Here is a 56,592-nt window from a genome sequence, read left to right as displayed (position 1 = left end):
TCGACGCGATTTAGAGGAGTTTGCACGCAGCTATCAGGAGGTCCATCAGCCAGAGAAGGCGAACGATTCGCTGTTTATGCGCATTATGCGCGAGAGCCTGTGGAAAGAGCTGGCGGATATTACCGACAAGAGCCAGCTGGAGTGGCGCGAGGTGTTTCAGGATCTCCATCATCACGGCGTGTATCAGAGCGGCGAGGTGGTGGGACTGGGCAATCTGGTGTGCGAGAAGTGTCACTTTACGCGCGCGATTTATACCCCTGAGACGTTAACGCGCTGTCCGGAGTGCGGACACGATCAGTTCCAGCGGCAGCCGTTTGAGCCGTAAGAACGGCGACTGTGCTTACGCGGATGAGACTGTCCGAAGAGTAAAACGGCCCGCGACAAGACTGTCGCAGGCCGGATGGCAGCCAGGCGGTTCTGGCGCATAAGCGCCAGGACCAAGCTATCCCTTAGTGCAGAATCTTCGCCAGGAAATCCTTCGCGCGATCCGACTGCGGATTATTAAAGAAGTCGTCTTTACGCGTATCTTCGATAATCTTGCCTTCATCCATAAAAATGACGCGGTTCGCCACTTTGCGGGCGAAGCCCATTTCGTGCGTCACCACCATCATCGTCATGCCTTCCTGCGCCAGCTCCACCATTACGTCGAGCACTTCGTTGATCATTTCCGGATCGAGCGCCGAGGTCGGCTCGTCGAACAGCATGGCGATAGGATCCATGCAGAGCGCGCGCGCAATCGCCACGCGCTGCTGCTGGCCGCCCGACAGCTGGCCGGGAAACTTCTGCGCATGAGCGGTCAGCCCGACGCGATCCAGCAGCTTCAGACCTTTATCCCGCGCGGCGGTTTTGTCGCGCTTCAGCACTTTCACCTGCGCCAGCACCAGGTTATCGATGATGCTGAGGTGGGGAAACAGCTCGAAGTGCTGGAACACCATACCGACCTTGCTGCGCAGCTGCGCCAGATTGGTTTTCTTGTTGTTCACTTCGGTGCCGTTCACCAGAATATGGCCCTGCTGAATCGGCTCCAGACCGTTAACGGTTTTGATCAGGGTCGATTTGCCCGAGCCCGACGGCCCGCACACTACCACGACTTCCCCTTTCTGGACTTCGGTCGTGCAGTCGGTCAGCACCTGAAAGTGACCATACCACTTAGAAACATTTTTCAGGCTAATCATTTAAACCGTCCTTTTTCTTTTTAGATAGCTGACCAACAGCGAAGCGCTCAGGCTGATAACGAAGTAGACCAGACCGGCGAAGAGAACCATTTCCACCTGGGTGCCGTCGCGCTCGCCGATGGTGGACGCGGTGCGGAAAAAGTCCGCCAGGCTTAAGACATAGACCAGCGAGGTATCCTGGAACAGCACGATGCCCTGCGTCAGCAGCAGCGGCACCATGGCGCGAAACGCCTGCGGCAGAATAATCAGCTGCATCGACTGCCAGTGCGTCATGCCGAGCGCCAGCGCGGCGTTACCCTGTCCACGTGAGATACTGATGATGCCGGCACGAATAATTTCTGAGTAGTACGCCGCTTCGAACAGCGAAAAAGCGACCATGGCTGAAATCAGTCGGATATCGGTTTTGGGCGACAGGCCCAGCACCTGCTGCAGGAAACTCGGCACCACCAGATAGAACCACAGCAGCACCATTACCAGCGGCACCGAGCGGAACAGGTTGACATAAATTTTGGCGAACCAGCTGATGGGCTTAAAGCTCGACAGCCGCATCACCGCCAGCAGCGTGCCCCAGATAATGCCGAACACCACCGCGGTCACGGTGATCTTCAGCGTAATCACCATACCGTTAAGCAGGTAGGGCAGGCTGGGAGGAATGGAACTCCAGTCAAACTCGTACATTATTTTCCTCCCAGGTTACCCGGCAGGCGCACCTTGCGCTCCACCAGACTCATAATCAGCATGATCACCAGGTTAATGGCGATATAGGCCAGCGTAATCGCGGTAAAGGACTCGTAGGCGTGGGCCGAGTAGTCGAGCAGTTTGCCCGCCTGCGCCGCCATATCCACCAGCCCGATGGTCGAAGCAATAGCGGAGTTTTTCACCAGGTTGAGCATTTCCGAGGTCATCGGCGGCACGATCACGCGGTAGGCGTTAGGCAGCAGCACATAACGGTAGGTCTGCGGCAGGGTCAATCCCATCGCCAGACCGGCGTTCTTTTGCCCGCGCGGCAGCGACTGAATGGCGGCACGCACCTGCTCGCAGACGCGAGCGGCGGTAAACAGGCCGAGACAGATCACCGACGCGGTGAAAAACTGGACATTGGGGTCCAGCTCCGATTTAAACCACATGCCGAGCTTCTCGCCTACCAGTTCCGGCGCCACCAGATACCAGAAGAAAAACTGCACGATCAGCGGAATGTTGCGGAACAGCTCTACGTAGCAGGTGCCGATCGCCGAAAGCAGGCGGTTAGGCACGGTGCGCAGAATGCCGAAAAAGGATCCTACAAGAAAGGCGATAATCCAGGCGCAGCAGGAGACCGCAATGGTCACCTGAAATCCGGACCACAGCCAGCCAAGGTAGGTCGTGTTGCCGAACGGGGCCTGTTCGAGAAAGATGCCCCAGTTCCAGTCGATACCCATAACGAGCTCCGGTAAAAAAGGGTAGCTAAGCTACCCTGAAGATTGATGAACGGCGTCTGTACTGCCTGCTTCAGGGGAACGACCTGAGCAGCTTGTCTGTCCGCGCCGGGTTTTCAGCAATCGAGAGGGCAGCGAGGCCGCCCTTGTTGTCGTTGTTAGTTCAGTGCTTTGTCGTTCGGCGTTTTGAACAGCGCCTGCATATCCGTTGAGAGATCGAAGTTCAGGTTCAGATTCTTCGGCGGAATCGGCTGCTTGAACCAGGTATCGAACCACTTCGCGGCTTCGCCCGAGGTCTGCGCTTTGGCGATGGTATCGTCCACCAGCGTTTTGAACGACGCGTCGTCTTTACGCAGCATACAGCCATAGGCCTCTTTCGACTGCGGCGTGCCGACGATCTCCCAGTTATCCGGCTTCTTCGCCTTAGCGCGTTCGCCGGCCAGCAGGGCGTCATCCATCATAAAGGCGACGGCGCGGCCGGTTTCCAGCGTGCGGAACGAGTCGCCATGGTCTTTCGCGCTGATGATGCGCATATCCATTTTCTTCTCGTCGTTCAGCTTATGCAGCAGCACTTCCGAGGTGGTACCGGAGGTGACGACCACGGTTTTGCCTTTCAGGTCGGCGAAATCTTTGATGTCGCCGCCTTTTTTCACCAGCAGACGCGTGCCGATAACGAAAATGGTGTCGGAGAACGCCGCCTGTTTCTGGCGCTCGAGGTTATTGGTGGTGGATCCGCACTCGAAGTCGTAGGTGCCGTTCTGCAGCAGCGGAATACGGTTCTGCGAGGTGACAGGGATCATCTTGACCTGCAGATCCGGTTTGTTCAGCTTCGCTTTAATCGCCTCGATGATGGCGTTGGAGTAAGCCTGCGAATAGCCCACGACTTTTTGCTGGTTGTCGTAATAAGAAAAAGGAACAGAGGACTCGCGATGCCCCACGACGATAACGCCATTATCGCTGATTTTCTTCAGGGTGCCGCTGAGGTCTTCCGCCTGGGCTGCGCCCGCTGCTGCAACGCCTGCCAGCAAAAGCGATAGTGCCACTTTGCGAATCTGCATGGTCCAACTCCTTCAAGAGATGTCGCGCAGAATATAAACTGCGCAGATGTGTGATGTTGTGTGTATTTCCTGCTGCTTTTTTTGTTATCTCATCGCGTCGGCGCGCTAAGAATATTCACTAACATAGCGGATTGTTAACGTTATGAAACGAAAAAGTTTCTTATTTTGCGAAGTGTTCCGCACCAAATTGAGGCGTATTTCTCAGGTTGCGCGCTCAGGGTGCGTCGCTCTGCCTTTAAACGGTGCAGCGCAGCTCGCGTTAACGCGTTAGTCCGCCAGGTTTACAGGAAACAGGGTTACTGATAGCAAGCATCGTGCCAGGTCAGCGACACAGCAGAAAATCGGGGAAGACGGCGAGAAAGCGAGCGGAATATGGCGAGAAGGCGGCGAGCAGGGCGCTCGCCGCCGTACGGCAGGTCAGGCTTTGCGGCGCCACAGCGCCAGCATCGCGGCGCCCAGCGTCAGCAGCCAGACCGGCCACAGGCCGGCATGGGCGTAAGGCGTTTCGCCAGTGGTCGGCGTCACCTTATCCAGCAGCACGCCGCGGGTAAACTGCGGCAGGATTTTCTCGACTTCGCCCTGCGCATTCACCACCGCGGTCACGCCGTTATTGGTGCCGCGCAGCAGCGGACGCCCCAGCTCCAGCGCACGCATACGCGCCATCTGGAAGTGCTGCCAGGGGCCAATAGAGTGGCCGAACCAGGCGTCGTTGGAGACGGTAAGCAGAAAATCGGTGTCGGGATGGAAATTGGCGCGCACCTGCTCGCCCAGCACGATCTCATAGCAGATGGCGCTGGTAAGGTGGTAGCCCGCCGCCTGCAGCTGCGGCTGCAGATAGGCGCCGCGGCTGAAGGAGGACATCGGCAGATCGAAGAAAGGTGCAAGCGGACGCAGCAGGTTCTCCAGCGGCACGAACTCGCCGAACGGCACCAGATGGTTTTTCTGGTAGCGGTTCATGCTCTGATAGCTGTAGGGCTTCTCGCCGCCCAGCACGATCACCGAGTTGTAGTCGTGATAGCGGTTCTGCTCCAGACGGGAATCGACGATGCCGGTGATCAGCGCGCTGCCGCGCTGGCGCAGCTCGCCGTCCAGCGCGCGCAAAAAGGGCTGCTGATTGCTTTCCAGATCGGTAATCGCCGACTCCGGCCAGATAATCAGCGGCGCGTTGCCCATCAGCGGCTGACTCAGGCCGTTATAGGCGCGCAGCGTGTTGAGCAGCTGCTGCGGATCCCACTTCATCGACTGCGGAATATTGCCCTGAACCAGCGCCACCTCGACGCTGCGCGCCGGCTGCGGCTGGGTCCAGTGGATATAACGCAGCGGCCACGGCAGCGCCAGCAGCAGCAGCGCGGCGATCGCGCTTTTTACGCTGCGCTGGTGAAGGGCGTAAGCCAGCAGGCCAGCGACCACCATCAGAATAAAGGTGAGGGTTTCCACGCCCGCCAGCGGGGCCAGGCCTTTTAGCGGGCCGTCGATCTGGCTGTAGCCGAACTGCAGCCAGGGAAAGCCAGTCAGCACCCAGCCGCGCAGAAATTCGCTAAGCTGCCACAGCGCCGGCGCCGCCAGCGTCAGGCGCCACAGCGTCGCGCGTGGCCAGATGCGGTTAAGCACGCCGGCAAACAGCGCCGGGTAGAGCGACAGATAGGCGGCCAGCAAAATCACCAGGAAGACGTTGACCGGTCCGGGCATGCCGCCAAAGGTGGCGATACTGACGTAAACCCAGTTTATGCCGCTGCCGAACAGGCCGAAGCCCCAGGCGAAGCCGATCGCGGTAGCCTGGCCGCTGCGCCGATCCAGCGTCAGCAGCTGCAGGCCGCCTAGCGACAGCAGCGCGGCGGGCCAGAAATCATAGGGGGAGAAGGCGAGGGTGCCGATGGCCCCCGTTAACAATGCCAGCAACAAACGTACCCGCTGGCGCGGGTATAGTAGGGCCAAAGACATAGGGTTATTCGTCATCCAGTTGAGGTAACGGCGCGTTTTCCGGAATCTTTACGTGTACCTGGATGATGCGGCGGCTGTCGGACATCGCGACCTTGAAATGATACCCGTCGATGTCAATGCTCTCTCCCCGTCCGGGAAGATGGCCGAATCCCTGCATGACCAGTCCGCCAATGGTGTCGACTTCTTCGTCGCTGAACTGCGTGCCGAACACCTCGTTGAAATCTTCAATCGGGGTCAGGGCGCGCACCGTATAGGTCTGACGGTTCAGCTGACGGATATCGCGATCTTCTTCGTCGTCATACTCATCTTCGATTTCGCCGACGATCAGCTCAAGGATATCCTCGATGGTGACCAGGCCGGAGACGCCGCCGAATTCATCAATAACGATCGCCATATGATAGCGCTGAGAACGAAACTCTTTCAGCATGCGGTCGACGCGCTTGCTTTCCGGCACCACAACCGCCGGGCGCAGCACTTTTTCCATGCTGAACGGCTCTGATTCGCTGCTCATAAACGGCAGCAGATCTTTCGCCATCAAAATGCCTTCGACATGGTCTTTGTCTTCGCTGATTACCGGAAAACGTGAATGCGCGGATTCGATAATCACGTCCAGGCACTCGTCCAGCGTCTGGTTGCGCTTCAGGGTAATCATTTGCGAACGCGGGATCATGATGTCGCGCACGCGCTGCTCTGCAATATCCAGCACTCCTTCGAGCATGTCGCGGGTATCTTCGTCAATCAGCTCTTTTTGCTCGGAGTCGCGGATCAGCTCCAGTAGTTCATCACGGTTTTGCGGTTCGCCGTGAAACAGTTGGTTGATAAGCAGGGAAAAAAATCCCTTTTTACTACTGGGTGCATCGCTGTTTTGAGAATGGTCGTCGCTCATGGCGTTTTTTTAGAGATCTCTCTGATGGGGATGGTCGCTGCCGGCGTCCTCGCCGACAGCAGGATAAACTGAGCCAGCGGCTCAGGCGTCTTCTTTTTCCGAAATGTACGGATCGGGATAGCCAAGAGCAAGCATTATCTCAGTCTCGATCCCTTCCATCTCTTCAGCTTCGTCATCTTCGATATGGTCGTAGCCGAGCAGATGCAGCGTGCCGTGCACCACCATATGGGCCCAGTGCGCTTCAACGCTTTTGCCTTGCTCTTCCGCCTCTTGCTCCACCACCTGACGACAAATGATCAGGTCGCCCAGCAGCGGCAGCTCAATGCCCGGCGGCGCCTCGAAGGGAAAAGAGAGCACGTTGGTCGGCTTGTCTTTGCCGCGGTAAGTCAGATTAAGCTCATGGCTCTCCGCCTCGTCCACCAGGCGAATGGTGACTTCGCTTTCCGGCTGAAAAGGGGTAACCGCCGCCTCCAGCCAGCGCTGGAAAGCGGCCTCGTCAGGCAGGCCGCCGGTCTGCTCGCAGGCCAGCTGCAGATCAAGAATCACCTGGCTCATTTACTCTCCTGCGCCTCGATCTGTGCCGCCAGCGCGTCGCGTTTACGCTCTTCTGCCAGCTTGTCGCGGCGTTTCTGATCCGCCTCTTCCCAGGCTTCATAGGCGGTGACGATTCGGGCCACAACCGGATGACGCACCACGTCTTCGCTGTGGAAGAAGTTGAAGCTCAGCTCCTCGACATCGGAGAGCACTTCAATGGCGTGGCGCAGGCCCGACTTGGTGCTGCGCGGCAGGTCGATCTGCGTGACGTCGCCGGTGATCACCGCTTTGGAGTTGAAGCCGATGCGCGTCAGGAACATCTTCATCTGTTCGATGGTGGTGTTCTGGCTCTCATCAAGAATGATAAAGGCGTCGTTTAGCGTGCGGCCGCGCATATAGGCCAGCGGCGCGACCTCAATGACGTTGCGCTCCATGAGCTTTTCAACGCGCTCGAAGCCGAGCATCTCGAACAGGGCATCATAGAGCGGACGCAGGTAGGGATCGACCTTCTGGCTCAGGTCGCCTGGCAGGAAGCCAAGCTTTTCGCCCGCTTCCACCGCCGGACGCGTCAGCAGAATACGGCGAATCTCCTGGCGCTCCAGCGCATCCACCGCCGCCGCAACCGCAAGGTAGGTTTTACCCGTACCGGCCGGGCCGACGCCGAAGGTGATGTCGTGATCGAGAATATTGGCGATGTACTGCGCCTGATTTGGCGTGCGCGGCTTGATCACGCCGCGTTTGGTCTGGATATGCACGGCTTTGCCGAACTCCGGCACGCTGTCGGCGGTCTGCTCCAGCACGCGGCTCTCTTTAATCGCCAGATGGATCTGCTCTGGATCGATATCCGGGATGACGCCGCGCACCGGCGCGGTATCGACGTAAAGGGTACGCAAAATATCTTCAGCGGCGTTAACGCAGAGCGCACGGCCAACCAGCTTAAAGCTGTTGTCGCGACGGTTGATTTCAATGCCCAGACGACGCTCAAGCTGTTTGACGTTGTCGTCGAACGGACCGCACAGGCTCATCAGTCGGCGGTTATCTGCCGGTTCAAGGGCGATTTCACGAGTTTCGATATTCAAACGAATCCTTTGGGTCACTCAGGGCCAGTTAGAATGTGTGCTGATGCCGGGTTGATTAACGACGGCACTTTGAGAAATTATTTATGGCATGTCGCCGGGGCGCAAGCGTAGCTAGTGATATTTGGGCAGCGCGTCCAGAAAGCAAGGGCGTGCAGAAGAAAAGAGCGACGCCGCCGCAGGCGCCGCCGCTGAGTGAAGCGCGTATCAAGGCTGGAAGGTGCCGACGCCGATCTCGTTCTCTTTGCGCGTGCGCGCGATAACTGATGCCGGGCTTTCTACGATGCGCAGGCCCATCTCATCTTCGGTGCGCACTACTTTGCCGCGCAGCGAGTTGGTGTAGACGTCGACGATCTCCACATCGACGAACTTACCGATCATCTCCGGCGAACCTTCGAAGTTGACCACGCGGTTGGTTTCGGTACGGCCCGACAGCTCCATCACGTTTTTACGCGAGGTGCCTTCCACCAGAATGCGCTGCACCGTGCCGAGCATACGGCGGCTCCAGGCCATCGCCTGCTGGTTGATGCGATCCTGCAGGATATAGAGGCGCTGCTTTTTCTCTTCTTCCGAGACGTCGTCCGGCAGATCCGCCGCCGGCGTGCCGGGACGCGCGGAGTAGATAAAGCTGAAGCTCATGTCGAAGTTGACGTCGGCGATCAGCTTCATGGTCTGTTCGAAGTCCTGCTGGGTTTCACCCGGGAAGCCGATGATAAAGTCGGAGCTGATCTGGATATCCGGGCGCGCAGCGCGCAGCTTGCGGATAATCGCTTTGTACTCCAGCGCGGTATGGGCGCGCTTCATCAGCGTCAGAATGCGGTCCGCGCCGCTCTGTACCGGCAGGTGCAGGAAGCTTACCAGTTCAGGCGTGTCGCGGTAGACCTCGATGATGTCGTCGGTGAATTCGATCGGATGGCTGGTGGTGAAGCGAATGCGGTCGATGCCGTCAATGGCGGCCACCAGGCGCAGCAGTTCGGCAAAGGTGCAGATTTCGCCGTCGAAGGTCGCGCCGCGATAGGCGTTGACGTTCTGGCCGAGCAGGTTGACTTCACGCACGCCCTGCGCCGCCAGCTGTGCGATCTCCAGCAGGATGTCGTCGCAGGGACGGCTAACCTCTTCGCCGCGCGTATAGGGCACGACGCAGAAAGTGCAGTATTTGTTACAGCCTTCCATGATGGAGACGAAGGCGGTGGGGCCTTCCGCGCGCGGTTCCGGCAGACGGTCGAATTTTTCGATTTCCGGGAAGCTGATATCCACGACCGGGCTTTTGCTGCCGCGCACGCTGTTGATCATTTCCGGCAGACGATGCAGGGTTTGCGGGCCGAATACGATATCCACATAGCTGGCGCGCTGGCGAATATGATCCCCTTCCTGCGACGCCACGCAGCCGCCGACACCGATAATCAAATCAGGGTTGCGCTCTTTTAAGTTTTTCCAGCGTCCAAGCTGGTGGAAAACTTTTTCCTGCGCCTTTTCGCGAATTGAGCAGGTGTTGAGCAGCAGAATGTCTGCCTCTTCAGCTTCCTCGGTCAGCGTGTAGCCGTGGGTGCTGTTCAGCAGGTCAGCCATCTTGGATGAATCGTACTCATTCATCTGACAGCCCCAGGTTTTGATATGCAGTTTTTTCATTGTCGAACTAGCCATTGATTCAGTGCAGTGAGGTGCAGGGCGCGTATTGTAATGCTTTGACGCTGTTGTGACCAGCGCATAGCCGCCATACTTCGCATATCTGCGGCGCGAGCGACGATCCGTCTCTTGTCGGGCAGGCCATTTCTGCCGCCAGGGCGTTTTTCCGGTACACTTTGCGCCAGTTATCCCGCTTTTTGCGGCGGGTAGAGATTCAGAAGGAGATGAGCAATGCAGGATAACCGCTTTGATGTGGTGGTGGTGGGCGGCGGCATGGTCGGCGCCGCGCTGGCGTGCGGTCTGGCGCTTCAGCAGTTTCGCGTCGCGGTGGTGGAGCGCGCGGCGCCTGCGCCTTTTGACGCCGACAGCGATCCCGACGTGCGTATCTCCGCCATCGGCAGCGCCTCGGCGGGTCTGCTGAAGCAGCTCGACGTCTGGCCGCGCGTGCAGGCGATGCGCTGCGCGCCCTATCGCAAGCTGGAAACCTGGGAGTGGCAGACGGCTCACGTCAGTTTCGACGCCGCGTCGCTCGGCCTGCCGGAGCTGGGTTTTATGGTCGAAAATAGTGTGTTGCAGCGCGCGCTGTGGGAAAGAATGGAGCAGCTCGGTATTACGCTGCGCTGTCCCGCGACGCTCGCAGGTTTACAGCAGGAGAATGGCGGCTGGCGGCTCGATCTCAACGATGGCGAAGCGCTGCATGCCCGGCTGGTGGTCGGCGCCGACGGCGCCAACTCGCAGGTACGGCAGATGGCGGGCATCGGCATCGACGGCTGGAGCTATGCGCAATCCTGTTTGCTGATTAGCGTGACCTGCGAGCACCCGGCGGGCGACGCGACCTGGCAGCAGTTTACGCCGCAGGGGCCGCGCGCTTTTCTGCCGCTGTATGATAATCGCGCCTCGCTGGTGTGGTATGACGCGCCGGCGCGCATTCGTCAGCTGCAGGCGATGCCGCTGCCGCAGCTGGAGAAAGAGATCGCCGCGACTTTCCCGGCGCGGCTGGGCCGTTTTAAAGCGCATGCGGCGGGCGGTTTTCCGCTGGTGCGCCGTCATGCGCAGCGCTATGTGCTGCCTGGGCTGGCGTTGATCGGCGATGCGGCGCATACCATTAATCCGCTGGCGGGGCAGGGCGTTAATCTGGGCTATCGCGATGTAGACGCGCTGGTGGATGTGCTGGTGGAGGCGCGCGCTAACGCGCAGGAGTGGGCGTCCGAGAATGTGCTGCGTCGTTATCAGTCACAGCGTCGTCGCGATAATCTATTGATGCAGGGCGGGATGGATCTGTTCTATTTCGCCTTTAGCAATCGGCTGCCGCCGCTGAAGTTCGCCCGCAATCTGGGGCTGATGGCCGCGGAGCGTTCGGGCGCGCTGAAGCGCAAGGTGCTGCGCTACGCGCTGGGATTGTAGGTAAGAGGTAGGCGCGGCTGCGGTCTTTGGGGCCGAAGAGCAGAGTGTTAAGTACTTGAGAACAGGTGTGGCTGTGGTATCCGTGCGCGGCCACAGAGGGGCTCCCCGATCGCAAAGTCGCTGTTCGTCATCCATGACCGCTCGGCCCGCGCGATTACGCACCTCATCCCTGAGGTGCGCCCGTAAACGGGCCAACGCGTTGCGTTGTTCAAAAACGCTCCCGGCGTTTTTGTCCTTGCGCGGGACGCTTTGCTCTTCGGGAAGCGCCTCTGTGACCGGACTTAACAGCAGTGTTGCTGTTTTAAAGCAAAAGTGACCAGACGACAAAAACAACAAAGCCCGCAAAAGCGGGCCTGTTGTCAATTTGGCTGGGGTGCAGGGATTCGAACCCCGGAATGCCGGAATCAGAATCCGGTGCCTTACCGCTTGGCGACACCCCAATAGTGTCTTTTCAAATTGTCTTGTATGGCTGGGGTACGAGGATTCGAACCTCGGAATGCCGGAATCAGAATCCGGTGCCTTACCGCTTGGCGATACCCCAATAATTTGGTGGCTACGACGGGATTTGAACCTGTGACCCCATCATTATGAGTGATGTGCTCTAACCAGCTGAGCTACGTAGCCAAATGTACTGCTTACTGCACCCGATGTGGCTGGGATACCTGGATTCGAACCAGGGAATGCCGGTATCAAAAACCGGTGCCTTACCGCTTGGCGATATCCCATTCGTCGACTCGTATCCACGAGAGCGCATCGGATTGGCTGGGGTACCTGGATTCGAACCAGGGAATGCCGGTATCAAAAACCGGTGCCTTACCGCTTGGCGATACCCCATCCGGCTGCCGAAGACTGAAATGGTGCGGGAGGCGAGACTTGAACTCGCACACCTTGCGGCGCCAGAACCTAAATCTGGTGCGTCTACCAATTTCGCCACTCCCGCAAAAAAGATGGTGGCTACGACGGGATTTGAACCTGTGACCCCATCATTATGAGTGATGTGCTCTAACCAGCTGAGCTACGTAGCCATCTTTTTTCGCGTTACCTTCATCGGCGTTGCGGGGCGCATTATGCGTATTGAGCTCTGGAGCGTCAACACATTTTTTGTCGATTTTCGCCTCCGCGCGCCTGTTTGTCTGGCTTGTAACCAGGGTGGCGAATTATTCGGCAGGTTTTGATCGTAACCACATCAAAGCTAAAAAAAAGGGGCCCCGCAAGGCCCATTTTGTTATGGCTTATTTTGCTTATTTATAAGCGGACTGATGCACGCCCACCGCGCGACCTGAAGGATCGTCCATCGATTTGAACGCTTCGTCCCACTCAATTGCTTTAGCGGAGGAGCAGGCGACCGACGGACCGCCCGGCACGCACTCCGCCGCGCTCGGCAGCGGGAACAGCTCTTCAAAAATTTCGCGATAGAGGTAGCCCTCTTTCGACGCCGGCGTGTTGTACGGGAAGCGGAAGTGCGCGGTCGCCAGCTGCTGATCGCTGACCTGCTGCGCCGCGACCTCTTTCAGCGTATCGATCCAGCTGTAGCCTACGCCGTCAGAGAACTGCTCTTTCTGGCGCCAGGCGACGCTTTCCGGCAGATATGAGGAGAAGCATTCGCGCAGGATATGTTTTTCCATCTTGCCGTTGCTGCCGCACATTTTGTCCTGCGGGTTGATGCGCATCGCCACGTCGAGGAATTTCTTGTCGAGGAAAGGCACGCGCGCTTCCACGCCCCAGGCGGACATCGCTTTGTTGGCGCGCGCGCAGTCGTACATATGCAGCGCCATCAGCTTGCGCACGTTCTCTTCATGAAACTCTTTGGCGTTCGGTGCCTTATGGAAGTAGAGGTAGCCGCCGAACACTTCGTCCGCGCCTTCGCCGGAGAGCACCATCTTAATACCCATCGCCTTGATTTTACGCGACATCAGGTACATCGGCGTCGAGGCGCGAATGGTGGTGACGTCGTAGGTTTCGATGTGATAGATCACATCGCGAATCGCATCCAGCCCTTCCTGCACGGTAAAGTGAATCTCGTGATGCACCGTGCCCAGATGTTCAGCCACCGCTTTCGCCGCTTTCAAATCCGGCGAGCCCTCCAGGCCGACCGCGAACGAGTGCAGCTGCGGCCACCAGGCGTCGCTCTTGTCCTGATCTTCGACGCGTTTCGCGGCGAAGCGTTTGGTTACCGCCGAGATGATCGAGGAGTCCAGACCGCCGGAGAGCAGCACGCCGTACGGCACGTCCGACATCAGATGGCTTTTCACCGACTCTTCCAGCGCATGCTTCAGGCCCGCCGCATCGGTGACGTTATGTTCTACCGCGGCGTACTCCATCCAGTCGCGCTGCCAGTAGCGACGAATTTCGCCGTCGGTGCTGGAGAGATAGCTTCCCGGCGGGAACTCTTTAATCGAGCGGCACACCGGTACCAGCGCTTTCATTTCCGACGCGACAAACAGGTTGCCGTGTTCGTCGTTGCCCATATAGAGCGGGATGATGCCGATATGGTCGCGGCCGATCAGGTACTGCTGCTTCGCGCTGTCCCACAGGATAAAAGCGAACATGCCTTCGAGATCGTCGAGGAAGTCGACCCCTTTTTCCTGATAGAGCGCCAGAATGACTTCGCAGTCGGAGCCGGTCTGAAACTGGTAGCGATCGCTCAGCTCGGCGCGCAACGCCTGATGGTTGTAAATCTCGCCGTTAACCGCCAGAACATGGGTGTGATCGGCGTTGTACAGCGGCTGGGCGCCGTTGTTGACGTCGACGATAGACAGACGTTCATGCGCGAGAATCGCTTTATCGTCGGCATACACGCCGGACCAGTCCGGTCCGCGATGACGCATCAGGCGAGAACTCTCCAGCGCTTTTTTACGCAGATCAATCGGATCGCTTTTCAGATCCAACACACCAAAAATAGAACACATATTCTGACTCCTGAGCTCGCCTGTCGGCGATGTTATCGTTGCCTTGTCCGGCAGCCAGCGGCTGCGTGATGTATAAGAAAATGCGCTATTTCATGCAGTCAATGCAAGCATATTCACCTTTTACTGATAAAAAGATTGTTGCTGAGGCTTTTAATTTGAATAATGTTCAATTTAAAGCGCGTTTCATTAACGGATCGGCAATGGATAGCCAAATATGACTAAAAAATAGTCAAGTTAGAGAGGGCTTCAGGGGAAAAAGCGGCCGCCTGACGTCAGGCGGCGCGAAGAGAGCGATTAAAAGAGATCGATATCGGCGACAGAAGGGTAGATCCAGTCGGGACGGAAGGGCATGGCGTCGATATCGCTCAGCGTCGAGACGCCGGAGAGCACCAGAATGGTTTCCAGACCAGCCTGAAAGCCGGCCAAGATGTCGGTGCGCAGGTTGTCGCCGACGATCACCGTCTCCTCGGAGTGAGCCTGCATTTTATTCAGCGCGGCGCGCATGATGTAGGGGCTAGGCTTGCCGACGTAAAACGGGCGACGGCCGGAGATCTTTTCGATGCCGGCGCAGAGGGCGCCGCAGGCGGGCACAAAGCCGCGCGCGTGGGTATCGGGGTTGGTGGCGATAAAGCGCGCGCCGCTGGCGACGAAAAAGGCGGCCTTATGCATCATCTCCCAGTTGAAGGAGCGCGTCTCGCCGACGATCACGAAATCGGGATTGACGTCGGTAATGGTAAAGCCCGCTTTATAGAGTTCATGGATCAGCGCGCCTTCACCAATCACGTAGGCTTTTTTACCTTCCTGACGACGCAGGAAATCGGCGGTCGCCATCGCGGAGGTATAAAACACCGAGTCGGGCACCTCGACGCCGGCGTTGGCGAAGCGGTTCGCCAGATCCTGCGCGGTCTGCGAAGGATAGTTGGTCAGCACCACCAGCGGCATCTCTTTTTGCAGGATGCGCTGCAGAAACTCCTGCGCGCCGGGCACGGCGGTGTTGTCGTGCATTAACACGCCGTCAATGTCGCAAATTACGCTTTTTATCGTCATAGGTTCAGTCCGGGTGGCGTTTACTCTTCCAGTAAATGTTGCAGCAGAATGCCGTTGAGCATAGCGCGTTTTGCCAGCGCAAAGGCGCCTATCGCCGATCGATGATCGAGCTCGGAACGCACCACCGGCAGATTTTTGCGGAAGGCGTTGAGCGCTTGCGTGTTGATACAGCCTTCAATAGCGGGGAACAGCACTTTCTCGGCGTCGGTGATTTCGCCCGCCAGCACCACTTTCTGCGGGTTGAACAGGTTAATCGCAATGGCAATCGCTTTGCCCAGATAACGTCCGACATATTCAATCACTTCACAGGCCAGCGCGTCGCCCTGGTTGGCCGCTTTGCAAATCTGCGCCATCTGGCAGGCGTCCTGCGTCAGCACGCTGGGGTAGCCCTGGCTGAGCAGATGGCGCACGCGGTTTTCAATCGCGCCGTTAGCGGCGATGGTTTCCAGACAGCCAAAATTGCCGCAGTGGCAGCGTTCGCCAAGCGGATCGACCTGAATATGGCCGATTTCGCCTACGTTGCCGTTGCTGCCGAGAAAAATATGACCGTTGGCGATTATGCCGGCGCCGGTGCCGCGATGGAGCCGCACCAGAATCGAGTCGGCGCAGTCGCGGCTTGCACCAAAGTAGTGCTCAGCCAGCGCCAGGCTGCGGATATCGTGACCGACGAAGCTGGTGACCTTAAAGCGATTTTGCAGGCCGGCCACCAGCGGCCAGTGGCTGACGGCGATATGGGGCATATAGCGGATAACGCCATTTATCGGATCGACCAGGCCGGGCAGAATCACCGAGATGGCGATGAGCTCGCGGATTTTACGCTGGTGGGTGTCGATAAAGCTGTCGATAGCGGCGAACAGCGCATGCTCCAGCGTCTCCTGCGTGCGCTCCGGCAGCGCATAATCCTCCTGCGCCAGCGATTTGCCGCTGAGATCGAACAGCGTCAGGGTGGCGTCATGGCGGCCGAGCCGCACGCCGATGGCGTGGAAATTGCGCGTTTCGGTTACGATGGAGATAGCGCGGCGACCGCCGGTGGACGCCTGTTGATCCACCTCTTTGATCAGCCCGCGCTCAATGAGCTGGCGAGTAATTTTAGTGACGCTGGCGGGCGCAAGCTGACTGAGTTCGGCAATCTGAATGCGCGAAATAGGGCCCTGCTGGTCAATCAGCCGGTAAACGGCCGCGCTATTGAGTTGCTTGACAAGATCGACATTTCCTATTTGTGTCTGGCCGCCAGTGGTCATTCAGTGCTTACTCGCTCAGGACGTCGTCTCCGTTGACAAACGTCTTAGTGATCTTGAAATCACGCGTAAAAACAGTGAGGTTGGCGACTTTTCCCGCTTCGACCGTGCCCAGCTGTTTTTCCACGCCCATTGCCTGCGCCGGAAAGAGCGTCGCCATGCGCAGTGCTTCATCCAGCGCGATACCGACATGTTCGACGGCGTTGCGCACCGATTCAATCATCGTAATCGCAGAGCCGCTCAGGGTGCCGTTCTCGTCCACGCACAGGCCATTGCGATAGTATATTGTTTTGCCAGCGAAAATGAATTTATCAATTTCGGCGCCTGCGGGCGCGGTGGCGTCGGTGACCAGCACCAGCTTATTGCCTTTAATACGTTTCGCGTTGCGTACGTTAGCGTAATGGACGTGCAATCCATCTGCAATAATGCCGCAATAAACATCCGGCGCATCGAACAGCGCGCCGATCAGGCCCGGCTCGCGTCCGGCGAAAGCGGGCATGGCGTTATAGAGATGGGTAGCGAAGGTCACGCCCGCGCGGAAGCCCGCTTTGGCTTCGTCATAGGTGGCGTTGGAGTGGCCGGCGGAGACGATGATGCCCGCCTGCGTTAGCTGACGGATCACTGCGTCGCCGGCGTTTTCCGGCGCCAGCGTCACCTTGGTAATGACGTCGGCGTTATCACACAGATAGCGCACCAGCGCCGGATCGGGCAGGCGGATGAGATCGGGATTATGGGTGCCTTTTTTGGCTTTATTCAGCCAGGGGCCTTCCAGATGCAGGCCGAGCGCCTGATGTTGATGCTTGCGTTTATAGGCGCGCATCGTGTCGATGGCGCGCTTCATCAGCTCGTCGCTGCTGGTGATCAGCGTGGGCAGAAAGCTGGTGCAGCCTGACTTTTCATTGGCGCGCTGCATAATTTCCAGCGTCTCGACGCTCAGGGCGTCAATGTCGTCGTTGAACTGCACGCCGCCGCAGCCGTTCAGCTGTAAATCAATAAAGCCGGGAGCGATCAGCGCGCCTGAAACGTCGCGCAGCGCGATATCGGCTGGCAGCGCGTCGCGCGGACAGACGCGTTCGATCAGCCCATCGGCGATAACCACCGCGTGGTTATCCAGAATTTCATGACCGGTATAAATTCGGCCGTTAACTAATGCGTACATCGTGGTTCTCCCGGCTGAGCCCGCCAGAGCCTCGCGGCGGGCATTTACAACATCGTCTTACACGCCTTTCATATTTTCCGCTTCCATTTCGCGGAAATATTTAACGGTTTTCACTTTCAGTTCCATGGTGGCGGGTTCGTCGCATACCACCACCGATTTCGCATGCAGCTGCAGGCAGCTGATGGTCCACATATGGTTGACGTTGCCTTCTACGGCGGCCTGCAGCGCCTGCGCTTTGACATGGCCGGTCACCAGAATCATCACCTCTTCCGCATCCAGCAGCGTGCCGACGCCGACGGTCAGCGCATATTTCGGCACCTGATCCACATCGCCGTTGAAGAAGCGCGAGTTCGCCACGCGGGTATCGTGCGTCAGCGTTTTGATGCGGGTGCGCGAGGCGAGGGAAGAGGCCGGTTCGTTAAAGGCGATATGGCCGTCGTTGCCGACGCCGCCCATAAACAGGTGAATTTTGCCCAGCGCGCGAATCTTCTCTTCATACTGGCGACATTCTGCGTCAATATCTGGCGCATTGCCATTCAGAAGATTGATATTTTCTGGTTGAATATCAACGTGATCGAAAAAGTTGCGGTACATGAAGCTGTGATAGCTTTCCGGGTGCTCTTTCGGCAGGCCGACATATTCGTCCATATTGAACGTCACTACATGCTTAAAGCTGACCTGGCCCGCTTTGTGCATCTCGATAAGATGCTTGTAAGCTTCCAGCGGCGTGCCGCCCGTCGGCAGACCCAGCACGAAGGGACGATCCGCGGTAGGGTTAAAAGCATTGATACGGTTGACGATATGACGGGCTGCCCATTTACCGACCTGCGTAGGGGTAGCCAAAGGAATAAGTCGCATGTTTCACCTCATTCTGAGAAAAGAAAAGGGGACGACGCGCCCATCGCGGCGGTCATTATCACATTAAAGCCGTGAGACCGTTTCAGCTCGCGATCGCTGCGTCTTGATATTTTTCATCATAAAATAAGTTAGGGTCGTTCGCCAGACGTCTCGGCAGTTAATGGTGCTTTTTGGTGATAATTATCACAGAAGAGACGCGTATAATTTGCGAGGCGAATTAATTTGTCATTACACTGCGCAACGTGAAGTGTAGTGTCAATCAACCCCTGCGGCTGACAATAAAAAGCAAGCGGCGCAGGGCGACAAGCCAGTCTCATAGGGGGAAAGGACAAATGTTAGGTTACTTACAGAAGGTTGGCCGCGCGCTGATGGTGCCGGTAGCGACCCTGCCGGCAGCGGCGATATTAATGGGGGTCGGCTACTGGCTCGATCCGGACGCCTGGGGCGCAAGCAACGCGCTCGCCGCGCTGCTGATAAAATCGGGCGCGGCCATTATTGAGCATATGTCCGTACTCTTTGCTATCGGCGTGGCTTATGGGCTGTCAAAAGATAAAGATGGCGCAGCGGCGCTGACCGGCTTCGTCGGTTTTCTGGTGGTGACGACGCTCTGCTCGCCGGCTGCCGTATCGATGATCCAAAAAATACCGCTGGATCAGGTGCCCGCCGCCTTTGGCAAAATCGAAAACCAGTTTGTCGGCATCATGGTGGGCATTATCTCCGCGGAGGTCTATAACCGCTTTAGCCATGTCGAACTGCCGAAGGCGCTCTCTTTCTTCAGCGGACGCCGCCTGGTGCCTATCCTCGTCTCATTCCTGATGATCGCGGTTGCCTTCATTCTGATGTATATCTGGCCGCTGATCTTTAACGGACTGGTGAGCTTTGGCGAACATATTCAGAAGCTGGGCTCGGTCGGCGCGGGCGTCTACGCCTTCTTTAACCGTCTGCTGATCCCGGTCGGCCTGCATCATGCGCTTAACTCGGTGTTCTGGTTCGACGTCGCGGGCATCAACGATATTCCTAAATTCCTCGGCGGCGCGCAGTCAATCGCTAACGGCACCGGCATTGTCGGCATCACGGGACGCTATCAGGCGGGCTTCTTCCCGATCATGATGTTCGGCCTGCCTGGCGCGGCGCTGGCGATCTATCACTGCGCGCGACCGGAAAACCGCGTTAAAGTCGGCAGCATCATGCTGGCCGCGGCCTTCGCGGCCTTCTTCACCGGCATTACCGAGCCGCTAGAGTTCTCCTTTATGTTCGTCGCGCCGGTGCTTTACGTCATCCACGCGGTGCTGACCGGCATCTCGGTATTTATCGCCGCCAGCATGCACTGGATCGCCGGCTTCGGCTTTAGCGCCGGTCTGGTGGATATGGTGCTGTCGAGCCGCAACCCGCTGGCGACCCACTGGTGGATGCTGATCCCGCAGGGCATCGTCTTCTTTGCGCTCTACTATGTGGTATTCCGCTTCACGATTAAGAAGTTCAACCTGATGACGCCGGGCCGCGAGCTGGCGGTGGCGGGCGACGAAACGGACGGCTACGACGTTAACGTCGACACAACCGACAACGGCGAGAGCGCGACCGAATCGCTGGCGCGTCGCTATATCGGCGCCGTCGGCGGCTCCGATAACCTGACCGGCATCGACGCCTGTATCACGCGTCTGCGTCTCAACGTAAAAGACTCGGCGCAGGTCAATGAGTCCGTTGCCAAACATCTGGGCGCGTCCGGCGTTATCCGCCTGAATAAACAGAGCGTGCAGGTGATTGTCGGCACCCAGGCGGAAAGCATCGCCACCGCAATGAAAAAAGTGCTGACAAAAGGGCCGGTCGCCTCGGCGGGCGGCGCTTCAGCAGCGCCTGCCGCGCCAGCGGCAAAACCGCAGGCCGTGCTGAATCGCGAGACCAAAACCATTGTGACGCTGATGGCGCCGGTGAGCGGCGAAGTAGTCGCGCTGGAGGTGGTGCCTGACGAAGCCTTCGCCAGCAAGGCGGTAGGCGAAGGGCTGGCGATCAAGCCGAGCGGTAAAACCGTGGTGGCGCCGGTTGCCGGCACCGTGGTGAAGATCTTCGACACCAACCATGCTTTCTGTCTGGAAACCAGCAGCGGCGTCGAAATTGTGGTGCATATGGGCCTCGACACCGTGGCGCTGGGCGGCAAAGGCTTTACCCGCCTGGTGGAAGAGGGCGCAACGGTCGCGGCGGGTCAGCCGGTGCTGGAGATGGATCTTGATTTCCTTAACGGCAACGCACGTTCGATGATCAGTCCGGTGGTCGTCAGCAACAGCGAAGATTTCGCCGGGCTGACGCTGCTGGCGACCGGCACGGTAGTAGCTGGCGAAACCCCGCTTTACGAGGTAAAAGGCTAAGCCCCTAACCGCATCGCCATAAAAAAAGCAGGCAGGAAGCGATTCCTGCCTTTTTTCGTTTTATCGCCTTAACAAACCGGTTGTTTCCCTTCGACGCTTTGTGGATCATACTCCGTTACTTCGTGGTACAAACCACCCGCTATACGTATTGAGGATTGAGAGATGAGTGAGGCTGAAGCCCGCCCAACTAACTTTATTCGTCAGATCATCGACGAAGATTTGGCGAGCGGCAAGCACAGTAGCGTGCATACCCGTTTTCCGCCTGAGCCCAATGGCTATCTGCATATCGGCCATGCTAAATCGATCTGCCTGAACTTCGGCATCGCTCAGGACTATCAGGGGCAGTGCAACCTGCGTTTCGACGATACCAACCCGGTTAAAGAGGATATGGAGTTCGTCGAGTCCATCAAGCGCGACGTGCAATGGCTGGGCTTTGAGTGGAGTGGTGACGTTCGTTATTCCTCAGATTACTTCGATCAGCTTTATCACTACGCGGTTGAACTGATCAATAAAGGTCTGGCCTATGTCGACGAGCTGACGCCGGAAGAGATCCGCGAATATCGCGGTACCCTGACCGCGCCGGGCAAAAACAGCCCCTATCGCGACCGCAGCGTCGAAGAGAACCTGGCGCTGTTCGAAAAAATGCGCAACGGCGAATTCGCCGAGGGTAAAGCCTGCCTGCGCGCCAAAATCGATATGGCGTCCAGCTTTATCGTGATGCGCGATCCGGTGCTCTACCGCATTAAGTTCGCCGAGCATCACCAGACCGGCAAAAAGTGGTGCATCTATCCGATGTACGACTTTACCCACTGCATCTCCGATGCGCTGGAAAACATTACCCATTCGCTCTGTACGCTGGAGTTCCAGGATAACCGTCGCCTCTATGACTGGGTGCTGGATAACATCTCTATACCGGTGCATCCGCGCCAGTATGAGTTTTCGCGTCTTAACCTCGAATATGCGGTGATGTCGAAGCGCAAGCTGACGCAGCTGGTCAGCGAAAACGTAGTGGAAGGCTGGGACGATCCGCGCATGCTGACCGTATCGGGCCTGCGCCGTCGCGGCTACACCGCCGCCTCGATCCGCGAGTTCTGCCGCCGTATCGGCGTTACCAAACAGGATAACGTGGTCGAGATGGCGTCGCTGGAATCCTGCATTCGCGACGATCTGAACGAAAACGCGCCGCGCGCCATGGCGGTGCTCGATCCGCTGAAAGTGGTGATTGAGAACCTGCCGGCCGGCCATAACGAAATCATCACCATGCCGAATCATCCGAACAAGCCGGAGATGGGCACCCGCGAAGTGCCGTTTGGCCGTGAAGTCTGGATCGATCGCGCTGACTTCCGCGAAGAAGCCAATAAGCAGTACAAGCGACTGGTGCTGGGCAAAGAGGTACGCCTGCGCAACGCTTACGTGATCCGCGCCGAGCGCGTGGCAAAAGATGAAGAGGGGAATATCACCTGCATCTACTGCACCTGCGACGTCGATACCCTGAGCAAAGATCCGGCTGACGGCCGCAAGGTGAAAGGCGTGATCCACTGGGTCTCCGCCGACCATGCGCTGCCGGCGGAATTCCGCCTTTACGATCGCCTGTTCAGCGTGCCGAATCCAGGCGCGGAAGAGGATTTCCTGACCACCATCAACCCGAATTCGCTGGAAATTCGTCAGGGATTCGTCGAGCCAGGTTTGCAGAACGCCAGCCCGGAAGCGCCTTACCAGTTTGAGCGTGAAGGCTACTTCTGTGCCGACAGCCACTATTCGCGTCCGAACCAGCTGGTGTTTAACCGCACCGTGGGTCTGCGCGATACCTGGGCGAAAATCGGCGATTAAATTTTTGCATTAACGGCATGATAAAATTACTACAGGGCGAGCAATCGCCCTTTTTTATATCTGCAATTAGCTGCAAGGCAATTTTTTGTTCTGTAACAAATGATTACCGCTTGTCTGACCAGTCTGGGAGTTGTCTGAGTTAACGAAAATTAATCAATTTCCAGATGTGAATTTCGTTTTTTCAGGTAGGCTATTCGCTCTTTGAAGAGGCTATGCGGGCATAAAAAGGAAAAATGATGACGGCTCTTGGTCAGGAAGCAAAACACAGCGTGGTAGTTTTACATCAGTTAATCGAACGTATATTCAATCAGCCTTCAGGCGAAGACGATACCTTCGAACTGCTGCTTTCGCACTTCCATCCCGATTTCCGCATGGTCACGCCGCAGGGTCGGCTGCTCGATTTGAATCAAACGGAAGAGTTGTTTCGTCAGCTACAGGGGCGTCGCGAAGGCATGCGCATCGCCACCAGCGAACACGCGGTAATCTCTCAGGGCAAAGATGAGGTCACTATTCAGTATCGCGAGCTGCAGATGATTAACGGCAGCGATCAGGCGCGCATCTCGCTGGCGATCCTCGACTGCACCACGTCGATTCCCCGCTGGCGCTATCTGCACGAAACGCTGGTCGGCTGACGGCATAAAAAAAGCCGGTACACAGACCGGCTTATAGAATTACTGCATAGCACACATCTTTACTGATCGTGGAGCGTTTCGTCTTCGCGGCAATCGCCCAGCGAGCAGTGTCCATAGAGATAGAGGCTGTGGTTCGTCAGCTTGATGCCGTGGCGGGTAGCAATATCTCGCTGGCGCGATTCGATTGATTCGTCGCTAAATTCGATAACTTTACCGCAGTCGAGGCAGATCAGGTGATCGTGATGATGCTGCTGGGTCAGTTCGAAAACCGATTTTCCGCCTTCGAAGTTATGACGCGTCACGATGCCCGCATCGTCAAACTGGTTCAGTACGCGATAAACGGTAGCCAGACCAATCTCTTCGCCCATATCAATCAGGCGTTTATACAGATCTTCCGCGCTGACGTGATGGCACTGAGGTTCCTGAAGCACTTCCAGAATTTTAAGTCTGGGCAGCGTGACTTTCAGGCCAGCCTTCTTTAATGCGGTGTTGTTGTCAGTCATGCGGATATTGTCCTGTTACTTTGCTGGTTACTTGAGGCGCCTTGCCTTGAATGTCGTTCGGTGTCTATTCTCATTTGCGTCTCATTATAGAGGTGAAGTTTTGAAATGAAAACCGAGGGAAACGCCTGAAATCAACACGGGCTGTAAGAAGATGCGTAACGGCGCCGGGCGGAGAAATGCAGGAGGTTCGTTATCATCTCGCTAACTTCCTGACCTCGCGGAAGAAATAAGCAGATAACCGATGTGGGTATTGTACAGAATCAGAGATAAAAGTTAAAAATCTGTAGCTATTATTTCTATAGGAAAAACCATTAACTCAATGTGAGCCAGCGCCCACATTGAGTATGTGGGTAATCAGGCTTCGATGATCGCCTGCAGCTGCAGCTCATCGGAAATCTGCTTAACCCAGGCCTCGACGCGCTGATTGGTCAGTTCCGGCTGACGATCTTCGTCAATCGCCAGGCCGAGGAAGTGCTTGTCGTCCGCCAGACCTTTAGAGGCTTCGAAATGGTAGCCTTCGGTCGGCCAGTGGCCGACGATCACCGCGCCGTTCGGCTCGATAATGTCGCGAATGGTGCCCATCGCGTCGCAGAAATATTCCGCATAGTCTTCCTGATCGCCGCAGCCGAAAAGCGCGACCAGCTTGCCGTTGAAATCGATCTCTTCCAGCGTCGGGAAGAAGTCGTCCCAGTCGCACTGCGCTTCGCCGTAGTACCAGGTCGGAATGCCCAGCAGCAGGATATCGAACGCCTCGAGATCTTCTTTCGTGCTCTTGGCAATGTCATGCACTTCCGCAACCTCTTTGCCCAGTTGTTTCTGGATCATTTTTGCAATGTTTTCGGTGTTGCCGGTATCGCTGCCAAAGAAGATGCCTACGATTGCCATGGGGTAAATAACCTCTTAAATCCTGATAATGAGTGCATGCGCAGAGCGCACAATTAAGCGAATGATAGCAGAGCGGGCAAAAGGGCGGAACTCGAAAAGCCGCTCCATTTGCTTCTGCGTGCGCTTTGCGCTATTCAGCCCAGTTTGAGTTGCGCCAGCAGCATTTGTTCAATCAGTTCGCTGCGGCTGATATTGCGCTGCTCAGCCAGGGTGTTTAACGCATCCACGGCTTCGCTGGTCATTTTGAGTTCGACACGACGCAGCCCGCGCACTTTGTCACGTTTCAGTTGATTGCGCTTATTGATGCGCAGCTGTTCATCACGCGAGAGCGGACTGGTTTTCGGTCGACCGGGCCGACGCTCGTTTGCAAACAGATCCAGCGTAGTGCGGTCAGTGTGTTCTTTTGCCATGGGTTAGTAAAACTAGCGGCGCGAGCAGGCGCGTTTATAACGAAATGGGCCATTGCCGCGGCAAAAAAATGAGCAGCGGCAAAATTTAGCGCGCCATCATACTCCAGCCGAAGTGATGACGCCAATGCTAAACCGCGAACGGCAAGCTTTTGCTTTTAAAGCGCAAAAAAGCGGCGGACGCTGCGCAATACGGCATCAGGTTTCTCGGCGTGCACCCAGTGGCCGGCGCCGCTGATGACGTGCGCATGCGCGGCGGGAAACTGACGTAGCAGCGCGTCGCGATGCTGGTTGTCGAGATAGGGCGAGTCGCCGCCGCGTATAAAGAGCGCGGGATGCGGCCAGGGCGGCACCGCTTCCCAGCCAGATATTGTAGCGTAATTTTCCCATAGCGCCGGAACGTTGAAGCGCCACTCGCCATCCTGAAACGATTTGAGAATAAACTGGATGACGCCTTCTTCCTTTATATGAGCACGCATCACCTGCGCGGCCTCGCTGCGCTGGCGCACGCCCGCGTCGCTAACGGCACGGATGGCGGCGAAAATCTCGTCGTGGCGTCGCGTCTGATAATCTACCGGCGCGATGTCGATCATCACCAGCCTCTCCAGGCGCTGTGGCGCCAGCGCGCTCATCGCCATGGCGATTTTTCCGCCCATTGAGTGGCCGATAACGGCGACGCGATCGATCTGGTGCGCATCCAGGGTGTCGAGCATATCCTGCGCCATGGCGCGATAGCTCATCTCGTCGGCGCGCGGCGACAGGCCGTGGTTGCGCACATCTACCTGTATCAGCGGGCCCGCGTCTTTCAGGCCGCGCGCCAGCACGCCGAGGTTATCCAGACTGCCGAACAGGCCGTGAATAAACAGGATGGGCAAGGAAGCAGCGATTGATTGGTCAGTTTGCAGACGAGCATTTAAAATCATGGCAAAGTTCTTAAGATGGGGACCTTGGGTTAGGTTATCATGCTTTCACCTTTCCAGGCGCGACGACACGGCAGGCTTTAGGGCATATTCCGACTTTTGCCGTCTGAGCGTGCGAAGGCTATCAGCCCGCCTGGATTTAACTTTATAATCCTTATGTTAGAACCCGCCTGTCTCGCCAGCAACCGAGCGTTGCAACGGCGTTTTTCAGGCTGGCGTGGTTCTGTCACGAGTCGAAACCGTACGGAAAAAGATGAAAACGATCGAAGTTGACGAAGACCTCTACCGCTATATCGCCAGCCACACGCAACATATCGGCGAGAGCGCCTCTGACATTTTACGGCGGATGCTAAAATTTAATGCCGGTCAAAGTGCGCCTGCGGCAGCGGCGCCGTTAGCCGCTGGCGACGCGGCGCAAAAAACGATCCAGCCTGTGCGCGCGGAAAACCGCCCGCAGGATCGCGTGCGCGCCGTGCGTGAGCTGCTGCTGTCCGACGAATATGCCGAACAGAAGAAAGCGGTTAATCGCTTTATGATGGTTCTTTCAACGCTCTATCGTCTTGATCCTTCGGCGTTTGCTGAAGCCACTGCGTCGCTGCAGGGCCGTACTCGCGTCTATTTTGCGGGCGACGAGCAAACGCTGTTGCAAAATGGCACCCATACTAAGCCGAAGCATGTCCCCGGCACGCCGTACTGGGTGATCACCAATACCAATACCGGCCGTAAATGCAGCATGGTGGAACACATCATGGTCTCAATGCAGTTCCCGCAGGAGCTGGCAGAGAAAGTTTGCGGCACCATTTAAACTGAAGCGTCAGGGAGAAGCGCCAATGGCCAGTCACCCCCGTGCCGGGCAACCCGCCCAGCAGAGCGATTTGATTAACGTTGCACAGTTAACATCACAGTATTATGTCCTGCAGCCCGACGTGGCGAATCCGGACCATGCGGTGAAATTCGGCACCTCCGGGCATCGCGGCAGCGCAGGACGCCAGAGCTTTAACGAGCACCATATTCTGGCGATCGCGCAGGCCATCGCGGAAGAGCGCAAGAAAAACGGCATTACCGGACCCTGCTATGTCGGTAAAGATACGCACGCGCTCTCTGAGCCGGCGATTCTGTCGGTGCTGGAAGTGCTGGCCGCCAACGGCGTAGACGTCATCGTGCAGCAGGACAACGGCTACACGCCGACGCCGGCTATCTCCAACGCTATTCTTGAGCACAACAAGCAGGGCGGCGCGCAGGCGGACGGCATCGTGATTACGCCGTCGCACAACCCGCCGGAAGATGGCGGCATCAAGTACAACCCGCCGAACGGCGGCCCGGCCGACACCAACGTGACCAAAGTGGTCGAAGATCGCGCCAACCAGCTGATTAAAGCGGGCCTGCAAGAGGTCAAACGTCTGCCGCTGGATCAGGCATGGGCAAGCGGCCGCATCGTCGAGAAAGATCTGATCCAGCCTTACGTAGAAGGGCTGGCACAGGTGATCGACTTCGCCGCTATCCAGAAAGCGGGCCTGAAGCTGGGCGTCGATCCGCTGGGCGGCTCCGGCATGGAGTACTGGAAGCGCATCGCCGAGCACTATCAGCTCGATCTGACCATCGTGAACGACGCCATCGACCAGACCTTCCGCTTTATGCATCTGGATAAAGATGGCGTGGTGCGCATGGACTGCTCTTCCGAATGCGCCATGGCGGGCCTGCTGGCCTATAAAGACAAATTCGATCTGGCGTTCGGCAACGACCCGGACTATGACCGTCACGGCATCGTTACGCCGGCGGGCCTGATGAACCCGAACCACTATCTGGCCGTGGCGATCAACTATCTGTTCCAGCATCGTCCGCAGTGGGGCAAAGAGGTCGCCGTCGGTAAAACGCTGGTCTCCAGCGCGATGATCGACCGCGTAGTTAACGATATCGGCCGTAAGCTGGTGGAAGTGCCGGTGGGCTTTAAGTGGTTCGTCGACGGTCTGTTCGACGGCAGCTTCGGCTTCGGCGGCGAAGAGAGCGCGGGTGCCTCTTTCCTGCGTTTCGACGGCTCCGCCTGGTCGACCGATAAAGACGGCATCATTCTCTGCCTGCTGGCGGCGGAAATCACCGCGGTTACCGGCAAAAACCCGCAGCAGCACTACGACGAGCTGGCTGCACGCTTCGGCGCGCCGAGCTACAACCGTCTGCAGGCGCCTGCGACCTCTGCGCAGAAAGCGGCGCTGTCGAAGCTGTCGCCGGAGATGGTCAGCGCCGACACCCTGGCGGGCGATCCGATCACCGCGCGCCTGACGGCGGCGCCGGGCAACGGCGCCTCTATCGGCGGTCTGAAAGTGATGACGGAAAACGGCTGGTTCGCCGCGCGTCCGTCAGGCACCGAAGACGCCTACAAGATCTACTGCGAAAGCTTCCTGGGCGCGGAGCATCGCGCGCAGATCGAGAAAGAAGCGGTAGAGATCGTCAGCGAAGTGCTGAAAAACGCCTGATAATATTGAGCTGGCTGGTAAACCAGAGGGTTTTTCAGGCGGCTCAATAGTCAAAACGCGGATGGTATGGACCGAAGAGCAAAGCGTCCCGCGACAGGGACAAAAACGCCGGGAGCGTTTTTGAACAACGCAGCGCGTTAGCCCGTTTACGGGCGCACATCAGGGATGAGATGCGTAATCGCGCGGGCCGAGCGAGCATGGAGCCATGGACTTTGCGATCGGTCCATGTCATCCGCGTCTGCACAGTGACACAAGCATCAAGCGCCCCCTGGGCGCTTTTTTTATGGCATAAAGCGGTAGCCGATGCCGGTTTCAGTCAGCAGATGCTTCGGCTGCGCCGGATCCGCCTCCAGCTTCTGCCGCAGATGCGCCATATAGATGCGCAGATAGTGGCTGTGCTCCACCGCATTCGGCCCCCAGACCTGACTCAACAGCTGGCGCTGCGTCAGCACCTTCCCGATATTGCTCAGCAGCACGCCCAGCAGACGAAACTCAATCGGCGTCAGATGCACCTCGCGATCGGCGCGCACCACGCGGCGCGCGGCGAGATCGACGCTAACGTCGGCGAAACGGATCACCGGCTCCGGCTGCTGGCCGGGATGACGACGCAGCGCCACGCGCACGCGCGCCAGCAGCTCGCCAATACCGAAAGGCTTGGTCAGATAGTCGTCTGCGCCGACGTCGAGCGCGTCGATCTTATCCTGCTCGTCTACGCGCGCCGACAGCACAATCACCGGCACGGCGCTCCACTGGCGCAGCTCGCGAATAAAGTCGCGTCCGTCGCCGTCCGGCAGGCCCAAATCGAGGATCACCAGATCGGGCTTGCGCGTCGCCGCCTCAATCAGCCCGCGCTGCAGCGTGTCGGCATCAAATACCTTCAGCGCTTCGCCTTCCAGCGCAAGGCGCACAAAGCGCCGGATCTCTTTTTCATCTTCAACGATTAGTACGGTGGCCACGCAGCGGTGCTCCATGCCTGAAAACCTGGCGCTACTGTAGCAGTAAAATATCCGGCTGCGAATTGATCATAAGGCGATCAAGTCTTTAACCATTCTGTAACTTACTTACACTATTATCTGAAGGTGAGTCTTAAAAGCGAAAAATAGTGGTCGGATGAGTAGTAAAATTACACAGGGAAGCGTAATATCTGAGCAAGATCACATTTCAGTCACAGCTCTCAAGGAGGCCAACGATGTATCAAAAGTATCCTGTGTATAAAGTCCTGTTGCGGCGCGCGCTGGTTGTCCTGCTGGGCGTCGCGGCGCTGCCGGTTATGCTGTTTCGCCAGGATCGGGCACGTTTCTACAGCTATCTTCATCGCATGTGGTGCAAAACCAGCGCTAAGCCGGTCTGGCTGGCGCAGAGTGAAGCCGCCGGCGGCGTCTTCTGGTAATCCCGTTGCATCGCAAAAAAGAGCCCGATTCCCCCATCGGGCTTTGTTGTTTCTGAAGCCCCGTCACAGAGAAAAGCCTCTCCAGCCCTGACTTGAGGCTGTTATTCATTCAATTTTCAGCTACACTTAAACCTCTACAAGATTTCGGAGGTTGTACAAGTATGAGCGTAAAAATTCCGCTGGGTATCAGTGCCTGCCTGCTGGGAGAGCAAGTCCGTTTCGACGGCGGTCATAAACGTCTGGCGTTTGCCGTCAACGAGCTTGCGCCCTTTGTACGCTTTGAACCGATCTGCCCCGAAATGGCGATAGGCCTGCCGACGCCGCGTCCGGCGCTGCGGCTGGTAAAGCAGGGCGATGAAGAGATCCATCTCTGCTTCAGCAAAGAGGGCGGCGAAGAGCTGACCCAGCAGATGAACGACTGGTCTGCGGAACGGGTTAAATCGCTGCATCACCTGTGCGGCTATATTCTGTGCGCCAAATCGCCCAGCTGCGGTATGGAGCGCGTGCGCGTCTATGAACCCGACACCAACAATAACCGTAAAGCGGGAATGGGACTGTTCGCCGAAAAACTTAAGGCGGAGCTGCCCTGGCTGCCGGTCGAAGAGGATGGCCGGCTGCACGATCCGGCGCTGCGCGAAAACTTCGTTGGACGCATCTGCGCGCTGCACGAATTTAACCAGATGTGGCGACGCGGGCTTACGCGCGCGCAGCTTATCGCCTTCCACAGCCGCTACAAGCTGCTGATGCTGGCGCATTCGCAGGAGAAATATCGCGAGCTCGGCCCGTTCGTCGCCTCAATGAGCCAGTGGGATTCGCTGGAAGCCTTCGCCTTTGAATACCGTAACCGCATGATGGAACTGCTGTCGCAGCCCGCATCGCGTCGTAACCACACCAACGTGCTGATGCATGCGCAGGGCTATTTCCGCCGTCAGCTTAGCTCGCCGCAGCGTCAGGAGCTGGCAGAGCTGATCGATCGCTATCGCTGCGGCGTGCAGCCGCTGCTGGCGCCGATCACCATGCTTAAGCACTACATGTCGCAGTATCCGCATCCCTGGCTGACGCAGCAGCGCTACTTCGATCCCTACCCGGAGGCGCTGCGCCTGCGCTACGGCCAGTAAGATGCGCACCCATTTAGTCTGGCTGCGTAACGACTTACGCGTGAACGATAATCTGGCGCTGAGCGCCGCCTGCCGCGATCCCGACGCAAAGGTGATCGCGCTGTTTATCGCCACGCCGCAGCAGTGGCGTCAGCACGATATGGCGCCGAAACAGGCGGCTTTTGTCTACGACAGCCTGCTTGAGCTGCAGCAGGCGCTGGCCGATCGCGGCATTACGCTGTTTACGCAGGCGTGCGATGATTTCGCCGCGTCGATCGATTTGCTGAGCGCTTTCTGCGAAAAGCACCGCGTCGATGCGCTGTTTTACAACTACCAGTATGAGCTGAACGAGCGCAGGCGCGACGCCGAGGCGGAAAAGCGCCTCGATAAGGCGGGTGTGATCTGCCAAGGCTTCGACGACAGCCTGCTGCTGCCGCCGGGCAGCGTACAGACCGGCGACGGCAAGATGTACAAAGTCTATACCCCGTTCAGCAAAGCCTTTGTACGGCGGCTGCAGCAGGCGCTGCCGGAGTGCGTCGCTGCGCCGAAAACGCGCGGCGACGGCGCTATTAAGGTTGGCGCCGCGCCAGCGCGTTTTGACTATCCCACCGAAGAGTATGACCGCGAACGCTTCCCGCCGGGCGAGCGTGCGGCGCTGGAGCGGCTGCGTCATTTCGCGCGCCAGCCGATCGTCGACTACAGTACGGCGCGCGATACGCCTGCGGTAGACGGCACCAGCCGCCTCTCGGTCTATCTCGCCACCGGCGTGCTGTCGCCGCGTCAGTGTCTGCATCGCGTGCTGAAAGAGCATCCGCGCGCGCTGGAGGAGAGCAACCTTTTCACCTGGCTCAACGAATTAATCTGGCGCGAGTTTTATCGTCATTTGATGGTCGCGTTTCCGGCGCTTTGCAGGCATCAGCCTTTTGTCGAATGGACGCGCCACGTTGACTGGCAGCGCAACGACGCGCACTTCGCCGCGTGGCAGGCGGGCAAAACCGGCTTTCCCATCGTGGATGCGGCGATGCGGCAGATGAAAGCGCTGGGCTGGATGCATAACCGGCTGCGCATGATCACCGCCAGCTTTCTGGTGAAGGATCTGCTGATCGACTGGCGCGAAGGGGAGCGTTACTTCATGCAAAACCTGATCGACGGCGATCTGGCGGCCAACAACGGCGGCTGGCAGTGGGCGGCGTCGACGGGAACCGATCCGGTGCCGTACTTCCGCATCTTTAACCCAACCACACAGGGCGAACGCTTCGACAGTCAGGGCGAATTTATCCGCCAGTGGCTGCCGGAGCTACAAGAGGTGCCGGACAGCGATATCCATCAGCCGCAGCGCTGGGCAGAGAAAAACCATAAGAGACTCGATTATCCGTTGCCAATCGTGGAACATAAGCAGGCCCGTAAAAAGACATTAGACGCCTTTGTGCGCGCGAAAAACGCAGCCTGAGGCGGCATGGAGCCGTTATGAATCATTACGAACTGGAAAAGATCGTCAACCAGCAGCTCAACAGCGGCGCCTTCAGCGACTACGCGCCCAACGGTCTGCAGGTTGAGGGACGAACCGAGGTTAAAACTCTGATCACCGGCGTGACCGCCTGCCAGGCGCTGGTGGATGAAGCCGTGGCGCGCAACGCCGATGCGATTCTGGTGCATCACGGCTATTTCTGGAAAAGCGAGCCGGCGGTCATCACTGGCATGAAGCGCAAACGCCTGCGCGCGCTGCTGGCGAACGATATCAATCTTTACGGCTGGCATCTGCCGCTCGACGCCCATCCGACGCTGGGTAATAACGCCCAGCTGGCGAAGCTGCTGGATATCGAGGTGAAAGGCGAGGTGCAGCCGCTGGTCTTCTGGGGCGAACTGGCTACGCCGCTGAGCGGCGAGGCGCTGGCGCAGCGTATCGAGGAAAAACTGGGTCGCACGCCGCTGCACTGCGGCGATAATGCCCCGGCGCAGATCCGTCGCGTCGCCTGGTGCAGCGGCGGCGGCCAGGGGTTTATCGACAGCGCGGCCGCATTTGGCGTCGATGCTTATATCACCGGCGAAGTCTCCGAGCAGACGATTCACAGCGCCCGCGAGCAGGGACTTCACTTCTTCGCCGCCGGCCATCACGCTACCGAACGCGGCGGCATCAAAGCGCTGGGTGAGTGGCTGGCCAGCGAGCATGGTCTGGACGTAACTTTTATCGATATTCCCAATCCCGCCTGATTTTTCTCCTCCACTGCGCCCGCTTTCGGGCGCAAATCTGTTGACACCGTTCTGACACTTTCGCATAACTATTCGCTTTCTTCTGATAATCGTCAGCCGCCGCGCACGTCGCGCAGCGGAAAAGTGGAGGTGGGATTTGCAACGAGCACGATGTTATCTGCTTGGCGAACAGGCGGTGGTGCTGGAGCTTGAACCACCGGTATCGCTGCAAAGCCAGCAGCGCATTTGGGGATTAACGCAGCATCTGCAGCAGCATGAGCAGGTGGCGGAAGTGATCCCAGGCATGAACAACATCACGCTGCTGCTGCGCGACCCGCAGCAGAACGCGCTGGACGCCATCGAACATTTGCAGCGCTGGTGGGAAGAGAGCGAGGCGCTGGAGGCGACGTCGCGGCTGGTGGAGATCCCGGTGATCTACGGCAACGAGGCTGGGCCGGATCTGCAGGTGGTGGCTGACCACGCCGGCCTGACGCCGCAGCAGGTGGTGGAGCTGCACAGCAGCACTGACTACGTGGTCTATTTTATCGGCTTTCAGCCGGGATTCCCCTATCTGGGCGGCCTTGACGACCGTCTCCACACGCCGCGCCGCGCCGAACCGCGCCTGAGCGTGCCGGCCGGCTCGGTGGGCATCGGCGGCAGCCAGACAGGCATCTATCCGCTCGCCACGCCGGGCGGCTGGCAGCTGCTGGGGCGAACCCCCGTCGCGCTGTTTAATCCGCAGCAGCAGCCCCCGACGCTGCTGCGTCCCGGCGACAGCGTGCGCTTTGTGCCGCAAAAGGAGGGCATATGTTGAGGATCCTGCGCGCCGGACTGGCGACCACGCTTCAGGACAGCGGCCGCACCGGCTGGCGGCAGTCCGGCATCAGCGTCGGCGGGGTGCTCGACCTGCCTGCGATGCGCACCGCCAACCTGCTGGTCGGCAACGCGCCGGACAGCGCGGTGCTGGAAATCGTACTGGGCCAGTTCAAGGCCGAGTTTATGCGCGACGGCTGGTTCGCTCTGACCGGCGCCGCCTGCAATGCCGAACTGGACGATAAACCGGTCTGGACCGGCTGGCGGCTGCCGGTGAAGAAAGGGCAGGTGCTGACGCTCTCCATGCCGCTGCACGGCATGCGCAGCTATCTGGCGATCCACGGCGGCTTCGACGTCGCGCCGATGCTCGGCTCCCTCAGCACCGATCTGAAAGCGGGCTTCGGCGGCTGGGAAGGACGCAAGCTGGAAGATGGCGATCGCTTGCCGCTCGGCAAGCCGACGCGGGCCTTTACGCGCAAAGCGGGCGTTCGCCAGCTGCTGTGGGGCAATCGCATCCGCGCGCTGCCGGGGCCGGAATATCACGAGTTCAGCCGCGAGGCGCAGCAGGCCTTCTGGCGCACGCCCTGGCTGCTTAGTCCGCAGAGCAACCGCATGGGCTACCGTTTGCAGGGACCGGAGCTAAAGCGCGAAACCGCGCGCGAGCTGCTGTCGCACGGGCTGGTGCCCGGCGTGGTGCAGGTGCCGCCGAACGGTCAGCCGATCGTGCTGATGGCCGATGCGCAGACCACCGGCGGCTATCCGCGAATCGCCTGCGTGATCGACGCCGATCTCTATCAGCTGGCGCAGATCCGTCTGGGCGAGCCGATTCACTTTCTCCAGTGTTCGCTGCCGGTCGCGATGCAGGCTCGCATGCATCAGCGGCGCGCGCTGGAGCATATGGCATGGGGACTTGCTAATGAAAACTGATTTGAACGCCGATCTCGGCGAAGGCGGCGACAGCGATCGCGCGCTGCTGCAGCTGGTCAGCTCGGCCAATATCGCCTGCGGCTTTCACGCTGGCGACGCGCAGACCATGCTGCAGTCGGTGCGCTGGGCGAAAGAATTCGGCGTAGCCATCGGCGCGCATCCCAGCTTCCCTGATCGTGAGAACTTCGGCCGCACCGCCATGCAGCTGCCGCCGGAAACGGTCTACGCGCAGATGATCTATCAGATCGGCGCACTGAAAAGCCTGGCGGAAAGCGAAGGCGAGCGGCTGGCGCACGTTAAGCCACACGGCATGCTCTATAACCAGGCCGCCGTCGACGCGACGCTGGCGGACGCCATCGCGCGCGCGGTCAAGGCGATCGACGCGGATCTGATCCTGGTCGGGCTGGCGGGCAGCGAATCGATCCGCGCCGCCGCGCGCCATGGGCTGCGCACGCGCGAAGAGGTCTTCGCCGATCGCGGCTACCTCAGCAGCGGCGCGCTGGTGCCGCGCAGTCAGCCGGGCGCGATGATTGAAGAAGAGGCGCGCGCTATCCAGCAGACGCTGACCATGGTGAAAGAGGGAAGGGTAGAGAGCGTCAGCGGCGAGTGGGTCGCGGTTAACGCGCAGACCGTTTGTCTGCACGGTGACGGCGCGCACGCGCTGCTGTTTGCAGAGCGCCTGCGCGACCTCTTCGCCGCCGAGCAGATCGCCGTCACCAGCGCCTGAATTTTCATTTTTTGCCCGGCCTCGCAGCCGGGCTTTTTCAACATAAGGGTAAACATGGATAACGTGATAAACCTCTGGCCGCTTCTGGGCATTGCGGCAATCGTCGTCGGCTTTTTGCTGCGCTTCAATCCGGTGCTGGTGGTGATTGTCGCCGGCTTCGTCACCGGCTTTGCCGCGCTGATGCCGCTGGGCGATATTCTGGAAAAACTGGGTGCGGGCTTTCTCAATACGCGCAATCTGCCGCTGATCCTGCTGCTGCCGCTGGCAGTCATCGGCCTGCTGGAGCGGCACGGCCTGAAAGAGCGCGCGCAGGCCTGGATCGCGCAGATCAAAACCGCCACCGCCGGACGCCTGCTGATCGTCTATCTCTTTGTGCGCGAGGTGACGGCGGCGCTCGGCCTGACCAGCCTCGGCGGTCATCCGCAGATGGTGCGTCCGCTGCTGGCCCCGATGGCGGAAGGCGCGACCGAAAACCGCTATGGCGAGGTATCGCCGGAGGTGCGGCATCGTCTGCGCGCCATGTCGGCGGCGACGGATAACGTCGGGCTCTTCTTCGGCGAAGATATTTTCGTCGCCTTCGGCGCGATTATCTTTATGCACAATTTTATGCTGGAGTCGGCCAATATTCAGACCGAGCCGCTGCATATCGCCGTCTGGGGCATTCCTACCGCGGTGGCGGCCTTTCTTATCCATTCGACGCGCCTGGTGCGTCTCGATCGTCGGCTGGCGCGCGAGCTGCAGGCGTTGAACAACGACGCGCTGAAAGCGAAAGGAGGTCGCTAATGTTTCAACAACAGTATCTGATGTGGCTGGCTGGCCTGATTCTGCTGGTGGTCGCCGTCCTCTCCTGGCGCGATGCGCATAATCCGCGCCGCTTCACCACCGGCCTGTTCTGGGCGCTGTACGGCCTGATTTTTCTGGTCGGCGACTGGACCACGCAGCTGATGAGCACGCTATTCGGCACCACAGAGCTGGGCACGCGCTATCTGCACATCGGCGTCGGCGTGCTGGTGGTGGCGATGGCGCTGATCGCCGGCTGCGGCGGCGTGCGCCTCGGACGCTACCATCAGCGCAGCGACGAGGAGAAGCAGCTCAGCGCCCGCCGCCTCGGCAACCGGCTTTTCCTGCCCGCGCTGGCGATTCCGGTGGTGACGGTCATCGGCGTGCTCGCCTTTAACCATATTCCCGGCCTGCAGGAAGCGGTATTCGGCGCAGGCAACCATTCAACGCTGGTGACGCTCTTCTCCATGATGATCGGCTGTCTGCTTGGCTGGCTGATTGCGCTGAAGATGACGCACGAGAAGCCGGTGCAGTCGATGCAGGAGACGCGACGCCTGCTGGATGCCATCGGCTGGGCCTTTATCCTGCCGCAAATTCTCGCCACCCTTGGCCTGCTGTTCACCAGCGCCGGCGTCGGCAGCGCCATTTCCCATCTCACGGAGAACTATCTGGCGGTCGATAACCGCTTTGTTGCCGTCACGGTCTACGCTGTCGGCATGGCGCTGCTGACCATGGTGATGGGCAACGCCTTCGCCGCATTCCCGATTATTACCGCTGGCGTCGGCATTCCTATTCTGGTGCTGCAGCATCATGGCGATCCCGCCGTGATGGCGGCGATCGGCATGTTCTCGGGCTACTGCGGCACGCTGATGACGCCGATGGCGGCCAACTTCAATATCGTGCCTGCCGCGCTGCTGGAGCTGCCGGATCGCAACGCGGTGATCAAGGCTCAGGTGCCGACCGGTGTGCTACTGTTAATCGTTAACGTATTTCTGCTCTATTTCCTGATGTTCCGGTGAGGTCAGTATGAAGACGGTATTAGTGACGGCGTTCGAACCCTTCGGCGGCGAAACGATCAATCCCTCGTGGGAAGCGGTGCGTGCGCTCGAAGGCAAAGCGATCGGCGGCGCGCGCATCGTGGCGCGTCAGCTGCCGGTGGTCTTTAGCGACGTGCTCGGCGTGCTCTATGCCGCCATGGATGAAGTCGAGCCCGATTTGATTCTCTCGGTCGGCCAGGCGGGCGGGCGCAGCGATATCACCGTCGAGCGCATCGGCATTAACGTTGACGACGCGCGTATCGCCGATAACGCAGGACAGCAGCCGGTGGACGAGCCGATCGTGGCGGACGGCCCGGCGGGCTATTTTTCCACGCTGCCGATTAAGGCGATTGTCGCCGCGGTGCGTGCGGCCGGGATCCCCGCGTCGGTGTCGCAAACCGCCGGCACCTTTACCTGCAATCGCGTGATGTACGGTCTGCTGCACCGGCTGCATTCTCAGGGCAACCGCGTGCGTGGCGGCTTCGTGCATATTCCCTATCTGCCGGAGCAGGCGGCGCAGCATCCCGGCGCGCCGAGTATGGCGCGCGATCACGTGATGCAGGCGCTGGAGATCGCGATCCGCGTCTCGCTGGAGACGGAAACGGACCTGAAAGTCGGCGGCGGCGCCACGCACTAAGAGACGACTATGCCTGAAGGACCGGAGATCCGCCGCGCGGCGGATCAGCTTGAGGAAGCCATTGTCGGCAAACCGTTGACGGATGTCTGGTTTGCCTTTCCTGAACTCAAGACCTACGAACCCGCGCTGCTGGGCGAGCAGGTCAACGCCATCGAGACGCGCGGCAAAGCGCTGCTGACGCACTTTTCCAACGGCCTGACGCTCTATAGCCATAACCAGCTGTACGGCGTCTGGCGCGTGGTGGAGAGCGGCACGGTGCCGGAAACCAAACGTCAGCTGCGCGTGCGGCTGGCGGTCGCCGATCGCGCCATTTTGCTCTACAGCGCCTCCGATATCGAACTGCTGAACGCCGAGTCGCTGGCGGCGCATCCGTTTTTAAATCGCGTTGGCCCCGACGTGCTCGATGCGCAGCTTGACGTGGCGACGGTGCGCGAGCGGCTACTGTCGCCGCGCTTTCGCCGTCGTCAGTTCAGCGGGCTGCTGCTCGATCAGGCGTTTCTGGCGGGGCTGGGCAACTATCTGCGCGTGGAGATCCTCTGGCAGGCGGGCCTGCTGGCGCAGCATCGCGCGCAGGATTTAACGGATGAGCAGCTTGACGTGCTCAGCGAGGCGCTGCTGGCGATACCGCGTCACTCCTACCGGATGCGCGGCACGATGAAGAAGTACCATCACGGCGCGGCGTTTCGCTTTGAGGTGTTTCATCGCCAGGGCAAGAAGTGCCGCCGCTGCGGCGAGATTATTCAGAAGGGGACGCTGTCGTCGCGGCCGTTTTACTGGTGTCCGGGCTGCCAGCACTGAGATAAAAGTGCGCACAATTTACCCTTACAGGCGGATCAAAAGCTTAGGGAGTGGGTAACCGGACCCGAGGAGCAAAGCGTCGCGCGCCGAGCTGGCAAGGATGCCGTTTTTTGCGTCTTTGCGATCGGGTCCGGTTACCCGCGACCGGCACCTTTCCTCCAGACAATGGAATCTCACCACCATAAAAAAAGCGGAGATTTCTCTCCGCTCATAGTCTGATATATCGAGCCGACGCGGGTAACATAGCCCGATCGCAAAGTCGCTTTACGCATCCCTGCTCGCTCGTCCCACGCCATCCCTGGCGTGGGACGCTTTGCTCTTCGGGCCATGTTACCCGCTCTTCAGGCTTCTGTGCGGCCTGAAGCAGAGTCCGCTGCGGTTATTTCTTCAGCGCAGACGTAAACTCACGCTCGGTATAGCCGGTATAGAGCTGACGCGGACGCGCAATTTTCATGCCTTCGTCATGCATCTCTTTCCAGTGGGCGATCCAGCCGACGGTACGCGCCATGGCGAAAATCACGGTAAACATCGAAGACGGTATACCCATCGCTTTCAGAATAATGCCGGAGTAGAAATCGACGTTCGGATAGAGTTTACGCTCGATAAAGTAGGGGTCGTTCAGCGCGATATGTTCCAGCTCCATCGCCACTTCCAGCAGGTCATCCTTCATGCCCAGTTCGTTCAGCACTTCATGGCAGGTCTCACGCATCACGGTGGCGCGCGGGTCGTAGTTCTTGTAAACGCGGTGACCAAAGCCCATCAGGCGGAAAGAGTCGTTTTTATCTTTCGCGCGACGCACAAACTCCGGAATATGCTCAACGGTGCTGATCTCTTCCAGCATACGCAGGGTGGCTTCGTTTGCGCCGCCGTGCGCCGGTCCCCACAGCGAGGCGATGCCCGCGGCGATACAGGCGAACGGGTTGGCGCCGGACGAGCCTGCGGTGCGCACGGTAGAAGTCGAGGCGTTCTGCTCATGGTCGGCGTGCAGGATCAGAATACGGTCCATCGCGCGTTCCAGCACCGGGTTCACCTTGTACTCTTCGCAAGGGGTGGCGAACATCATATGCAGGAAATTGCCGGCGTAGGAGAGATCGTTGCGCGGATAAACGAAAGGCTGACCGATAGAATATTTGTAACACATCGCCGCCATGGTCGGCATCTTCGACAGCAGACGGAACGCGGCGATTTCACGGTGACGCTCGTTATTCACATCCAGCGAATCGTGATAGAAGGCAGCCAGCGCGCCGGTCACGCCGCACATCACCGCCATTGGGTGAGAGTCGCGACGGAAGCCGTGGAACAGACGGGTAATCTGCTCATGGATCATGGTATGACGGGTTACGGTCTCGCGGAACTCTTCAAACTGCTTCTGCGTCGGCGCTTCGCCGTTCAGCAGGATATAGCACACTTCCAGATAGTTAGAGTGGGTCGCCAACTGATCGATAGGGAAGCCGCGATGCAGCAGAATGCCTTCATCGCCGTCGATAAAGGTGATTTTGGATTCGCAGGACGCTGTAGAGGTGAAACCCGGGTCAAAGGTGAAAAGGCCGCTGGAGCCCAGGGCGCGGACATCAACCACATCCTGCCCAAGTGTGCCTTGCAGCACGTCCAGCTCAAGAGCCGTGTCATCTTGTAGGGTTAGCGTCACTTTTTTATCTGTCATTTTCGTCTCCATAGCGCCTTATGTAAGTATGGATCTTAGACACCTGAAAAGCGGTCATGTTGCGGTCGCCATTAACTTCACAATAACACTCTGCGGTAACAACGCGGGTGCAGGGTACAGAGTGAGAGGCGTTTCCCGGCAGGGAACGTGGCAGTCATGAAATTCTGCATATCGCGGTTGTTAAAGATCCGGTCTGGACATAACTTTCTGGTAATCAACAACCTGTTGTTTTAGGGTGCTCATAACCAGAATGTTACATAACTTGTGCTTAGGGGAAAGTGTATCCCCATAACTTTTGTGCATCACTGGGGTTTGATGCCCTAGTTTGTAACTGAATTGTTGAACTTTTGTCAAATCAGATAATTAAATTTGTATTAAATGTGAAATTCGTGAGTCGGATCACTGTTTCACGCAAATGTACCCAAAGAGATTGTAGGGTAATTGTAATAAGAATGTGATCGTCCTATACTGCCGCCAGGTCTCCGGAAACCCCCTGACACCAGGAGCCACCCAGCGTTTCTACCGCGTCAATTAACACTGGATGTTGCTGATTTGGTGACGGTTAAAGTCTGAACACACCTGTGATTCGACTCCGCCTCAGGGACCGGAGGAAGCAAAATAAAAAAGAGCTGTGTGGGCAAAACCGTGAAAAAACAAAGACCTGTCAACTTGGATCTCTCGACGATCCGGTTTCCCGTTACTGCAATATCGTCCATTCTCCACCGCGTTTCCGGCGTCATAACCTTTGTGGCTCTCGGTATCCTGCTCTGGTTGCTGGGCACTTCTCTCTCTTCCCCGGAAGGTTTCCAGCACGCTGCCGCCATTATGGATAGCTTCTTCGTGAAGTTTATTCTCTGGGGCATCCTTACCGCGCTGGCATTCCACACGGTGGGCGGGATTCGTCATATGTTGATGGACTTTGGTTACCTTGCTGAGACGCTGGCTATCGGCCGCCAATCCGCCTGGGTCACCTTCGGCATTACTGTCGTGCTTTCAATCCTGGCAGGAGTTCTCGTATGGTAAGCAATGCATCCTCGTTGGGCCGCAACGGCATTCAGGACTGGCTGCTGCTGCGCGCTTCGGCAATCCTCATTACGCTCTACATCCTCTACATCGTGGGCTTTATCGCCCTGACCGACACGCTGACCTATGATGTCTGGCGCGGCTTCTTCGCCTCGTCTTTCACCAAAGTGTTCACTCTGCTGACGCTGTTCTCGATTCTGATCCACGGCTGGATTGGAATGTGGCAGGTGCTGACCGACTACGTAAAAGGTCTGGCCGTGCGTCTGATTCTGCAGTTTGCGATTGTGATCGCGCTGTTGTCGTATGCAATTTATGGAACTGTTGTGGTGTGGGGTGTGTAAATGAATTTGCCAGTCAGAGAATTTGATGCCGTGGTGATCGGCGCAGGCGGCGCGGGAATGCGCGCCGCACTGCAAATCTCCCAGTCGGGCCAGACCTGCGCCCTGCTGTCGAAAGTCTTCCCGACCCGTTCCCACACCGTGTCTGCGCAGGGCGGCATTACCGTCGCGCTCGGCAACACCCATGAAGATAACTGGGAATGGCATATGTACGACACCGTCAAAGGTTCCGACTATATCGGCGACCAGGACGCGATCGAATATATGTGTAAAACCGGCCCGGAAGCGATTCTGGAGCTGGAACATATGGGTCTGCCGTTCTCCCGTCTGGAGGATGGCCGCGTTTATCAGCGCCCGTTTGGCGGCCAGTCGAAAAATTTCGGCGGCGAGCAGGCGGCACGCACTGCGGCGGCGGCTGACCGTACCGGCCATGCGCTGCTGCATACGCTCTATCAGCAGAACCTGAAAAACAAAACCACCATCTTCTCCGAATGGTATGCGCTCGACCTGGTGAAAAATCAGGACGGCGCCATCGTCGGCTGTACGGCGATCTGCATTGAAACCGGCGAAACCGTCTACTTCAAAGCCAAAGCGACCATTCTGGCCACCGGCGGCGCCGGCCGTATCTATCAGTCCACCACCAACGCCCATATCAACACCGGCGACGGCGTCGGTATGGCGCTGCGCGCAGGCGTGCCGGTGCAGGATATGGAGATGTGGCAGTTCCACCCGACCGGCATCGCCGGCGCGGGCGTGCTGGTAACCGAAGGCTGCCGTGGCGAAGGCGGCTACCTGCTGAACAAACATGGCGAGCGCTTTATGGAGCGTTACGCGCCGAACGCCAAAGATCTGGCGGGCCGTGACGTGGTCGCGCGCTCAATGATGATCGAAATCCGCGAAGGCCGCGGCTGCGACGGCCCGTGGGGCCCGCACATCAAACTGAAGCTCGATCACCTGGGCGCCGAAGTGCTGGAGTCGCGTCTGCCGGGCATCCTCGAGCTGTCGCGCACCTTTGCGCACGCCGATCCGATCAAAGAGCCGATTCCGGTGATCCCGACCTGCCACTATATGATGGGCGGCATTCCGACCAAAGTGACCGGCCAGGCGCTGCGCGTCAACGCGCAGGGCGAAGATGAAGTGATTCCCGGCCTGTTCGCCGTCGGTGAAATCGCCTGCGTCTCGGTGCACGGCGCCAACCGTCTCGGCGGCAACTCGCTGCTGGACCTGGTGGTATTCGGCCGCGCGGCCGGCGTGCATCTGATGGAGTGCATCGAACAGCAGGGTCCGCTGCGCGACGCCACGCTGGATGAAATCGACGCCGCCATGGCGCGCTTCAACCGCTGGGAAAGCAACACCACCGGCGAAGATCCGGTAGAAATTCGTAAAGCGCTGCAGCGCTGCATGCAGAACAACTTCTCAGTATTCCGCGAAGGCGATGCGATGAAGCAGGGTCTGGAAGAGCTGAAACAGATTCGCGAGCGTCTGAAATCAGCCCGTCTGGATGACCGTTCACCGGACTTCAATACCCAGCGTATTGAGTGCCTGGAGCTGGATAACCTGATGGAAACGGCTTACGCCACGGCGGTTGCGGCGAACTTCCGCACCGAAAGCCGCGGCGCGCACAGTCGATTCGACTTCCCGGATCGCGATGATGAAAACTGGTTGTGCCACAGTCTCTACGTCCCCGAAACCGAGAGCATGACGCGCCGCGAGGTGAACATGCAGCCGAAACTGCGCGCGGCCTTCCCGCCGAAAGTGCGTACCTACTAATAGCGGAGACGATCATGAAACTCGAGTTTTCAATTTATCGCTACAATCCTGAAGTCGACGCCGCGCCGCGCATGCAGGATTACACGCTGGAATCGGAAGACGGCCGCGACATGATGCTGCTGGACGCGCTTATCCGGCTGAAAGAGAAAGATCCGACGCTGGCGTTTCGTCGCTCCTGCCGTGAAGGCGTGTGCGGTTCCGACGGCCTCAATATGAACGGCAAAAACGGCCTGGCGTGCATCACGCCGGTGTCGGCGCTGGGCAACGGCACGAAGAAGATCGTCATTCGTCCGCTGCCGGGCCTGCCGGTGGTTCGCGACCTGGTCGTGGATATGGGGCAATTCTACGCGCAGTATGAGAAGATTAAGCCTTACCTGTTGAATAACGGAGAGAATCCGCCGGCGCGCGAACATCTGCAGTCGCCTGGCGAGCGCGAGCATCTGGATGGTTTGTACGAGTGTATTCTCTGCGCCTGCTGCTCGACTTCCTGTCCGTCGTTCTGGTGGAATCCGGACAAGTTCGTCGGTCCTGCGGGTCTGCTGGCCGCGTATCGCTTCATCATCGACAGCCGCGACACCGAAAGTGAAGCGCGTCTGGACAATCTGAGTGACGCTTTCAGCGTTTTCCGCTGTCACAGCATTATGAACTGTGTGAGCGTGTGTCCGAAAGGGCTGAACCCGACGCGCGCCATCGGCCATATCAAGTCGATGCTGCTGCAGCGGGGCGCGTAAAACAGTATCCGTCCGGGAACCTCAGGTTCCCGGCGTTTTACGGAAGCCTTGCTAAGCGCGGCGACGCCACGCTTAGCAAGGTTCCCTTACGGGCAGGGCGCGTGTGAGCGCACAGGCTCGTATCGCTGAACTCACTACGGCAAACCGCGAAAGCGGCAACAAATGAAACCTCAAAAAAGCATAGTAATGCTTAAGGGATCACAATGCAGAACAGCGCGATGAAGCCCTGGCTGGACTCCTCCTGGCTGGCCGGCGCGAACCAGTCTTACATAGAGCAACTCTATGAGGATTTCCTGACCGATCCGGACTCTGTCGATGCAGTGTGGCGCACGATGTTCCAACAGCTGCCGGGCACCGGCGTGAAACCTGAACAGTTTCACTCCACCACGCGCGAATACTTTCGTCGCCTGGCGAAAGATGCATCTCGTTACACCTCCACCGTCTCCGATCCGGCCGCCAATTCAAAGCAGGTAAAAGTCCTGCAGCTGATTAACGCCTTTCGTTTTCGCGGCCATCAGCATGCGAATCTCGACCCGCTTGGCCTGTGGAAGCAGGATCGCGTCGCTGACCTCGATCCCGCTTTTCACGATCTGACCGACGCCGATTTTCAGGAAAGCTTTAACGTAGGCTCTTTCGCCATCGGCAAAGAGACCATGAAGCTGGCCGACCTCTTCGATGCGCTGCAGCAGACCTATTGCGGCTCTATCGGCGCAGAGTACATGCACATCAACAACACCGAAGAGAAGCGCTGGATCCAGCAGCGTCTTGAATCGGCGGCGGGCCGTGCAGCTTTCAGCAGCGAAGAGAAAAAAGGTTTCCTGAAAGAGCTGACCGCAGCGGAAGGGCTGGAAAAATACCTGGGCGCGAAATTCCCGGGCGCGAAACGCTTCTCGCTGGAGGGCGGCGACGCGCTGATCCCGATGCTGCGCGAAATGATCCGCCACGCGGGCAAGAGCGGCACGCGCGAAGTGGTGCTGGGTATGGCGCACCGCGGTCGCCTTAACGTGCTGATCAACGTGCTGGGCAAAAAGCCGCAGGATCTCTTCGACGAGTTCTCCGGCAAGCATAAAGATCACCTCGGCACCGGCGACGTGAAATACCATATGGGCTTCTCGTCTGACGTAGAGACCGAAGGCGGTCTGGTGCATCTGGCGCTGGCGTTCAACCCGTCGCATCTGGAAATCGTCAGTCCGGTCGTCATGGGCTCGGTGCGCGCGCGTCTCGATCGTCTCGATTCGCCGGGCAGCAACCAGGTACTGCCGATCACTATCCACGGCGACGCCGCGGTTATCGGCCAGGGCGTGGTGCAGGAAACCCTGAACATGTCTCAGGCGCGCGGCTATGAAGTCGGCGGCACCGTCCGTATCGTGATCAACAACCAGGTGGGCTTTACCACCTCCAACCCGCGCGACGCCCGTTCGACGCCGTACTGTACCGATATCGGTAAAATGGTGCTGGCGCCGATCTTCCACGTCAACGCGGACGACCCGGAAGCGGTAGCGTTTGTCACGCGTCTGGCGCTCGATTATCGCAACACCTTCAAGCGCGACGTCTTTATCGATCTGGTTTGCTACCGTCGTCACGGCCATAACGAAGCCGACGAGCCGAGCGCGACCCAGCCGCTGATGTATCAGAAGATCAAAAAGCATCCGACGCCGCGTAAGCTCTATGCCGATCGTCTGGCGGCGGAAGGCTCTGCCAGCGCGGAAGATGCGACCGAAATGGTCAATCTCTATCGCGATGCGCTGGACGCGGGCGAATGCGTGGTAGCCGAATGGCGCCCGATGAGCCTGCACTCCTTTACCTGGTCGCCTTACCTCAACCATGAGTGGGACGAGAGCTACCCGGCCACCGTCGAACCAAAACGTCTGCAGGAGCTGGCGCGCCGCATCAGCCAAATCCCGGACGCGGTCGAAGTACAGGCGCGCGTGGCGAAAATCTACAACGACCGTAAAGAGATGGCCGAAGGCAACAAGCCTTTCGACTGGGGCGGCGCCGAGAATCTGGCCTACGCCACGCTGGTGGATGAGGGCATTCCGGTGCGTCTCTCCGGCGAAGACTCCGGCCGCGGCACCTTCTTCCACCGTCATGCGGTGATCCACAACCAGGCTAACGGCTCAACCTACACGCCGCTGCACCATATCCATAATGGACAGGGTCAGTTCAAGGTGTGGGACTCCGTGCTGTCGGAAGAGGCGGTGCTGGCGTTCGAATATGGCTACGCCACCGCAGAGCCGCGCACCCTGACCATCTGGGAAGCGCAGTTCGGCGACTTCGCCAACGGCGCGCAGGTGGTGATCGACCAGTTCATCAGCTCCGGCGAGCAGAAGTGGGGGCGTATGTGCGGCCTGGTGATGCTGCTGCCGCACGGCTACGAAGGCCAGGGCCCGGAACACTCCTCCGCGCGTCTGGAGCGCTATCTGCAACTCTGCGCCGAGCAGAACATGCAGGTGTGCGTGCCCTCCACGCCGGCGCAGGTTTACCACATGCTGCGTCGTCAGGCGCTGCGCGGTATGCGCCGTCCGCTGATCGTCATGTCGCCGAAATCGCTGCTGCGTCATCCGCTGGCGATCTCGTCGCTGGACGAGCTGGCCAACGGCAGCTTCCAGCCCGCTATCGGCGAAATCGACGCGCTCGATCCGCAGCAGGTAAAACGCGTAGTGCTCTGCTCCGGCAAGGTCTACTACGATCTGCTGGAGCAGCGTCGCAAAAACGAGCAGACCGATGTCGCCATCGTGCGCATCGAGCAGCTCTATCCGTTCCCGCATAAAGCGGTGCAGGAAGCGTTAAAAGATTATGCCCATGTGCAGGATTTCGTCTGGTGTCAGGAAGAGCCGCTGAATCAGGGCGCATGGTATTGTAGCCAGCATCACTTCCGCGAAGTGGTTCCGTTTGGCGCGTCGCTGCGCTATGCGGGCCGTCCGGCCTCCGCTTCGCCGGCCGTGGGCTATATGTCCGTACATCAACAACAGCAGCAAGACCTGGTTAATGACGCGCTGAACCTTGGTTAATTTAAAAGGAAAGATAATGAGTAGCGTAGATATTCTCGTTCCCGACCTGCCTGAATCCGTTGCCGATGCCACCGTGGCAACCTGGCACAAAAAACCAGGCGATGCGGTAAGCCGCGACGAAGTGCTGGTAGAGATCGAAACAGACAAAGTGGTACTGGAAGTGCCGGCCCAGGCTGACGGCGTGCTTGAAGCCGTGCTGGAAGAAGAAGGCGCGACCGTCACGTCGCGTCAGATTCTGGGTCGCCTGAAAGAGGGCAACAGCGCTGGTAAAGAAACCAACGCTAAAGCCGAAGCTAACGAATCCACGCCGGCGCAGCGCCAGACCGCGTCGCTGGAAGAAGAGAGCAACGATGCGCTGAGCCCGGCCATTCGTCGCCTGATCGCCGAACACGATCTCGACGCGACGCAGATTAAAGGCAGCGGCGTCGGCGGTCGAATCACGCGCGAAGATGTGGAAAAGCATCTGGCGAACAAACCTGCCGCGGCCAAAGCCGCGCCGGCCGCCGCTGAAGCTGCGCCGCAGCCAGCCGTCGCCAACCGCAGTGAAAAACGCGTGCCGATGACCCGTCTGCGCAAGCGCGTGGCCGAGCGTCTGCTGGAAGCGAAAAACAGCACCGCCATGCTGACCACCTTCAACGAAGTGAATATGAAGCCGATTATGGATCTGCGCAAGCAGTACGGCGACTCCTTCGAGAAGCGTCACGGCGTGCGTCTGGGCTTTATGTCCTTCTACCTCAAGGCCGTAGTGGAAGCGCTGAAGCGTTTCCCGGAAGTGAACGCTTCTATCGACGGCGAAGATGTGGTGTACCACAACTACTTCGACGTCAGCATCGCTGTCTCCACGCCGCGCGGCCTGGTGACGCCGGTGCTGAAAGATGTCGACGCGCTGAGCATGGCGGACATCGAGAAGAAAATCAAAGAGCTGGCGGTGAAAGGCCGTGACGGCAAGCTAACGGTCGACGAACTGACCGGCGGCAACTTCACCATCACCAACGGCGGCGTTTTCGGCTCGCTGATGTCGACGCCGATCATCAACCCGCCGCAGAGCGCCATCCTGGGCATGCACGCCATCAAAGATCGTCCGATGGCGGTCAATGGTCAGGTCGTGGTGCTGCCGATGATGTATCTGGCGCTCTCCTACGATCACCGCTTGATCGATGGCCGTGAATCGGTCAGCTATCTGGTGGCGGTGAAAGAGCTGCTGGAAGATCCGGCACGTCTGCTGCTGGACGTCTGATTTTTGCCGGGCGCGCCGACGAAACGCGCGCCCAACCTTATTACTCTTTTCAGACCTGAATGGATAGAACATCATGAACTTACACGAATACCAGGCGAAACAGCTGTTTGCACGGTATGGTATGCCGGCACCCACCGGCTACGCCTGCACTACGCCACGTGAAGCAGAAGAAGCGGCCTCTAAAATTGGTGCTGGCCCGTGGGTAGTGAAATGTCAGGTTCATGCCGGCGGACGCGGTAAAGCGGGCGGCGTGAAAGTGGTTAACAGCAAGGAAGAGATTCGCGCTTTCGCTGAACACTGGCTGGGCAAACGCCTGGTGACCTATCAAACTGACGCCGACGGCCAGCCGGTAAACCAGATCCTGGTTGAAGCGGCGACCGACATCGATCAGGAACTCTATCTGGGCGCGGTGGTTGACCGTGCGACCCGTCGCGTGGTCTTTATGGCCTCGACCGAAGGCGGCGTTGAGATCGAGAAAGTGGCGGAAGAGACCCCGCACCTGATCCACAAAATGGCGCTCGATCCGCTGACCGGTCCGCAGCCTTATCAGGGCCGCGAGCTGGCGTTCAAACTCGGCCTGACCGGCAAGCAGGTCAGCCAGTTCACAAAAATCTTTATGGGCCTGGCGACGCTGTTCCTGGAGCGCGACCTGGCGCTGGTTGAGATCAATCCGCTGGTGATTACTAAGCAGGGCGATCTGGTCTGCCTCGACGGCAAGCTGGGCGTGGACGGCAACGCGCTGTTCCGTCAGCCGGAGCTGCGCGAAATGCGCGACCCGAGCCAGGAAGACCCGCGCGAAGCGCACGCTACGCAGTGGGAACTGAACTACGTGGCGCTGGAAGGCAATATCGGCTGTATGGTCAACGGCGCAGGTCTGGCGATGGGCACCATGGACATCGTTAAGCACCACGGCGGCCAGCCGGCTAACTTCCTCGACGTGGGCGGCGGCGCGACCAAAGAGCGCGTTACCGAAGCCTTTAAAATCATCCTTTCCGACGACGCGGTAAAAGCGGTATTCGTTAACATCTTCGGCGGCATCGTGCGCTGCGACCTGATTGCCGACGGCATCATCGGCGCGGTGGCGGAAGTCGGCGTCAACGTGCCGGTCGTGGTGCGTCTGGAAGGAAACAACGCTGAGCTGGGCGCACAGAAACTGGCGGACAGCGGACTGAATATCATTGCAGCAACCAGCCTGACAGATGCGGCACAGCGCGTCGTTGCGGCTGCGGAGGGGAAATAATGTCTATTCTGATCGACAAAAACACTAAAGTGATTTGCCAGGGTTTTACTGGCGGTCAGGGTACGTTCCACTCTGAGCAGGCGCTGGCTTACGGCACGCAGCTGGTTGGCGGCGTGACGCCGGGCAAAGGCGGCACCACCCATCTCGGTCTGCCGGTGTTCAACACCGTGCGCGAAGCGGTAGAAGCCACCGGCGCGACGGCGACCGTGATCTACGTTCCGGCGCCGTTCTGTAAAGACGGCATTCTGGAAGCGATTGATGCAGGCATCAAGCTGATCATCACCATCACCGAAGGCATCCCGACGCTGGATATGCTGACGATTAAAGTGAAGCTGGACGAAGCGGGCGTGCGCATGATCGGCCCGAACTGCCCGGGCGTGATCACCCCAGGCGAATGCAAAATCGGCATAATGCCGGGTCACATCCATCAGCCGGGCCGCGTCGGCATCGTATCGCGCTCCGGTACCCTGACCTATGAAGCGGTGAAGCAGACCACGGACATCGGCTACGGCCAGTCGACCTGCGTCGGCATCGGCGGCGACCCGATCCCGGGCTCCAACTTCATCGACATCCTGAAAATGTTCCAGGATGACCCGCAGACCGAAGCGATCGTCATGATCGGCGAAATCGGCGGCAGCGCGGAAGAAGAGGCGGCGGCGTTCATTAAAGAGCACGTCACCAAACCGGTTGTTGGCTATATCGCGGGCGTTACCGCGCCGAAAGGCAAGCGTATGGGCCATGCGGGCGCCATCATCGCAGGCGGCAAAGGCACGGCGGATGAGAAGTTCGCGGCGCTGGAAGCGGCAGGCGTGAAAACCGTGCGCAGTCTCGCGGATATCGGCGACGCGGTGAAAGCGGTGCTGCCGGCTAAATAAGCGCGCATGCATCAGCTATCAGGCCACCCTTCGGGGTGGCTTTTTTTTGCCTGTAGAGAGAGCAGGGCGCTGAAAATTCTTCTCCGGACGCGGGCAGCGAGAGGTGTAACGGGCGAGAAGCAATAAGTTCTTTTTAAGGCGGAAAGTTAAAAATTAAAATTAAAGGTAATGCTTTTCTAAATTACGCTATTTCTCAGTGACAACTAATTAACAATCTTCTCAAGGCTACACATCTGGAAATTAAAAGCGTTAATCCAAATCAATAATTATCGATATTTAACAAACTTTACCGCTGGCAAAGCGTAAGCCAACCGGTTTTAATTGCGCTGCATCAATTCAGTCGTTTCCAATAACATCCAGGAGATTGCGCCAGGTCGCGCTAAATCAATGCCGCCGGCTTTTCTCGCTCGCCTGCCTGAAATCGACTGAATGATGCTTTTCGGGGAAGTTTCACCACTGTTACTCGCTCACGTCGGGCCGCGGATGCGTCTTATCCGTCGGTAACAAAAAGCTGGAATTAATAATCAGTCGTTCCTGAATCTTATTCTCTGCGTCTATGCCCGTTGTTCGCCGTTGTTATTCGCAGAGTAAGGTCATGCGAGGAGCAAGGAGTCATTATGCTAGATATTGTCGAGCTGTCGCGTTTACAGTTTGCCTTAACGGCGATGTACCATTTCCTGTTCGTCCCGCTTACGCTCGGTATGGCGTTTTTGCTGGCGATCATGGAAACGGTTTACGTCCTGAGCGGCAAACAGATCTATAAAGATATGACCAAATTCTGGGGCAAGTTATTCGGCATTAACTTTGCGCTGGGCGTGGCCACCGGTCTGACCATGGAGTTTCAGTTCGGCACCAACTGGTCTTATTACTCTCACTACGTCGGCGACATCTTCGGTGCGCCGCTCGCCATCGAAGGGCTGATGGCGTTCTTCCTGGAATCCACCTTCGTCGGGCTCTTTTTCTTCGGCTGGGATCGCCTGAGCAAAACGCAGCATCTGGCGGTCACCTGGCTGGTGGCGCTGGGTTCTAACCTGTCGGCGCTCTGGATCCTGGTGGCGAACGGCTGGATGCAGAATCCTATCGCCTCCGCGTTCAACTACGAAACCATGCGAATGGAGATGCTGAGCTTCTCCGAACTGGTGCTCAATCCGGTGGCGCAGGTGAAATTCGTGCATACCGTCGCGGCGGGCTACACCACCGGCGCCATGTTTATTCTCGGCATCAGCGCCTGGTATCTGCTTAAGGGACGCGACGTCGCCTTTGCGAAACGTTCGTTCGCCATCGCCGCCAGCTTCGGCATGGCAGCGGTGCTGTCGGTTATCGTGCTGGGCGACGAATCGGGCTACGAAATGGGCGACGTGCAGAAAACCAAGCTCGCCGCTATTGAAGCCGAATGGGATACCCAGCCCGCGCCGGCGGCCTTCACGCTGTTCGGCCTGCCGGATCAGGAGAAGCAGGAAAACGCCGCGGCGGTGCAGATCCCTGGCCTGCTTGGCCTGATTGCCACGCGATCTGTCGATACGCCGGTCACCGGCCTGAAAGATCTGATGGCGCAGCATGAGGTGCGCATCCGCAACGGCATGAAAGCCTACGCGCTGCTGAATCAGCTGCGCAGCGGCAGCGAAGATCCGGCGGTGCGCGAGGCCTTCGACCAGAGCAAACAGGATCTGGGCTACGGCCTGCTGCTGAAACGCTATACCCCGAACGTGGCGGATGCCACCGAGGCGCAAATCAGTCAGGCGGTGAAAGACTCTATTCCGCGCGTGGCGCCGCTCTATTTCGCCTTCCGCATTATGGTGCTGGCGGGCGTGCTGCTGCTGGGCATTATCACCTTCTCGTTCTGGAGCGTGATCCGCAACCGCGTCGGCAAGCATCGCTGGCTGCTGAAAGCGGCGCTCTACGGCATACCGCTGCCATGGATCGCGGTCGAGGCGGGCTGGTTCGTCGCCGAATATGGTCGCCAGCCGTGGGCGATCGGCGAAGTGCTGCCGACCTCGGTGGCCAACTCGTCGCTGACCGTGGGCGATCTGCTCTTCTCCATGCTGCTGATCTGCGGTCTTTACACGCTGTTCCTCGTGGCGGAGATGTATCTGATGTTTAAATTCGCGCGCCTCGGGCCGAGCAGCCTGAAAACTGGACGCTATCACCATGAGCAGGTCGCGGCGACGGCTGAGCCGGTACGCGGTTAAGGAGAGCAACCATGTTTGATTATGAAGTTTTGCGCTTTGTCTGGTGGCTGCTGATCGGCATTCTGCTGGTGGGCTTCGCCGTAGCGGACGGCTTTGATATGGGCGTCGGCATGCTGACGCGACTGATGGGGCGTAACGATACCGAACGCCGCATTATGATCAACAGCATCGCGCCGCACTGGGACGGCAACCAGGTCTGGCTGATCACCGCGGGCGGGGCGCTGTTCGCCGCGTGGCCGATGGTGTATGCCGCCGCCTTCTCCGGCTTCTATGTGGCGATGATTCTGGTGCTGGCGTCGCTCTTTTTTCGTCCGGTAGGTTTCGATTATCGTTCTAAAATTGAAGATATGCGCTGGCGGGGCATGTGGGACTGGGGCGTCTTTATCGGCAGCTTCGTGCCGCCGCTGGTGATTGGCGTCGCGTTCGGCAATCTGCTGCAGGGCGTGCCGTTCCGCGCGGATGAATTTTTGCGCCTCGACTACACCGGTAACTTCTTCCAGCTGCTCAATCCGTTCGGGCTGCTGGCGGGCGTGATCAGCGTCGCGATGATCCTGACGCAGGGCGCGACCTATTTGCAGATGCGCACCGCAGGCGAGCTGCATCTGCGTTCGCGCGCGGTGGCGCAGGTGGCGGCGCTGGTGATGATGGTCTGCTTCGTGCTGGCGGGCGTCTGGGTGAAATATGGCCTCGACGGCTACGTTATTACCAGCGCCATCGATCACCACGCCGCGTCGAACCCGCTGGGTAAAACCGTGGTGCGCGAGGCGGGCGCCTGGCTGGCGAACTTTAACCATATGCCGGCGCTGTGGCTCTTTCCGCTGCTCGGCGTGGTGCTGCCGCTGCTGACGGTGCTGTTCTCGCGCTGCGAGAAGGGCGGCTGGGCGTTCGTCAGCTCATCGCTGACGCTGGCGTGCGTCATTATGACCGCCGGTATCGCGCTGTTTCCCTTTATCATGCCGTCGAGCATCGAACCCGGCATGAGCCTGACGATGTGGGATGCCACCTCGAGCCAGCGCACGCTGACGGTGATGACCTTCGCCGCCATTATTTTCGTCCCGATTATCCTGGCCTACACCAGCTGGTGCTACTACAAGATGTTCGGGCGGATCACGAAAGAACATATTGAGCGCAATACGCACTCTCTCTACTGATTAAGGAGACGACGCATGTGGTATTTTGCTTGGATTCTCGGCACCCTGCTGGCCTGCGCTTTCGGCATCATCACCGCGCTGGCGCTTGAGCACGTTGAAGATAGCGCCGCGCAGGACGAGCGCGCCTGATGCGCAAACTGATTCGGACGTCATACCGTCTGATGAACAAAGGGCCTTTACGGGCCCTTTCGCTCATCCTGGCGCTGATTGTCGCGGGCTGTTTGTTCTGGGATCCCTCACGCTACGCCGCGCACACCAGCACGCTCTCGGTCTGGCAGGGCATTCTGGTTATCTGGGCGGTCTGCGCCGGCGTGATCCACGGCGTAGGCTTCCATCCGCGCCGCACGCGCTGGCAGGCGCTCTTCTCGCCGGCGGTGGCCCTGATCGTTCTGCTGTTCGCGCTCTACTGGTTCTGGCGCTGACGCGCAATGCCCGCCGCTGGTGGTGAGGTATTGTCAGCGGCAGGTCAAGAAATCTACTGAAAATCCTTCTGATTGTTACCTTCCGATAATTATTTTCTCCTGGCTCTGGCATCCCATTCCCAACCCCAAATCTCTTGCGTATAGTAGCAACGTTTAAAAACGAGACCGGGATGTAGAGTGAGTACAACGCTGTTTCGCTGGCCGGTTCGGGTCTATTACGAAGACACCGATGCTGGTGGCGTGGTTTACCATGCCAGCTATATCGCTTTTTATGAACGAGCACGTACCGAAATGCTGCGTCAGCGCCATTTCAATCAGCAAACGCTGCTGGAACAGCAGGTTTCTTTTGTGGTGCGGCGCATGACGGTGGACTATGTTGCGGCGGCGCGTCTTGACGACCTTCTGGAGATCCAGAGCGAAGTCACCGCTATGACGCGCGCAACCATGACATTTTCCCAGCGTATCGTGAATGCAGAAGGCAGAGTCCTGAATGAAGCAGAAGTCCTGATTGCCTGCATTAACCCACATCTTATGAAGCCGATTGCGCTTCCCAAGTCTATTGTCGCGGAGTTCAAGCAGTGACTGACATGAACGTTCTTGATTTGTTCCTGAAGGCGAGCCTTCTGGTCAAACTTATCATGTTGATTTTGATCGGCTTTTCTATTGCCTCATGGGCCATCATTATTCAGCGCACCCGAATTCTGAACGCGGCGGGACGCGAGGCGGAAGCCTTTGAAGATAAATTCTGGTCCGGCATCGAGCTGTCGCGTCTCTATCAGGAGAGCCAGGGACGCCGTGAAGAGCTGAGCGGTTCAGAGCAGATCTTCTACGCCGGCTTTAAAGAGTTCGCTCGTCTGCACCGCGCCAACAGCCATGCGCCAGAAGCGGTGGTGGAAGGCGCCAGCCGCGCGATGCGCATCTCGATGAACCGCGAGCTGGAAACGCTGGAAAACCATATTCCTTTCCTCGGCACCGTCGGCTCTATCAGCCCCTACATCGGCCTGTTCGGCACCGTATGGGGCATCATGCACGCCTTTATCGCGCTGGGCGCGGTCAAGCAGGCGACGCTGCAGATGGTTGCGCCGGGCATCGCCGAAGCGCTGATCGCCACCGCGATCGGCCTGTTCGCCGCGATTCCGGCGGTCATGGCCTACAACCGACTGAACCAGCGCGTCAACAAGCTGGAGCAGGGCTACGACAACTTTATGGAAGAGTTCACGGCCATCCTGCACCGTCAGGCCTTCTCCAGCGACAGCGCGAAGTAAGCGGAGGTAACCCATGGCCAGAGTACGTGGTCGCGGCCGCCGCGACCTGAAATCGGAAATTAATATCGTTCCGCTGCTCGACGTCCTGCTGGTGCTGCTGCTGATCTTTATGGCGACAGCGCCGATTATTACCCAGAGCGTAGAAGTGGACCTGCCGGACGCCACCGATTCGAAAACGGTCTCCAGCGACGATAATCCGCCGGTGATCGTTGAGGTCTCAGGCGTCGGTCAGTACAGCCTGGTAGTGGATCACGATCGTATGGAGCAGTTGCCGCCGGAACAGGTGGTGAGCGAAGCGCAGCGTCGCATCGAGGCGAATCCGAAAACCGTCTTTTTAATCGGCGGCGCAAAGGATGTGCCCTATGACGAAATTATTAAAGCGCTCAACCTGCTGCATCAGGCAGGCGTTAAATCTGTCGGTTTGATGACGCAGCCGATTTAAAGTCGAACCGTTTTTTGGGAACCGAGTGTGTCGAAGGCAACCGAGCAAAACGAGAAGTTAAAGCGCGCGATAATTATATCGGTGGCTCTGCACGTGGTACTGATCGCCCTGCTGATCTGGAGCTCCTTCAACGAGAATATTGAGGCGAGCGGCGGAGGCGGCGGCAGCGATATCGACGCGGTGATGGTCGATCCTGGCGCCGTGGTAGAGCAGTACAACCGTCAACAGAACCAGAAAAGCGACAGCCAGCGCGCCGAGCAGCAGCGTGAGAAGCAGGCGCAGCAGCAGGCTGAAGAGCTGCAGCAGAAGCAGGCCGCGGAACAGCAGCGTCTGAAGGCGCTGGAAAAAGAGCGTCTGCAGGCGCAGGAAGCGGCAAAAGCGCAGGCTGAACAGCAGAAACAGGCGGAAGCGGCGGCTAAAGCGGCGCAGGAGCAGCAGAAAGCGGCCGAGGCGGCTGCGGCGCAGGCGAAAGCCGATGCCAAAGCGGAAGCGCAGGCGCAGT

The 56,592-nt window shown here is 58.5% G+C and carries 54 protein-coding genes and 7 tRNA genes (2 of these 61 running past the window's edge); 34 read left to right on the top strand and 27 right to left on the bottom strand.

What is annotated here, in order from left to right:
- A protein-coding gene (locus tag PVE98_RS14145; RefSeq protein WP_033751817.1) for a zinc ribbon-containing protein crosses the window boundary here: on the top strand, positions 1-325 show its 3' portion. Its footprint begins 164 nt before the window's first position; 325 of the gene's 489 nt are visible here — the last part of the coding sequence; its start codon lies off the left edge, out of view; it ends in the stop codon at positions 323-325.
- A gap of 124 nt (positions 326-449) precedes the next feature.
- Here the strand turns inward: PVE98_RS14145 and PVE98_RS14140 are convergent, their stop codons facing one another.
- The 9 genes from PVE98_RS14140 to miaB all read right to left on the bottom strand — a co-directional run bounded on the left by PVE98_RS14140 (position 450) and on the right by miaB (position 9,729).
- On the bottom strand, positions 450-1,175 hold the full coding sequence (locus tag PVE98_RS14140; protein ID WP_096072783.1) for an amino acid ABC transporter ATP-binding protein: 726 nt from the start codon (positions 1,173-1,175) through the stop codon (positions 450-452).
- The gene (gene gltK / locus PVE98_RS14135) at positions 1,176-1,853 is read right to left on the bottom strand and encodes a glutamate/aspartate ABC transporter permease GltK (protein ID WP_033751813.1); all 678 of its coding nucleotides are present in this window, start codon (positions 1,851-1,853) and stop codon (positions 1,176-1,178) included. It abuts the gene before it with no gap.
- Positions 1,853-2,593 carry an amino acid ABC transporter permease gene (locus PVE98_RS14130; protein WP_033751810.1) on the bottom strand — a complete coding sequence of 247 codons (741 nt, stop codon included), beginning with the start codon at positions 2,591-2,593 and terminating at the stop codon, positions 1,853-1,855. Before PVE98_RS14130 ends, gltK begins: the two co-directional genes overlap by 1 nt.
- A 155-nt stretch (positions 2,594-2,748) precedes the next feature.
- Positions 2,749-3,648 carry a glutamate/aspartate ABC transporter substrate-binding protein gene (locus PVE98_RS14125; protein WP_096072784.1) on the bottom strand — a complete coding sequence of 300 codons (900 nt, stop codon included), beginning with the start codon at positions 3,646-3,648 and terminating at the stop codon, positions 2,749-2,751.
- Positions 3,649-4,065: 417 nt separating this feature from the next.
- Positions 4,066-5,589 (bottom strand): apolipoprotein N-acyltransferase, encoded by a 1,524-nt coding sequence (lnt, locus tag PVE98_RS14120; protein WP_096072785.1) that lies wholly within the window; start codon positions 5,587-5,589, stop codon positions 4,066-4,068.
- A gap of 4 nt (positions 5,590-5,593) precedes the next feature.
- Entirely contained in the window at positions 5,594-6,475 is an 882-nt protein-coding gene (gene corC, locus PVE98_RS14115; protein ID WP_033751802.1) for a CNNM family magnesium/cobalt transport protein CorC, read from the bottom strand.
- 81 nt (positions 6,476-6,556) lie between these two features.
- The gene (gene ybeY, locus PVE98_RS14110; RefSeq protein ID WP_033751799.1) at positions 6,557-7,030 is read right to left on the bottom strand and encodes an rRNA maturation RNase YbeY; all 474 of its coding nucleotides are present in this window, start codon (positions 7,028-7,030) and stop codon (positions 6,557-6,559) included.
- Positions 7,027-8,088 (bottom strand): PhoH family protein, encoded by a 1,062-nt coding sequence (locus tag PVE98_RS14105; protein WP_033751796.1) that lies wholly within the window; start codon positions 8,086-8,088, stop codon positions 7,027-7,029. The genes ybeY and PVE98_RS14105 overlap by 4 nt, the downstream gene beginning before the upstream one ends.
- A gap of 204 nt (positions 8,089-8,292) precedes the next feature.
- The gene (gene miaB / locus PVE98_RS14100) at positions 8,293-9,729 is read right to left on the bottom strand and encodes a tRNA (N6-isopentenyl adenosine(37)-C2)-methylthiotransferase MiaB (RefSeq protein WP_033751793.1); all 1,437 of its coding nucleotides are present in this window, start codon (positions 9,727-9,729) and stop codon (positions 8,293-8,295) included.
- A gap of 213 nt (positions 9,730-9,942) precedes the next feature.
- On the opposite strand from miaB, the gene ubiF reads away from it, so the two are divergent.
- Positions 9,943-11,115 (top strand): 3-demethoxyubiquinol 3-hydroxylase, encoded by a 1,173-nt coding sequence (gene ubiF, locus PVE98_RS14095; RefSeq protein ID WP_033751791.1) that lies wholly within the window; start codon positions 9,943-9,945, stop codon positions 11,113-11,115.
- 365 nt (positions 11,116-11,480) lie between these two features.
- Here the strand turns inward: ubiF and PVE98_RS14090 are convergent.
- The 12 genes from PVE98_RS14090 to nagB form a co-directional block, all read right to left on the bottom strand.
- Positions 11,481-11,555 (bottom strand) — tRNA-Gln (locus tag PVE98_RS14090).
- A 26-nt stretch (positions 11,556-11,581) separates the two neighbouring features.
- A tRNA-Gln gene (locus PVE98_RS14085) sits at positions 11,582-11,656 on the bottom strand.
- A gap of 6 nt (positions 11,657-11,662) precedes the next feature.
- Positions 11,663-11,739, bottom strand: a tRNA-Met gene (locus PVE98_RS14080).
- Positions 11,740-11,765: 26 nt separating this feature from the next.
- Positions 11,766-11,840 (bottom strand) — tRNA-Gln (locus tag PVE98_RS14075).
- Positions 11,841-11,874: 34 nt separating this feature from the next.
- A tRNA-Gln gene (locus PVE98_RS14070) sits at positions 11,875-11,949 on the bottom strand.
- A 21-nt stretch (positions 11,950-11,970) separates the two neighbouring features.
- A tRNA-Leu gene (locus PVE98_RS14065) sits at positions 11,971-12,055 on the bottom strand.
- Positions 12,056-12,063: 8 nt separating this feature from the next.
- Positions 12,064-12,140, bottom strand: a tRNA-Met gene (locus PVE98_RS14060).
- Between the two features lie 216 nt (positions 12,141-12,356).
- Complete coding sequence (gene asnB, locus PVE98_RS14055) at positions 12,357-14,024, bottom strand: asparagine synthase B (RefSeq protein ID WP_096072786.1); 1,668 nt, start codon at positions 14,022-14,024, stop codon at positions 12,357-12,359.
- A 294-nt stretch (positions 14,025-14,318) separates the two neighbouring features.
- Positions 14,319-15,071, bottom strand: coding sequence for an HAD-IIA family hydrolase (locus PVE98_RS14050; RefSeq protein ID WP_033751787.1), 753 nt, complete (start codon positions 15,069-15,071; stop codon positions 14,319-14,321).
- Positions 15,072-15,091: 20 nt separating this feature from the next.
- Positions 15,092-16,312, bottom strand: a complete 1,221-nt coding sequence (locus tag PVE98_RS14045; protein WP_096072787.1) for an N-acetylglucosamine repressor — start codon at positions 16,310-16,312, stop codon at positions 15,092-15,094.
- Positions 16,313-16,319: 7 nt separating this feature from the next.
- A complete protein-coding gene (nagA, locus tag PVE98_RS14040) occupies positions 16,320-17,468 on the bottom strand; it encodes an N-acetylglucosamine-6-phosphate deacetylase (RefSeq protein ID WP_096072788.1) in 1,149 nt (382 codons plus the stop codon).
- A gap of 57 nt (positions 17,469-17,525) precedes the next feature.
- Entirely contained in the window at positions 17,526-18,326 is an 801-nt protein-coding gene (gene nagB / locus PVE98_RS14035; RefSeq protein ID WP_033751778.1) for a glucosamine-6-phosphate deaminase, read from the bottom strand.
- Positions 18,327-18,658: 332 nt separating this feature from the next.
- On the opposite strand from nagB, the gene nagE reads away from it, so the two are divergent.
- The 3 genes from nagE to PVE98_RS14020 all read left to right on the top strand — a co-directional run bounded on the left by nagE (position 18,659) and on the right by PVE98_RS14020 (position 23,151).
- On the top strand, positions 18,659-20,689 hold the full coding sequence (nagE, locus tag PVE98_RS14030) for an N-acetylglucosamine-specific PTS transporter subunit IIBC (protein WP_096072789.1): 2,031 nt from the start codon (positions 18,659-18,661) through the stop codon (positions 20,687-20,689).
- Positions 20,690-20,851: 162 nt separating this feature from the next.
- Positions 20,852-22,519, top strand: a complete 1,668-nt coding sequence (glnS, locus tag PVE98_RS14025) for a glutamine--tRNA ligase (RefSeq protein WP_033751771.1) — start codon at positions 20,852-20,854, stop codon at positions 22,517-22,519.
- A 236-nt stretch (positions 22,520-22,755) separates the two neighbouring features.
- Entirely contained in the window at positions 22,756-23,151 is a 396-nt protein-coding gene (locus PVE98_RS14020; RefSeq protein ID WP_096072790.1) for a hypothetical protein, read from the top strand.
- 59 nt (positions 23,152-23,210) lie between these two features.
- Here the strand turns inward: PVE98_RS14020 and fur are convergent, their stop codons facing one another.
- The 4 genes from fur to ybfF form a co-directional block, all read right to left on the bottom strand.
- Positions 23,211-23,654, bottom strand: a complete 444-nt coding sequence (fur, locus tag PVE98_RS14015; protein ID WP_033751764.1) for a ferric iron uptake transcriptional regulator — start codon at positions 23,652-23,654, stop codon at positions 23,211-23,213.
- 354 nt (positions 23,655-24,008) lie between these two features.
- Positions 24,009-24,539, bottom strand: a complete 531-nt coding sequence (fldA, locus tag PVE98_RS14010) for a flavodoxin FldA (protein WP_033751762.1) — start codon at positions 24,537-24,539, stop codon at positions 24,009-24,011.
- Between the two features lie 134 nt (positions 24,540-24,673).
- The gene (gene ybfE, locus PVE98_RS14005) at positions 24,674-24,949 is read right to left on the bottom strand and encodes a LexA regulated protein (protein WP_033751760.1); all 276 of its coding nucleotides are present in this window, start codon (positions 24,947-24,949) and stop codon (positions 24,674-24,676) included.
- Between the two features lie 155 nt (positions 24,950-25,104).
- Complete coding sequence (gene ybfF, locus PVE98_RS14000; protein ID WP_033751757.1) at positions 25,105-25,869, bottom strand: esterase; 765 nt, start codon at positions 25,867-25,869, stop codon at positions 25,105-25,107.
- 250 nt (positions 25,870-26,119) lie between these two features.
- Between ybfF and seqA the strand changes: the two genes are divergently transcribed.
- The gene (gene seqA, locus PVE98_RS13995; protein WP_033751754.1) at positions 26,120-26,671 is read left to right on the top strand and encodes a replication initiation negative regulator SeqA; all 552 of its coding nucleotides are present in this window, start codon (positions 26,120-26,122) and stop codon (positions 26,669-26,671) included.
- 25 nt (positions 26,672-26,696) lie between these two features.
- A complete protein-coding gene (gene pgm, locus PVE98_RS13990; protein WP_033751752.1) occupies positions 26,697-28,337 on the top strand; it encodes a phosphoglucomutase (alpha-D-glucose-1,6-bisphosphate-dependent) in 1,641 nt (546 codons plus the stop codon).
- 281 nt (positions 28,338-28,618) lie between these two features.
- Here the strand turns inward: pgm and kdpE are convergent, their stop codons facing one another.
- Positions 28,619-29,293 carry a two-component system response regulator KdpE gene (kdpE, locus tag PVE98_RS13985; RefSeq protein WP_033751947.1) on the bottom strand — a complete coding sequence of 225 codons (675 nt, stop codon included), beginning with the start codon at positions 29,291-29,293 and terminating at the stop codon, positions 28,619-28,621.
- A 233-nt stretch (positions 29,294-29,526) separates the two neighbouring features.
- On the opposite strand from kdpE, the gene PVE98_RS13980 reads away from it, so the two are divergent.
- The 11 genes from PVE98_RS13980 to nei all read left to right on the top strand — a co-directional run bounded on the left by PVE98_RS13980 (position 29,527) and on the right by nei (position 38,733).
- Positions 29,527-29,727, top strand: a complete 201-nt coding sequence (locus tag PVE98_RS13980; protein ID WP_033751749.1) for a DUF2517 family protein — start codon at positions 29,527-29,529, stop codon at positions 29,725-29,727.
- A 161-nt stretch (positions 29,728-29,888) separates the two neighbouring features.
- Positions 29,889-30,845, top strand: a complete 957-nt coding sequence (locus tag PVE98_RS13975) for a 2-thiouracil desulfurase family protein (RefSeq protein ID WP_096072791.1) — start codon at positions 29,889-29,891, stop codon at positions 30,843-30,845.
- 1 nt (position 30,846) lies between these two features.
- Positions 30,847-32,274, top strand: coding sequence for a deoxyribodipyrimidine photo-lyase (gene phrB, locus PVE98_RS13970; RefSeq protein WP_096072792.1), 1,428 nt, complete (start codon positions 30,847-30,849; stop codon positions 32,272-32,274).
- Between the two features lie 17 nt (positions 32,275-32,291).
- On the top strand, positions 32,292-33,035 hold the full coding sequence (locus PVE98_RS13965; RefSeq protein WP_033751740.1) for a type 2 GTP cyclohydrolase I: 744 nt from the start codon (positions 32,292-32,294) through the stop codon (positions 33,033-33,035).
- A 136-nt stretch (positions 33,036-33,171) separates the two neighbouring features.
- Complete coding sequence (gene pxpB, locus PVE98_RS13960) at positions 33,172-33,828, top strand: 5-oxoprolinase subunit PxpB (RefSeq protein ID WP_033751738.1); 657 nt, start codon at positions 33,172-33,174, stop codon at positions 33,826-33,828.
- Positions 33,822-34,754, top strand: a complete 933-nt coding sequence (gene pxpC, locus PVE98_RS13955) for a 5-oxoprolinase subunit PxpC (protein WP_033751736.1) — start codon at positions 33,822-33,824, stop codon at positions 34,752-34,754. The genes pxpB and pxpC overlap by 7 nt, the downstream gene beginning before the upstream one ends.
- The gene (pxpA, locus tag PVE98_RS13950; RefSeq protein WP_096072793.1) at positions 34,744-35,481 is read left to right on the top strand and encodes a 5-oxoprolinase subunit PxpA; all 738 of its coding nucleotides are present in this window, start codon (positions 34,744-34,746) and stop codon (positions 35,479-35,481) included. Before pxpC ends, pxpA begins: the two co-directional genes overlap by 11 nt.
- A 54-nt stretch (positions 35,482-35,535) precedes the next feature.
- Complete coding sequence (locus PVE98_RS13945; protein ID WP_033751732.1) at positions 35,536-36,264, top strand: DUF969 domain-containing protein; 729 nt, start codon at positions 35,536-35,538, stop codon at positions 36,262-36,264.
- The gene (locus PVE98_RS13940; protein ID WP_096072794.1) at positions 36,264-37,280 is read left to right on the top strand and encodes a DUF979 domain-containing protein; all 1,017 of its coding nucleotides are present in this window, start codon (positions 36,264-36,266) and stop codon (positions 37,278-37,280) included. Before PVE98_RS13945 ends, PVE98_RS13940 begins: the two co-directional genes overlap by 1 nt.
- 7 nt (positions 37,281-37,287) lie before the next feature.
- Entirely contained in the window at positions 37,288-37,935 is a 648-nt protein-coding gene (gene pcp, locus PVE98_RS13935; RefSeq protein ID WP_033751727.1) for a pyroglutamyl-peptidase I, read from the top strand.
- 9 nt (positions 37,936-37,944) lie between these two features.
- Complete coding sequence (gene nei / locus PVE98_RS13930; RefSeq protein ID WP_033751725.1) at positions 37,945-38,733, top strand: endonuclease VIII; 789 nt, start codon at positions 37,945-37,947, stop codon at positions 38,731-38,733.
- Positions 38,734-39,112: 379 nt separating this feature from the next.
- On the opposite strand, the gene PVE98_RS13925 is transcribed toward nei, so the two are convergent.
- On the bottom strand, positions 39,113-40,396 hold the full coding sequence (locus PVE98_RS13925) for a citrate synthase (protein ID WP_033751723.1): 1,284 nt from the start codon (positions 40,394-40,396) through the stop codon (positions 39,113-39,115).
- 633 nt (positions 40,397-41,029) lie between these two features.
- Here PVE98_RS13925 and sdhC point away from each other — a divergent pair.
- The 16 genes from sdhC to tolA all read left to right on the top strand — a co-directional run.
- On the top strand, positions 41,030-41,419 hold the full coding sequence (gene sdhC, locus PVE98_RS13920; protein ID WP_033751718.1) for a succinate dehydrogenase cytochrome b556 subunit: 390 nt from the start codon (positions 41,030-41,032) through the stop codon (positions 41,417-41,419).
- Entirely contained in the window at positions 41,413-41,760 is a 348-nt protein-coding gene (gene sdhD / locus PVE98_RS13915) for a succinate dehydrogenase membrane anchor subunit (protein WP_033751715.1), read from the top strand. The genes sdhC and sdhD overlap by 7 nt, the downstream gene beginning before the upstream one ends.
- On the top strand, positions 41,761-43,527 hold the full coding sequence (gene sdhA / locus PVE98_RS13910) for a succinate dehydrogenase flavoprotein subunit (protein ID WP_033751712.1): 1,767 nt from the start codon (positions 41,761-41,763) through the stop codon (positions 43,525-43,527).
- Positions 43,528-43,541: 14 nt separating this feature from the next.
- The gene (locus PVE98_RS13905; RefSeq protein ID WP_048786915.1) at positions 43,542-44,258 is read left to right on the top strand and encodes a succinate dehydrogenase iron-sulfur subunit; all 717 of its coding nucleotides are present in this window, start codon (positions 43,542-43,544) and stop codon (positions 44,256-44,258) included.
- A 203-nt stretch (positions 44,259-44,461) separates the two neighbouring features.
- Positions 44,462-47,269 carry a 2-oxoglutarate dehydrogenase E1 component gene (gene sucA, locus PVE98_RS13900; protein WP_033751706.1) on the top strand — a complete coding sequence of 936 codons (2,808 nt, stop codon included), beginning with the start codon at positions 44,462-44,464 and terminating at the stop codon, positions 47,267-47,269.
- A gap of 16 nt (positions 47,270-47,285) precedes the next feature.
- Entirely contained in the window at positions 47,286-48,506 is a 1,221-nt protein-coding gene (gene odhB / locus PVE98_RS13895; protein ID WP_096072795.1) for a 2-oxoglutarate dehydrogenase complex dihydrolipoyllysine-residue succinyltransferase, read from the top strand.
- 73 nt (positions 48,507-48,579) lie between these two features.
- A complete protein-coding gene (sucC, locus tag PVE98_RS13890) occupies positions 48,580-49,746 on the top strand; it encodes an ADP-forming succinate--CoA ligase subunit beta (protein ID WP_033751700.1) in 1,167 nt (388 codons plus the stop codon).
- Positions 49,746-50,621: a succinate--CoA ligase subunit alpha gene (sucD, locus tag PVE98_RS13885; RefSeq protein WP_033751698.1), complete on the top strand. Its 876-nt coding sequence runs from the start codon at positions 49,746-49,748 to the stop codon at positions 50,619-50,621. The genes sucC and sucD overlap by 1 nt, the downstream gene beginning before the upstream one ends.
- A 617-nt stretch (positions 50,622-51,238) precedes the next feature.
- Positions 51,239-52,810 (top strand): cytochrome ubiquinol oxidase subunit I, encoded by a 1,572-nt coding sequence (gene cydA / locus PVE98_RS13880; RefSeq protein ID WP_096072796.1) that lies wholly within the window; start codon positions 51,239-51,241, stop codon positions 52,808-52,810.
- Positions 52,811-52,821: 11 nt separating this feature from the next.
- Positions 52,822-53,961 (top strand): cytochrome d ubiquinol oxidase subunit II, encoded by a 1,140-nt coding sequence (gene cydB, locus PVE98_RS13875; RefSeq protein ID WP_096072797.1) that lies wholly within the window; start codon positions 52,822-52,824, stop codon positions 53,959-53,961.
- A gap of 15 nt (positions 53,962-53,976) precedes the next feature.
- Positions 53,977-54,090, top strand: a complete 114-nt coding sequence (gene cydX, locus PVE98_RS13870) for a cytochrome bd-I oxidase subunit CydX (protein WP_065426323.1) — start codon at positions 53,977-53,979, stop codon at positions 54,088-54,090.
- Positions 54,090-54,383 (top strand): cyd operon protein YbgE, encoded by a 294-nt coding sequence (gene ybgE, locus PVE98_RS13865; RefSeq protein WP_033751690.1) that lies wholly within the window; start codon positions 54,090-54,092, stop codon positions 54,381-54,383. Before cydX ends, ybgE begins: the two co-directional genes overlap by 1 nt.
- A gap of 177 nt (positions 54,384-54,560) precedes the next feature.
- Positions 54,561-54,965 carry a tol-pal system-associated acyl-CoA thioesterase gene (ybgC, locus tag PVE98_RS13860; protein WP_033751687.1) on the top strand — a complete coding sequence of 135 codons (405 nt, stop codon included), beginning with the start codon at positions 54,561-54,563 and terminating at the stop codon, positions 54,963-54,965.
- Positions 54,962-55,648 (top strand): Tol-Pal system protein TolQ, encoded by a 687-nt coding sequence (gene tolQ, locus PVE98_RS13855; protein WP_033751685.1) that lies wholly within the window; start codon positions 54,962-54,964, stop codon positions 55,646-55,648. Before ybgC ends, tolQ begins: the two co-directional genes overlap by 4 nt.
- Before the next feature lie 13 nt (positions 55,649-55,661).
- The gene (gene tolR, locus PVE98_RS13850) at positions 55,662-56,090 is read left to right on the top strand and encodes a colicin uptake protein TolR (RefSeq protein WP_033751683.1); all 429 of its coding nucleotides are present in this window, start codon (positions 55,662-55,664) and stop codon (positions 56,088-56,090) included.
- 27 nt (positions 56,091-56,117) lie between these two features.
- A protein-coding gene (tolA, locus tag PVE98_RS13845) for a cell envelope integrity protein TolA (RefSeq protein WP_096072798.1) crosses the window boundary here: on the top strand, positions 56,118-56,592 show its beginning. 857 nt of this gene lie beyond the right edge of the window; only the first 475 of its 1,332 coding nucleotides appear in the window; its start codon is at positions 56,118-56,120; its stop codon lies off the right edge, out of view.

Source organism: Pantoea sp. GABEPS69 (assembly GCF_045780835.1).
In the GTDB taxonomy this organism is placed as follows: Bacteria; Pseudomonadota; Gammaproteobacteria; order Enterobacterales; family Enterobacteriaceae; genus Pantoea; species Pantoea septica.
The sequence above is the reverse complement of the archived record's forward strand: the minus strand, read 5'-3'. Positions and strand labels throughout refer to the sequence as shown.

Bases quoted from the DNA above. Each gene is read 5' to 3' on its own strand.
- PVE98_RS14140 (WP_096072783.1), bottom strand. From the start codon at position 1,175: ATGATTAGCCTGAAAAATGTTTCTAAGTGGTATGGTCACTTTCAGGTG.
- gltK (WP_033751813.1), bottom strand. From the start codon at position 1,853: ATGTACGAGTTTGACTGGAGTTCCATTCCTCCCAGCCTGCCCTACCTG.
- PVE98_RS14130 (WP_033751810.1), bottom strand. From the start codon at position 2,593: ATGGGTATCGACTGGAACTGGGGCATCTTTCTCGAACAGGCCCCGTTC.
- PVE98_RS14125 (WP_096072784.1), bottom strand. From the start codon at position 3,648: ATGCAGATTCGCAAAGTGGCACTATCGCTTTTGCTGGCAGGCGTTGCA.
- lnt (WP_096072785.1), bottom strand. From the start codon at position 5,589: ATGTCTTTGGCCCTACTATACCCGCGCCAGCGGGTACGTTTGTTGCTG.
- corC (WP_033751802.1), bottom strand. From the start codon at position 6,475: ATGAGCGACGACCATTCTCAAAACAGCGATGCACCCAGTAGTAAAAAG.
- ybeY (WP_033751799.1), bottom strand. From the start codon at position 7,030: ATGAGCCAGGTGATTCTTGATCTGCAGCTGGCCTGCGAGCAGACCGGC.
- miaB (WP_033751793.1), bottom strand. From the start codon at position 9,729: ATGGCTAGTTCGACAATGAAAAAACTGCATATCAAAACCTGGGGCTGT.
- ubiF (WP_033751791.1), top strand. From the start codon at position 9,943: ATGCAGGATAACCGCTTTGATGTGGTGGTGGTGGGCGGCGGCATGGTC.
- asnB (WP_096072786.1), bottom strand. From the start codon at position 14,024: ATGTGTTCTATTTTTGGTGTGTTGGATCTGAAAAGCGATCCGATTGAT.
- PVE98_RS14050 (WP_033751787.1), bottom strand. From the start codon at position 15,071: ATGACGATAAAAAGCGTAATTTGCGACATTGACGGCGTGTTAATGCAC.
- PVE98_RS14045 (WP_096072787.1), bottom strand. From the start codon at position 16,312: ATGACCACTGGCGGCCAGACACAAATAGGAAATGTCGATCTTGTCAAG.
- nagA (WP_096072788.1), bottom strand. From the start codon at position 17,468: ATGTACGCATTAGTTAACGGCCGAATTTATACCGGTCATGAAATTCTG.
- nagB (WP_033751778.1), bottom strand. From the start codon at position 18,326: ATGCGACTTATTCCTTTGGCTACCCCTACGCAGGTCGGTAAATGGGCA.
- nagE (WP_096072789.1), top strand. From the start codon at position 18,659: ATGTTAGGTTACTTACAGAAGGTTGGCCGCGCGCTGATGGTGCCGGTA.
- glnS (WP_033751771.1), top strand. From the start codon at position 20,852: ATGAGTGAGGCTGAAGCCCGCCCAACTAACTTTATTCGTCAGATCATC.
- PVE98_RS14020 (WP_096072790.1), top strand. From the start codon at position 22,756: ATGACGGCTCTTGGTCAGGAAGCAAAACACAGCGTGGTAGTTTTACAT.
- fur (WP_033751764.1), bottom strand. From the start codon at position 23,654: ATGACTGACAACAACACCGCATTAAAGAAGGCTGGCCTGAAAGTCACG.
- fldA (WP_033751762.1), bottom strand. From the start codon at position 24,539: ATGGCAATCGTAGGCATCTTCTTTGGCAGCGATACCGGCAACACCGAA.
- ybfE (WP_033751760.1), bottom strand. From the start codon at position 24,949: ATGGCAAAAGAACACACTGACCGCACTACGCTGGATCTGTTTGCAAAC.
- ybfF (WP_033751757.1), bottom strand. From the start codon at position 25,869: ATGATTTTAAATGCTCGTCTGCAAACTGACCAATCAATCGCTGCTTCC.
- seqA (WP_033751754.1), top strand. From the start codon at position 26,120: ATGAAAACGATCGAAGTTGACGAAGACCTCTACCGCTATATCGCCAGC.
- pgm (WP_033751752.1), top strand. From the start codon at position 26,697: ATGGCCAGTCACCCCCGTGCCGGGCAACCCGCCCAGCAGAGCGATTTG.
- PVE98_RS13980 (WP_033751749.1), top strand. From the start codon at position 29,527: ATGTATCAAAAGTATCCTGTGTATAAAGTCCTGTTGCGGCGCGCGCTG.
- PVE98_RS13975 (WP_096072791.1), top strand. From the start codon at position 29,889: ATGAGCGTAAAAATTCCGCTGGGTATCAGTGCCTGCCTGCTGGGAGAG.
- phrB (WP_096072792.1), top strand. From the start codon at position 30,847: ATGCGCACCCATTTAGTCTGGCTGCGTAACGACTTACGCGTGAACGAT.
- PVE98_RS13965 (WP_033751740.1), top strand. From the start codon at position 32,292: ATGAATCATTACGAACTGGAAAAGATCGTCAACCAGCAGCTCAACAGC.
- pxpC (WP_033751736.1), top strand. From the start codon at position 33,822: ATGTTGAGGATCCTGCGCGCCGGACTGGCGACCACGCTTCAGGACAGC.
- pxpA (WP_096072793.1), top strand. From the start codon at position 34,744: ATGAAAACTGATTTGAACGCCGATCTCGGCGAAGGCGGCGACAGCGAT.
- PVE98_RS13945 (WP_033751732.1), top strand. From the start codon at position 35,536: ATGGATAACGTGATAAACCTCTGGCCGCTTCTGGGCATTGCGGCAATC.
- PVE98_RS13940 (WP_096072794.1), top strand. From the start codon at position 36,264: ATGTTTCAACAACAGTATCTGATGTGGCTGGCTGGCCTGATTCTGCTG.
- pcp (WP_033751727.1), top strand. From the start codon at position 37,288: ATGAAGACGGTATTAGTGACGGCGTTCGAACCCTTCGGCGGCGAAACG.
- nei (WP_033751725.1), top strand. From the start codon at position 37,945: ATGCCTGAAGGACCGGAGATCCGCCGCGCGGCGGATCAGCTTGAGGAA.
- PVE98_RS13925 (WP_033751723.1), bottom strand. From the start codon at position 40,396: ATGACAGATAAAAAAGTGACGCTAACCCTACAAGATGACACGGCTCTT.
- sdhD (WP_033751715.1), top strand. From the start codon at position 41,413: ATGGTAAGCAATGCATCCTCGTTGGGCCGCAACGGCATTCAGGACTGG.
- sdhA (WP_033751712.1), top strand. From the start codon at position 41,761: ATGAATTTGCCAGTCAGAGAATTTGATGCCGTGGTGATCGGCGCAGGC.
- PVE98_RS13905 (WP_048786915.1), top strand. From the start codon at position 43,542: ATGAAACTCGAGTTTTCAATTTATCGCTACAATCCTGAAGTCGACGCC.
- sucA (WP_033751706.1), top strand. From the start codon at position 44,462: ATGCAGAACAGCGCGATGAAGCCCTGGCTGGACTCCTCCTGGCTGGCC.
- odhB (WP_096072795.1), top strand. From the start codon at position 47,286: ATGAGTAGCGTAGATATTCTCGTTCCCGACCTGCCTGAATCCGTTGCC.
- sucC (WP_033751700.1), top strand. From the start codon at position 48,580: ATGAACTTACACGAATACCAGGCGAAACAGCTGTTTGCACGGTATGGT.
- sucD (WP_033751698.1), top strand. From the start codon at position 49,746: ATGTCTATTCTGATCGACAAAAACACTAAAGTGATTTGCCAGGGTTTT.
- cydA (WP_096072796.1), top strand. From the start codon at position 51,239: ATGCTAGATATTGTCGAGCTGTCGCGTTTACAGTTTGCCTTAACGGCG.
- cydB (WP_096072797.1), top strand. From the start codon at position 52,822: ATGTTTGATTATGAAGTTTTGCGCTTTGTCTGGTGGCTGCTGATCGGC.
- cydX (WP_065426323.1), top strand. From the start codon at position 53,977: ATGTGGTATTTTGCTTGGATTCTCGGCACCCTGCTGGCCTGCGCTTTC.
- ybgE (WP_033751690.1), top strand. From the start codon at position 54,090: ATGCGCAAACTGATTCGGACGTCATACCGTCTGATGAACAAAGGGCCT.
- tolR (WP_033751683.1), top strand. From the start codon at position 55,662: ATGGCCAGAGTACGTGGTCGCGGCCGCCGCGACCTGAAATCGGAAATT.